This is a genomic window from Neolewinella lacunae (assembly GCF_014349155.1).
GTDB lineage: Bacteria > Bacteroidota > Bacteroidia > Chitinophagales > Saprospiraceae > Neolewinella > Neolewinella lacunae.
On the sequence record NZ_JACSIT010000040.1, the window covers coordinates 115,344 to 163,301 of the forward strand.

Annotated in this window: 35 protein-coding genes (1 of these 35 cut by a window edge); 24 read left to right on the forward strand and 11 right to left on the reverse strand. The window is 53.4% G+C overall.

Annotated elements, in window-relative coordinates; all coding sequences use genetic code 11:
• On the forward strand, positions 1-637 hold the end of the coding sequence (locus H9S92_RS01965; protein ID WP_187465047.1) for an ABC transporter permease. It extends 686 nt beyond the left edge of the window; only the last 637 of its 1,323 coding nucleotides appear in the window; its start codon lies off the left edge, out of view; it ends in the stop codon at positions 635-637.
• A 481-nt stretch (positions 638-1,118) separates the two neighbouring features.
• Here the strand turns inward: H9S92_RS01965 and truB are convergent, their stop codons facing one another.
• The gene (gene truB, locus H9S92_RS01970; protein WP_187465048.1) at positions 1,119-1,841 is read right to left on the reverse strand and encodes a tRNA pseudouridine(55) synthase TruB; all 723 of its coding nucleotides are present in this window, start codon (positions 1,839-1,841) and stop codon (positions 1,119-1,121) included.
• 219 nt (positions 1,842-2,060) lie between these two features.
• Here truB and H9S92_RS01975 point away from each other — a divergent pair, with 219 nt between their 5' ends.
• From H9S92_RS01975 to H9S92_RS02015, 9 genes are all read left to right on the forward strand, one after another.
• Positions 2,061-2,708, forward strand: a complete 648-nt coding sequence (locus H9S92_RS01975; protein WP_187465049.1) for a Crp/Fnr family transcriptional regulator — start codon at positions 2,061-2,063, stop codon at positions 2,706-2,708.
• A gap of 80 nt (positions 2,709-2,788) precedes the next feature.
• Positions 2,789-4,492: a SulP family inorganic anion transporter gene (locus H9S92_RS01980; protein ID WP_187465050.1), complete on the forward strand. Its 1,704-nt coding sequence runs from the start codon at positions 2,789-2,791 to the stop codon at positions 4,490-4,492.
• A gap of 142 nt (positions 4,493-4,634) precedes the next feature.
• Positions 4,635-6,086, forward strand: coding sequence for an MBL fold metallo-hydrolase (locus H9S92_RS01985; RefSeq protein WP_187465051.1), 1,452 nt, complete (start codon positions 4,635-4,637; stop codon positions 6,084-6,086).
• Between the two features lie 341 nt (positions 6,087-6,427).
• On the forward strand, positions 6,428-7,018 hold the full coding sequence (locus H9S92_RS01990) for a YeeE/YedE family protein (RefSeq protein ID WP_187465052.1): 591 nt from the start codon (positions 6,428-6,430) through the stop codon (positions 7,016-7,018).
• A gap of 10 nt (positions 7,019-7,028) precedes the next feature.
• Complete coding sequence (locus H9S92_RS01995) at positions 7,029-7,442, forward strand: DUF6691 family protein (RefSeq protein WP_187465053.1); 414 nt, start codon at positions 7,029-7,031, stop codon at positions 7,440-7,442.
• Between the two features lies 1 nt (position 7,443).
• Entirely contained in the window at positions 7,444-8,784 is a 1,341-nt protein-coding gene (locus H9S92_RS02000; RefSeq protein WP_187465054.1) for a hypothetical protein, read from the forward strand.
• 279 nt (positions 8,785-9,063) lie between these two features.
• Positions 9,064-9,378: a rhodanese-like domain-containing protein gene (locus H9S92_RS02005; protein WP_187465055.1), complete on the forward strand. Its 315-nt coding sequence runs from the start codon at positions 9,064-9,066 to the stop codon at positions 9,376-9,378.
• A gap of 9 nt (positions 9,379-9,387) precedes the next feature.
• A complete protein-coding gene (locus H9S92_RS02010) occupies positions 9,388-10,014 on the forward strand; it encodes a carbonic anhydrase (protein ID WP_187465056.1) in 627 nt (208 codons plus the stop codon).
• An 802-nt stretch (positions 10,015-10,816) separates the two neighbouring features.
• Entirely contained in the window at positions 10,817-12,226 is a 1,410-nt protein-coding gene (locus H9S92_RS02015) for an MBL fold metallo-hydrolase (protein WP_187465057.1), read from the forward strand.
• Positions 12,227-13,147: 921 nt separating this feature from the next.
• Here the strand turns inward: H9S92_RS02015 and H9S92_RS02020 are convergent.
• Positions 13,148-13,825: a hypothetical protein gene (locus tag H9S92_RS02020; protein ID WP_187465058.1), complete on the reverse strand. Its 678-nt coding sequence runs from the start codon at positions 13,823-13,825 to the stop codon at positions 13,148-13,150.
• An 81-nt stretch (positions 13,826-13,906) separates the two neighbouring features.
• Positions 13,907-14,290 carry a hypothetical protein gene (locus tag H9S92_RS02025; protein WP_222935937.1) on the reverse strand — a complete coding sequence of 128 codons (384 nt, stop codon included), beginning with the start codon at positions 14,288-14,290 and terminating at the stop codon, positions 13,907-13,909.
• 629 nt (positions 14,291-14,919) lie between these two features.
• On the opposite strand from H9S92_RS02025, the gene H9S92_RS02030 reads away from it, so the two are divergent.
• From H9S92_RS02030 to H9S92_RS02040, 3 genes are all read left to right on the forward strand, one after another.
• Positions 14,920-16,074, forward strand: coding sequence for a DnaJ domain-containing protein (locus tag H9S92_RS02030; RefSeq protein ID WP_187465060.1), 1,155 nt, complete (start codon positions 14,920-14,922; stop codon positions 16,072-16,074).
• Positions 16,075-16,912: 838 nt separating this feature from the next.
• Positions 16,913-17,242: a nucleotide pyrophosphohydrolase gene (locus tag H9S92_RS02035; protein WP_187465061.1), complete on the forward strand. Its 330-nt coding sequence runs from the start codon at positions 16,913-16,915 to the stop codon at positions 17,240-17,242.
• Positions 17,239-19,467: a DNA/RNA helicase domain-containing protein gene (locus H9S92_RS02040; protein WP_187465062.1), complete on the forward strand. Its 2,229-nt coding sequence runs from the start codon at positions 17,239-17,241 to the stop codon at positions 19,465-19,467. Before H9S92_RS02035 ends, H9S92_RS02040 begins: the two co-directional genes overlap by 4 nt.
• Here the strand turns inward: H9S92_RS02040 and H9S92_RS02045 are convergent.
• The 3 genes from H9S92_RS02045 to H9S92_RS02055 all read right to left on the reverse strand — a co-directional run bounded on the left by H9S92_RS02045 (position 19,460) and on the right by H9S92_RS02055 (position 30,016).
• Entirely contained in the window at positions 19,460-21,445 is a 1,986-nt protein-coding gene (locus tag H9S92_RS02045; protein ID WP_187465063.1) for a tetratricopeptide repeat protein, read from the reverse strand. The genes H9S92_RS02040 and H9S92_RS02045 overlap by 8 nt on opposite strands.
• A gap of 262 nt (positions 21,446-21,707) precedes the next feature.
• On the reverse strand, positions 21,708-28,427 hold the full coding sequence (locus tag H9S92_RS02050; RefSeq protein ID WP_187465064.1) for a proprotein convertase P-domain-containing protein: 6,720 nt from the start codon (positions 28,425-28,427) through the stop codon (positions 21,708-21,710).
• Between the two features lie 341 nt (positions 28,428-28,768).
• The gene (locus H9S92_RS02055; RefSeq protein ID WP_187465065.1) at positions 28,769-30,016 is read right to left on the reverse strand and encodes an NAD(P)/FAD-dependent oxidoreductase; all 1,248 of its coding nucleotides are present in this window, start codon (positions 30,014-30,016) and stop codon (positions 28,769-28,771) included.
• A gap of 150 nt (positions 30,017-30,166) precedes the next feature.
• Between H9S92_RS02055 and H9S92_RS02060 the strand changes: the two genes are divergently transcribed.
• The 3 genes from H9S92_RS02060 to cydB all read left to right on the forward strand — a co-directional run bounded on the left by H9S92_RS02060 (position 30,167) and on the right by cydB (position 33,314).
• On the forward strand, positions 30,167-30,556 hold the full coding sequence (locus H9S92_RS02060) for a DUF983 domain-containing protein (protein WP_187465066.1): 390 nt from the start codon (positions 30,167-30,169) through the stop codon (positions 30,554-30,556).
• Positions 30,557-30,811: 255 nt separating this feature from the next.
• On the forward strand, positions 30,812-32,194 hold the full coding sequence (locus H9S92_RS02065) for a cytochrome ubiquinol oxidase subunit I (RefSeq protein ID WP_187465067.1): 1,383 nt from the start codon (positions 30,812-30,814) through the stop codon (positions 32,192-32,194).
• 13 nt (positions 32,195-32,207) lie between these two features.
• Complete coding sequence (gene cydB / locus H9S92_RS02070) at positions 32,208-33,314, forward strand: cytochrome d ubiquinol oxidase subunit II (RefSeq protein WP_187465068.1); 1,107 nt, start codon at positions 32,208-32,210, stop codon at positions 33,312-33,314.
• A gap of 51 nt (positions 33,315-33,365) precedes the next feature.
• Here the strand turns inward: cydB and H9S92_RS02075 are convergent, their stop codons facing one another.
• The 3 genes from H9S92_RS02075 to H9S92_RS02085 all read right to left on the reverse strand — a co-directional run bounded on the left by H9S92_RS02075 (position 33,366) and on the right by H9S92_RS02085 (position 36,333).
• Positions 33,366-35,069, reverse strand: a complete 1,704-nt coding sequence (locus H9S92_RS02075; protein WP_187465069.1) for a gliding motility-associated C-terminal domain-containing protein — start codon at positions 35,067-35,069, stop codon at positions 33,366-33,368.
• Positions 35,070-35,400: 331 nt separating this feature from the next.
• On the reverse strand, positions 35,401-35,772 hold the full coding sequence (locus H9S92_RS02080; RefSeq protein WP_187465070.1) for a VOC family protein: 372 nt from the start codon (positions 35,770-35,772) through the stop codon (positions 35,401-35,403).
• Positions 35,773-35,883: 111 nt separating this feature from the next.
• The gene (locus H9S92_RS02085) at positions 35,884-36,333 is read right to left on the reverse strand and encodes a hypothetical protein (RefSeq protein WP_222935938.1); all 450 of its coding nucleotides are present in this window, start codon (positions 36,331-36,333) and stop codon (positions 35,884-35,886) included.
• Positions 36,334-36,959: 626 nt separating this feature from the next.
• Between H9S92_RS02085 and H9S92_RS02090 the strand changes: the two genes are divergently transcribed.
• Genes H9S92_RS02090 through H9S92_RS02100 form a run of 3 tightly spaced genes read left to right on the forward strand, consistent with a single transcriptional unit; the run spans position 36,960 to position 39,058 of the window.
• Positions 36,960-37,532 (forward strand): RNA polymerase sigma factor, encoded by a 573-nt coding sequence (locus H9S92_RS02090; protein WP_187465072.1) that lies wholly within the window; start codon positions 36,960-36,962, stop codon positions 37,530-37,532.
• Positions 37,525-38,310 (forward strand): anti-sigma factor, encoded by a 786-nt coding sequence (locus tag H9S92_RS02095; protein ID WP_187465073.1) that lies wholly within the window; start codon positions 37,525-37,527, stop codon positions 38,308-38,310. Before H9S92_RS02090 ends, H9S92_RS02095 begins: the two co-directional genes overlap by 8 nt.
• Positions 38,303-39,058, forward strand: coding sequence for a hypothetical protein (locus H9S92_RS02100; protein WP_187465074.1), 756 nt, complete (start codon positions 38,303-38,305; stop codon positions 39,056-39,058). The genes H9S92_RS02095 and H9S92_RS02100 overlap by 8 nt, the downstream gene beginning before the upstream one ends.
• A gap of 8 nt (positions 39,059-39,066) precedes the next feature.
• On the opposite strand, the gene H9S92_RS02105 is transcribed toward H9S92_RS02100, so the two are convergent.
• Entirely contained in the window at positions 39,067-41,715 is a 2,649-nt protein-coding gene (locus H9S92_RS02105; RefSeq protein WP_187465075.1) for a CHAT domain-containing protein, read from the reverse strand.
• Between the two features lie 332 nt (positions 41,716-42,047).
• On the opposite strand from H9S92_RS02105, the gene H9S92_RS02110 reads away from it, so the two are divergent.
• The 4 genes from H9S92_RS02110 to H9S92_RS02125 all read left to right on the forward strand — a co-directional run bounded on the left by H9S92_RS02110 (position 42,048) and on the right by H9S92_RS02125 (position 44,921).
• A complete protein-coding gene (locus H9S92_RS02110; RefSeq protein WP_187465076.1) occupies positions 42,048-42,353 on the forward strand; it encodes a helix-turn-helix domain-containing protein in 306 nt (101 codons plus the stop codon).
• Positions 42,354-42,415: 62 nt separating this feature from the next.
• The gene (locus H9S92_RS02115) at positions 42,416-43,042 is read left to right on the forward strand and encodes a hypothetical protein (RefSeq protein ID WP_187465077.1); all 627 of its coding nucleotides are present in this window, start codon (positions 42,416-42,418) and stop codon (positions 43,040-43,042) included.
• Between the two features lie 4 nt (positions 43,043-43,046).
• Positions 43,047-44,045 carry a hypothetical protein gene (locus H9S92_RS02120; protein WP_187465078.1) on the forward strand — a complete coding sequence of 333 codons (999 nt, stop codon included), beginning with the start codon at positions 43,047-43,049 and terminating at the stop codon, positions 44,043-44,045.
• A gap of 174 nt (positions 44,046-44,219) precedes the next feature.
• A complete protein-coding gene (locus H9S92_RS02125) occupies positions 44,220-44,921 on the forward strand; it encodes a hypothetical protein (protein ID WP_187465079.1) in 702 nt (233 codons plus the stop codon).
• Positions 44,922-45,125: 204 nt separating this feature from the next.
• On the opposite strand, the gene H9S92_RS02130 is transcribed toward H9S92_RS02125, so the two are convergent.
• Positions 45,126-46,088: an ATP-grasp domain-containing protein gene (locus H9S92_RS02130; RefSeq protein ID WP_187465080.1), complete on the reverse strand. Its 963-nt coding sequence runs from the start codon at positions 46,086-46,088 to the stop codon at positions 45,126-45,128.
• A 570-nt stretch (positions 46,089-46,658) separates the two neighbouring features.
• Between H9S92_RS02130 and H9S92_RS02135 the strand changes: the two genes are divergently transcribed.
• Positions 46,659-47,915, forward strand: coding sequence for an IS4 family transposase (locus tag H9S92_RS02135; protein ID WP_187465081.1), 1,257 nt, complete (start codon positions 46,659-46,661; stop codon positions 47,913-47,915).
• Positions 47,916-47,958 lie beyond the last annotated feature (43 nt).

A 47,958-nucleotide genomic window follows, 5' to 3' on the forward strand; every position in this document is an offset into this window, starting at 1 on the left:
GGAATTTGACCGGCAGTTTGCCCTCGTTGACCTCAAGCAACCCCGCAGCCTGCTGAACTGGGAAGAAGACCAGATCGGGGGCTTTGAAGTGATCCTGGACGACATCGCCGACCTCGAAATTTTTAACGACTACATCCATTACCAGGTCTTGCCCCAGGACCTCTACGGCGAAAGCATCCGCCGCAAGGTGAGTGAATTGTTCAACTGGCTCGATATCCAGGACTACAACTGGGCCATCATCCTGGCCCTCATGATCACAGTGGCGATCATTAATATGATGACGGCGCTGCTCATCCTCATTTTGGAGCGCACGAACATGATCGGCACGCTCAAATCCCTGGGCCTGAGCAACTGGGGCATTCGCAAAATCTTCCTCTACTACGCGGGCTTCATCATCATCAGCGGGCTGGCGCTGGGCAACGGCATCGGCTTACTGCTGTGCTGGGTGCAGAAAACCTTCGGGCTGGTGCACCTGGACGAAGAGTCCTACTACCTCTCGGTGGCGCCGATCCAGATCGACTGGTCGACGCTGCTGGCCTTAAACGTGGGTACGTTTTTGCTGACCCTGTTTTTCCTGGTGGTGCCTTCTTACCTGGTGACGCGGATTGATCCGGTGAAGGCGTTGCGGTTTAAGTAGTGGGCTGCTTTCGCAGCTTTTTTTGAACTACTAAGTTTTGTCGCTCCTGCGGAGCTTTTTTTGAACCACTTAGGGCACGAAGAAGGACTAAGGGAGATAGACGATACTTGATATTGGAGATTTATACTTCCCACACGATTTACACCTCCGAGGAACTTTAGCCTCCAAAGATTATCCCTCCGAATAAATGTTCCTCACTGCGAACGGCAAAAGATGCCTCGGAGGAGAAATCGTTCGGGGGTGGTTGGCTCGGGGAGTGCCAAAAATCAATCCTTTTCCCAAAACCTAACCCTCGCCAGTATTCATCCAACCTCCCGGCGGATGCCAAATGTTGAATGTTGAATGTTGAATGTTGAATGTTGAATCGTAAATGTTAAATCCTGGGGGACTCCTTGGAGGTGTCGACGGAGCCAAGGGGAGGTGTCTTGGTTTTTTGCTGCGACGTAAAACGTCTGGACCTCACACTTCGCCGTATAACGGCTCAACCATGGCCATTCGGGGGCAGCAATTCGAGCAGTTGATCGACCGTCCAGGCGTTTTCGATGGGATACGGGCCAACGCGGGTGCGGCGCAGGGCCGTGAGGTAGCCCCCGCTGGCCAGGTTTTTGCCGAGGTCGTGGGCCAGGGAGCGGATGTAGGTGCCTTTGGAGCAGGAGATTTCGAAATCGACCTCGGGCATTGCGATGCGGGTGATGCGGAAGGAGTGGACGGTGACGGGGCGGGGCTGGACGAGGACTTCCTGCCCGCTGCGGGCTTTTTTGTAGAGGGGCTGGCCGTCGACTTTGATGGCGGAAAAAATGGGGGGCAGCTGTTGGAGGTCTCCGGTGAGGGCCTCGGCGGCGGCGAGGATGGCGGCTTCGGTGATGTGTGCGGTGGGGAAGGTGGCCGTAATCGGTTCTTCGGCGTCGTAGGAAGCGGTGGTGGCGCCGAGGGTGATGGTGCCGGTGTAGCTTTTGTCGAGGCCCTGGAGTTCGGCCAGGCGCTTGGTCCACTGCCCGGTGCAGATGTTGAGCAGGCCGGTGGCCATGGGATCGAGGGTGCCGGCGTGGCCGACCTTGAACTTCCTGACGCCCAGGTGTTTGCGGATGGCCCAACGGAGTTTATTGACCACGTCGAAGCTCGTCCAGCCCTGCGGTTTATCCACCAGCAGGAGGCAGCCTTCGGCGAAAGAAAAGGGGGGTTCGGTAGTGGCGGCGGGTAGCATAGTAGGGTGAAGTTTAACATTTTGCGGGCGCTGCCGCGGGTGCAAGGTAAGGGACAATGAGACAGAACGTCCTCCCCTACCCTGCTCTCCCCGGGAGACAGCCACTGCATCCTGCGACCGCGCCCAGTTTCCACCAGGCTAAAAAAACACCCCACCAGAAAATGCATGAAAACTCCAACATATATTCATGTGTTTCGTGCTGACCAGCCTACTACAACCATGACCGACCAGCTTTCCATTGCCCAGGTGCAGCAGTTTTTCCCCGATTTCAGCGAGCCCGACCTCCAGCAAGCGATTGCCACCCAAGGCCGCATCCACCGCTTCCGGGAGGGGGACGTGATCATGGACTACGGCGGTTACGTCCGCATGCTCCCCCTGATCCTCAACGGCACCATCAAGATCAGCCGCCTGGGCGACGACGGCTCCGAACTCTTTCTCTACTACCTGACGCGCGGCGAAAGTTGTACGATGACTTTTTCCTGCTGCATGAACGATAAGCTGAGCGAAATCCAGGCCATCGCCGAAGAAGATACCACCATCCTGGGCCTCCCGCAACAGGTGCTCGACCAGTGGATGATGCAGTTCAAAAGCTGGAAAAATTTCGTCTTGACGGCCTACGACCGGCGCATGAACGAGATGATCAGCACCATCGACCAGATCGCCTTCCAACAGCTGGATACCCGCCTGCTGGATTACCTCAAGCGCCGCAGCCAAATCCACCAGGACGCCACCCTGAACGCCACCCACCAGAAAATTGCCGCCGACCTGAACGTGAGCCGCGAAGCCATTTCCCGCCTCCTCAAAACCATGGAAAAGCAGGGGACGATTGAGCTGGGGAGGAACCGGGTCAGGTTAATGCGTGAATGAGCGAATGCGCTCCTTCTGTGACCAGGATCACCGTCCCCCAGATCAAGCACGGCAGACCTTTGCCCCACAAAGCAAAACCGATGCAACGATCCTGGATTCCCGCGCTAGACTGGATGCGCAACTACAACCGCGAGTGGCTCAAAGGAGACCTTTCGGCGGGTTTAACCGTTGGCGTGATGTTGATCCCGCAGGGGATGGCCTACGCGATGCTGGCCGGTTTGCCGCCGATCCATGGTTTGTACGCGGTGACTTTGCCGCTGATGGTGTATGCGTTGCTGGGGACGAGCCGGCAGCTGGCCGTTGGGCCCGTAGCGATGGTGTCTTTGCTGACGGCTACGGGCGTTGGGGCCATTGCCGAAGTGGGTACGGAAGCTTTCCTGGGCCTGGCCGTGGTGTTGACCCTCATTGTGGGGGTAGTGCAGTTGCTGCTCGGGCTGTTTCGGTTGGGCTTTCTGGTCAATTTGCTCTCGCATCCCGTCATCAGTGGCTTTACTTCGGCGGCGGCACTCATCATTGGTCTGAGCCAGTTGAAACACCTGTTGGGCGTTGACCTGGGTCGCAGCCACCACATCCACGAGATCATTTTTGCGGCAGTTTCGCGGATTGGGGAGATTAACCCCTGGACCTTCGGCATTGGCATCATTGGCGTAGGGCTCATCATCGGCATCAAGAAGGTGAGCAAGACGGTGCCGGGCCCGCTGTTGGCCGTCGTTTTTGGCGTCCTGGCGGTGTACTTGCTGGGCCTGCAGGAGCAGGGCGTGAAAATTGTGGGTTCCGTGCCCAGCGGCTTGCCGGGGATCAGCTTCCCCACCTTTACCTGGGAACAAATCCAGGCTCTGTTGCCGACTGCCCTGACCATCTCGCTCGTCGGTTTCATGGAAAGCATCGCCGTTGCTAAGGCCGTGCAGAACAAGCACAAGGACTACGCGCTCGTCCCCAACCAGGAACTCATCGCCCTCGGCGCGGCCAACCTGGCGGGTGCGCTCGTGCGGTCTTACCCCGTGACGGGCGGATTTTCGCGCACGGCGGTCAACGACCAGGCGGGGGCCAAAACCGGCCTGGCTTCGTTGGTGAGCGCTGGTTTGATTGTCCTGACCCTCCTCTTCCTCACGCCCCTGTTTTACTTTTTGCCGCAGGCCATCCTCGCCTCGGTCATCATGGTGGCGGTGTTTGGTTTGATCGACGTGGCGGAAGTGCGTCATCTTTGGAAAGTGGACCGTTCCGACTTCTGGATGCTGGCCGCCACCTTCGTCGCTACCCTCACGCTGGGCATCGAGCAAGGCATCGGGGTGGGCGTGGCGCTGTCTTTGGCCGTCCACATCTACCGCTCCATGCGTCCGCACCTGGCCGTACTGGGGCGGATTCCCGGCACGGATATTTTCCGCAATGTCAATCGCTTCAAAGGAGTGGTCGAGTATCCGAACGCGCTCATCGTACGTTTTGACGGGCCGCTGTACTTTGGCAACCTGACCTACTTCCAGGCCCAATTGGACGCCCTGGTGGCCGCCCGGGGCCCAGAGCTGAAAACCATCGTCATCAACGCCGAGGGTATTGCCAGCCTGGACAGCAGCGCCCTGCACGAAATGCACAACTTCGTGGCCAACCAGCGCAAACGCGGCTTGGCCGTCCGCTTTGCCGGCTTGATTGGCCCGGCCCGCGACTCTTTCAAGAAGGCCGGACTGGTCGATCTCATCGGCCAGGACAACTTTTTCCTCCACGTCGCCGGGGCCCTCGACGGGGAAGCGGCGCTGCGCAGCGGCTACGTCTTGCAGGCCGATGTGTGAGCCAAACTGTATATTTTCTCCCCCTGGGGCGTTTTAGTGGGGAACCACCCCCAACGAAAAAAAACGCACACTGTGATCGAGGTCACCTTTTCGCTCCCCAGACTGGCCTGATCTTTGCATCATCAATTAACAATCCCCAATTATGAAAGTCGAACAAATCTATACCGGCTGTCTTGCCCAAGGCGCCTACTACATTGAAAGCGCTGGCGAAGCAGTCATCATCGACCCCCTGCGCGAAACCAAGCCCTATCTGGAAAAACTGGAGAAAACCGGTGCCAAGCTCAAGTACATCATTGAGACCCACTTCCACGCCGATTTTGTGTCCGGCCACATCGATCTGGCGCGGGCAACCGGTGCAACGATCGTCTACGGCCCTATGGCCCAGCCCGAGTACGATGTGTACAGTGCTAAAGATGGTGAAGAGTTGCTAGTGGGTGACGTCGTCATCAAGGTCCTCCACACCCCCGGCCACACCATGGAAAGCAGCACCTTTTTGCTCCGCGACGAAAGTGGTAAAGACTACGCCATTTTCACGGGTGACACTTTATTTTTGGGCGACGTCGGTCGGCCCGACCTGGCCATCAAGCAAGGCTCCGTCACTAAAGAAGACCTGGCGGGCTACCTCTTCGATAGCCTCCGCGAAAAGATTATGCCGCTGGCCGACGACGTGATCGTCTACCCCGCCCACGGTGCCGGCTCCGCCTGTGGCAAAAACCTGAGCAAGGAAACCTTTGGCCTCCTCGGCGAGCAGAAGGCCGTCAACTACGCCCTGCGTGCGGACATGACCCGCGAGGAATTCATTCAGGAAGTCACGGCTGGCCTTACGCCACCGCCCCAGTACTTCGCCAAAAACGCGATGATGAACAAGGCGGGCTACGAAAACTTCGAGACCGTCTTGAACCAGGGCAAACGCCCCCTCGACCCCGCTGCCTTCGAAGCCCTCGCTGAAGCGGAAGAAGCCCTGGTGCTGGACGTCCGCGACCGCAACGACTTCTCCGCCGCCCACATCCCCAACAGCATCTTCATTGGTATTGACGGACAGTTTGCCCCCTGGGTAGGTGCCCTCATTACCGACATCCGCCAGCCCCTGCTCATCGTCGCCCCCGAAGGCCGCGCCGAGGAAGTCATCACCCGCCTCTCCCGGGTGGGTTACGACAATACCCTGGGCTACCTCGAAGGCGGCATTGAAGCCTGGGTGGCCGCCGGCAAAGAAACCGACGCCATCGAAAACGTCAGCGCCGACACCTTCGCCGCCCGCGTCAACAAGGGGCTGGTGGACAACATCCTCGATACCCGCAAGCCCACCGAGTTCCTCTCCGAGCACCTCGATGCCGCTACGAACTTCCCGCTGGACTACATCAACGCCAACATGGATAAGCTCAACCGCAACGAGACCTACTACCTCCACTGCGGCAGTGGCTATCGCTCCCTGATTGCCGCCTCCATCCTGCGGGCCCGGGGCTTTGAACACCTCGTCAACGTAGAAGGCGGCTGGGGGACCATCAAAAATACCGACCTGGCTAAGTCCGACTTCGTCTGCCCCACCACCATGAGCCAGGAAGTGATCGACCAGGCCGTCGGTGAATTCATCTGACTTGTTTTGAACCATTTTGATTGACCTTCGGTCTGTTTTTGAACCACTAAGTACACTAAGGGACCTTCGGTCTGTTTTTGAACCACTAAGGGCACTAAGTACACTAAGGGACCTTCGGTCTGTTCTTGAACCACTAAGTACACGAAGATGGACTAAGAGGAGACTTCCCTCCGACGTGGAATGTCTCGACATCACACACGTTATTAAACTTAGTCCCTCTTCGTGCTCTTAGTGGTTCAAAAAAAGCTCCGCAGGAGCGACAAACCTTAGTGGTTCAAAAAAAGGACTGCGCAGCAGTCCAAAAACCGCGCCAGCGGTAAAAACCATCCCCAAACCTTCCAATGCAAGACATTATTTCCCTCATTTCCTCCAGTTGGCACTGGTCGGTAAGCGGTGCCCTGATCGCGCTGACCATGTTTCTCCTGCTCTACGCCGGCCGCGAGTTTGGCGTTTCGTCGAACCTCCGGACCATGTGTGCCATCGCTGGTGCGGGCAAGCGCCACGACTTTTTCCGTTTCGATTGGAAAGAACAACGCTGGAATCTCCTGTTCATCGGCGGCGCAGTCATCGGTGGCTTTCTGGCCTTTTACGTCTTTCCCAACCCCGAACCGGTACAGATCTCTTCCGCTACGGTCACGTACCTGAACAGCATCGGCATCAGTGGCCCGGGTGAGACGGCCGGTTTTACCAGCTATTTGCCCGCCGAGTTGTTTGCGGCCGACCAGATTTTCAGTCTGCGCGGCCTGGTCTCGCTGGTTGGCGGGGGCATTTTGATCGGCTTCGGTACCCGTTGGGCGGGGGGCTGTACGTCGGGACACGCCATCAGTGGCCTGTCCAACCTGCAGCTGCCTTCCCTCATTGCCGTCATCGGCTTTTTCATCGGCGGCCTGCTCATGAGCTGGTTGTTCCTCCCCTTCATCGTCAGCCTCTAATCTACGGACCATGCGCATGTTCTTTTACCTCCTCCTCGGCGTCTTCTTTGGTTTCGTGATGACCAAATCCGAGGCCATTTCCTGGTACCGCATTCAGGAGATGTTCCGCTTCGAGAGCTTCCACATGTACGGCATCATCGGCACGGCCGTGGTGTTGGGCGCGGCGGGCGTCGCGCTGGCGAAGCTGTTGAAACTCAAAACTTACGACGGCGAAGAATGGAGCCTTTGCCCTAAGGCCTTTTCGGTGCCGCGCTACCTGTTTGGCGGTACGATTTTCGGTTTGGGCTGGGCGCTCACGGGCGCTTGTCCGGGCCCCATGTTCACGCTCCTGGGCCAGGGCATCTTGTCCCTTGGCCTGGTCATCCTCAGTTCGGTGTTCGGCACCTACCTCTACGGTGCCTTCCGCCACAAACTCCCCCACTAAGATGCTTTTGCCTGGTCGTTTGATTCGTTGGGCGCGGCCGCAGGTGCCGGGGAAGTCGGCAATAGCGATGCTCGGCACCGTGCTGCTGCTCTTCCTGCCCTTCGCCGGGCCAGGGCATTTGGGTGCGCAGGGCGATACTTCCGCCTTGGGCCGCTTGCTGAAGACCTACCAGATCAAGGCCTCCATCGGCTTGCAGTTCTGGGGGACTTACACCCGGGGGATGCAAGTGTACGACGCTACGACCAACGCCTACGCGGCGGTGGACGACCGGCTGAACACCCAGCTCCGCCGCAGCCGCTTCACCCTGCGTGGGCAGCCATACCCCACCCTCGGCTTCCAGCTTACGGCGGCGGGCGATCTGGTGGGCCACGACGTCCTGAGCGCTACCGAAGGCGGGGGCAACAACGGCAACACCCCCAAATTGGCCCTTTGGAATGCCCTGGTCAATTGGCAACTGACGCCCCGGCGGGAGCACCTTTTCCTCACGGCTGGCTATTTCCTCAACCCCGTCGGGCGGGAAAGCAATACCCCCGCCGTACGCAGCACTTCCTTCGAAAAAGCCTGGTCGCAGAACTACCTGCGGCGGCACCTCATGGGCTTTGGCGGAGGCCGGGCGATGGGCCTGATGCTGGGCGGGCAGGTTAGCGATGCAGCGGCGAAGCACCACCTCAGCTACCAGCTGGCCATGCAGAATCCCGTCTTCGCGGCCTACGCCGGCAACTCTACGGGGGCGTCGGCCAGTCCGCTGCTCAGCGGCAAAGTGGCCCTGCACTTCGGCGACCCCGAAAGCAAGAGTTACCGGCTCGGCCACCAGGTTAACTACTTCGGCAAGCGGAAGGGACTCACCCTGGCCCTGGCCGCCGCCCACCAGAGCAAAACGGATGCCTTTTCCGAAAATGCCGCCTACGGCCTCGAACTGCTCTACAACCACCCCGCTTTTCACGTGGATGGCGACTACTTTCTCCTCACCCGCCACGGCGACGCTGGCAATACCGAGGCCGCCACGGGCTACCTCCGGATCGGCAAAAACATCAACCTGCCCCGGCAACGGGTGCTGGAGCCGGTAGCCAGCTACTGGATTTTCCGCGGCCCAACCTCCGCCGAAGACATCGCCGTGGCCACCAGCAACGGATCGCTGGCGGGCGACGACAGTGGCCTCGACCTGGGCGCCAACCTCTACTTCAACCCCAACCTGAAGCTCTCCCTCTTCTACGCCCTCCGCAGCGGTAACGCCGGCGAAGGCAACCCCGCTACCCTGGCGAACAACTACTTCCAGCAGTCGGGCGCCGGGGCCATCCAGCGGGGCGATTACGTGGGGACTGGGCTGGTGGCCATCTTTTGACGGAAGATTTTCCATCCTCGCAGTAGTTCTCGGTTTAGCCTTAAATCCCTCTCCCTCGGTCCCTCTCCAAGGGAGAGGGATGACCTTTCGAGCTAAATTTTGGTAAAGAGCGAAGTTCTATTTCGCCAGGGCAGCTTTTACAACCAGTAGAGGAGAGTATTCCCTTGGTTGTAGCAAGCTGATACACTCGAAATGACCAAACTGAGTGCACAAAGTACTGCAAAGAAAATTGCTGCCATCCCCGCAACTTCCCGTTTCATCGCTTTAAACAATTGCACCATGCTGAATTTCTTAAAAGCCCTCTTTGGCTTCGGTGGCCCGGCCATCACCCCCGAACAAGTGCGGAGCGGTACCATCATCGACGTACGTTCGCCCGGCGAATTTGCCAGCGGCCACGTCAAAGGCGCGCGGAACATCCCCCTGCAAGACATCCCCCAGGCGGCGCTCAAACTCCGGCAACTGCCCCAGCCCATCATCACCTGCTGTGCTTCGGGGCGGCGGAGTGGCATTGCCGCCAGCCAGCTCCAGGCCAAGGGCATCGACGCCCTCAACGGTGGTCCCTGGCAACGGGTGCGGGATATGCTCCAACAATAAACTGCCGCCATGCACACCAGCAAACTCCTGGAAAACAACCGGCAATGGGCGGCCGGACACCTGGCCGAAGACCCCGAGTACTTCACCCGGCTCTCCCAGGGACAATCCCCCAACCACCTCTACATCGGCTGTTCGGATAGCCGCGTGGCCGCCTCGACCATGCTCAACCTGGAGCCGGGGGAAGTTTTCGTCCACCGCAACATCGCCAACCTGATCAGCAATACCGACCTGAGTGCCCTCAGCGTCATCAACTTTGCCGTCACCCACCTGCGCGTTAAGCACATCATCGTCTGCGGCCACTACGCCTGCGGAGGCATCAAGGCGGCCATGCAGAGCAATAACCTGGGCATCCTGACGCCTTACCTCAAGGAAATTCGCGACGTCTACCGCCTCCACCAGGACGAGATCAATGCCCTCCCCGACGAGCACCGTCGATACGACCGGCTCGTGGAGCTCAACGTTCAGGAACAGTGCATCAACGTCGCCAATATCCCCGAAGTGCAGGAGGCCATCCGCGAGCGGGGACTGGAGATCCACGGCTGGGTTTTTGACCTCGCTACCGGTCAGATCATTGACCTGCAGCTGGACTTGGCCCTGCTGCTCAAAGACTTTGGGACGATTTACCGGGTGGAGTGAATTGTGCGGGGGTTAATGCTATACATGACTCTTAATTGACCCCTCCCCCGGCCCCTCCCCAGAGGTGAGGGGTGACCTTCTCTGGTCTTTTCTCTTGTTTGAGGAAAATATTTTTAGTACCCAGAGTGAAGGAGGCAGGCACTATTTATGCAAAGACAGTTAACGCACAATCTGTTGAAAATCAATTTTTTAAACAAAATAAATGTATCCGTTCAAAAAGTGGGGGCCACAGGATATTTACCCCTCCCCCGGCCCGTGCGCTACGCGGCTGGCTACGCCGGTCCCGCAGGCGGAGGGGTGACCTTTTCTTGTCATTTTTCGTGCTTGAGGAAAATATTTTTAGTACCCAGAGTGAAGGAGGCAGGCATTATTTATGCAAAGGCAGTTAACGCACAATCTACTGAAAATCAATTTTTTAAACAAAATAAATCATGGCTCCTGGGCACCCCTCCCACATGGGGAGGGGACGGGGGAGGGGTCAAAAGAGTAACGTAAAATCATGCTCAAACGGAACAGCCTAGCACTAAACCTTGCTGGCCGCTGGACCTCCCCCGCTCCTCCAACTTTCTCCCCCCTTCGGGGGGTCGGGGGGGAGCACCTGCGGCCGCGCCCAGCATGAAATACTGCGCCGCAAAATGATTTTTGTCAGCGTGGGAAATGATTTTAATCACGGCCTTGTGTGATCTGCTACACACAGCCCGGGCAGCGAAAGTCCCTAATTTTGTGGTATACAAAACAACAACGATTTATTCATTAAGCCGTGCTTGAAATACCACATTTCAGGCACACAAACTCAACCACCATGAAAATTCAACAAATTTATACCGGATGTCTTGCCGAAGCCGCTTACTACATCGAAAGCGAGGGCGAGGCCGTAATCATTGATCCGCTGCGGGAAACCGATCCCTATCTGGAACAAGCGAAGGCCGATGGCGCGACCATTAAATACATCCTGGAAACCCACTTCCACGCCGATTTTGTATCCGGCCACCTGGACCTGGCGAAAAATTCCGGCGGCACCATCGTTTATGGCCCTACGGCCGAGCCCAATTTTGCGGCCCACATTGCCAAAGACGGGGAGATATTGACAGTTGGCAAGGTCAGCATCCAGGTCCTCCACACGCCGGGCCACACGATGGAAAGCGCCACTTTCCTGCTGCGCGACGAGCAAGGCAAAGACTACGCCATTTTTACCGGAGATACTTTGTTTTTGGGCGACGTCGGCCGCCCCGACCTCGCCATCAAGCAAGGGGAAATCACGGAAGAAGACCTGGCGGGCTTCCTTTTCGATAGCCTCCGCACCAAAATCATGCCCCTGGCCGACGACGTGATCGTCTACCCCGGCCACGGCGCGGGATCCGCCTGCGGAAAAAAGATGAGCAAGGAAACCGAAGGCACGCTGGGCGACCAGAAGAAATTCAATTACGCGCTGCGGGCGGATATGACGCGCGAAGAGTTTGTGGAGGAAGTCCTCACCGGCCTCGTTGCGCCGCCCCAGTACTTCCCCAAAAACGCGATGATGAACAAGATGGGCTACGAAAGCTTTGACGACATCCGCGCCCGCGGCACCCAGGCGCTGAGCCCCCGGGCCTTCACCGCCGCCTGGCAGGAAGAAAATGCCCTGGTGATCGATACCCGCACGAAGGAAGAATTTGCCGCCGGCTTCATTCCCGGCTCCATCTTCATCGGCCTCGATGGCACCTTCGCGCCGTGGGTGGGGCTGTTGGTCCCCGACCTGAAGCAACCCATCCTTTTCGTTGCCACGCCGGGGCAGGAAGAAGAAGTGGTCACCCGCCTGGCGCGCGTGGGCTACGATAACCCCATTGGCTACCTGGAAGGAGGCTTTGCCGCCTGGGCTGCGGCGGGCGAAGACGTCGACATCATGCAGGAAGTGACGGCGGAAGAATACGCCACCTCCGCCAGCAAAATGCCCCCCCTGCTGGACGTCCGCAAGGCCAGCGAATACGCCCAGGAACACCTGGTGGAGGCGATCAACTTCCCCCTCGATTTCATCAACCAGCACATGCAGGAGCTCAATCCTTCGGAGCAGTACTTCCTCCACTGTGCCGGCGGCTACCGCTCCATGATTGCGGCCTCTATCCTGCGGGCGCGGGGATTCCAGCACCTCGTCAGCATCCGCGGCGGCTACGATGCCCTCAGCAAGACGGGTTTGCCCCGCACCGACTTCGTGCCGCAAGCGACGGAATTGTAATCCTTCCGCACGATGATGTGAAGAACCTCATTTGGATTTGTAAGGGTCCGTGTCTGGCATCGTTTGCCGGGCACGGGCCTTTTTACGTTAGGGGCTCGATGCTCTGCGTCGGGCATGGTGGAGCCGCTGTGCGGGGAATAGACCTTCGGTCTTTTTTTTTGAACCACTAAGGGCACATAAAATACAGTGGGACCTGCGGTCTTTTTTTTGAACCACTAAGCACACTGAGCGCACTAAGCGGCACTAAGTTTTGGGGCTCGACGTGCTGCGTTGGGCAGTGGTGGAGTTGCTTTGCGGGGAATAGACCTTCGGTCTTTTTTTTTGAACCACTAAGAACACTGAGAGGCACTAAGCTTTGGGGCTCGACGTGCTGCGTCGGGCAGTGGTGGAGTTGCTGTGCTGGGAAAAACACCACTCCTTTTCATCATTTATCCTTAACAGGAGACTGCTTCCCGCTTGGGGAAAGCCCCCTTCGGGGGTGGGGGGATAAGATATTGATAGACGATAAACGATATTTGATACTTGATTAGCTCCGCTGCTACTTCGTGGTTGGCTGCCGCGCGCAAAACTTTTCGGCGTAAAACACCTCGACCAGAAGCACTCTTGGCCTGCATTTAAATTCCGGGGCTGAATTTTGTGGCTTAGGCTATGGGTTATGGTTAGTTTAAGCTGAAATTAGTACCGCCGCAGCCAAATGAAAATATTTGGGTGCGGCGGTTGCAGATACAGCAGGTATACCAATGGCCATGCAGAGGTACTCGCAAATAACTACTAGGAATAGTCTCGGTTATCTTTTGAATGATCCGGTTAAAGTGGGCAAGCAAAATGGATATGTTCCTGTTCTAGCGTTACCCGCTGAAGGCCAGGTTAGCTGTTTTTACTAAACCGCAGCAAAGGAGCAAAATACTTTCCCCTTTCGGCCTACTCTACCCGCCCCTTACGGATAACGGCATCGCAGCGTGAGAAAATCCGGCTCCGGTCAATTTCCCAGGAATCGTACATCGGGCCAAATACAAACTGACCGACCAAGGTGCTGTCGTTGAGAATGATGCCGTGGAAGCCAGTATTGTAACCGTCCGTATAGCCATTGGGAGTGTAGGTTGGACGTACAAAATAAGGAAGGTGAGCAAATGAAGGTACGTAAAGTTGAATACTATCAAAGCGATCCCCACGTGGTAAATAGCGCATTGATGTTGGGGAAAGAAATCTTCGATTACTTGTAGAGTCAGGAAGTTCGATAAAAATTTCTCGGGTTGTTCGTCTCGTAATAGAATCAGGGTGAACGGGCCCGGTGATTTGCAACATAAAGCCCTGATCTACCAGGCAGCCACTCATACTGCTGTACCAATCGTTAGCTTCTACGGTGCGGCATTCATATTTGCCAATAACTACCTTCGGTGGTAAACATTCACATACTTTGGTGTCGGGGTTCTCCGTCCAGCCATCGTAGCAGACCCGGAGGATTTCATTGGGATCCGGGCCTGAGACGGTATTGCCGCCACTTAGGTTGTTGATTTCGCCGCAGGAAGTCCAGCTGATCATTGCGATGGCAAGTAGCAGGACGCACAGGCGAGAGATGGGGTGTATTCTGAAAATCATGGGTTTATTTTTATTGAAATGAGTGGATTTAGTGCCGGAACCAATCTTGTTGTCGGCCCCGGCACTAAAGCTAATTAAGATTTACTTGGTGACGAGCACCTTTTGGGTTGGAAGCAGAAGCCGTCCTTGCTGATCCAGCGACGAAACCAAATATATTCCTGCTGGCAGGTTGTTTCGGTTCAACCAGCCGCTGATTAACGAATGATTAATACCTTTTGCCCCCGTTTCGTCTAAAATTAAGGCGGCAGTAAGGTTTCCAAGTACTCTTCCGTCCATCGTGTGAATGGTGTGGGTGCAACTGAGATTAAGTCCGTCTTGGTGTTTTTCACCTCGGTGGTTGAAAATTTTGCCAGGATCGACGGCAAATTCAGTCCCAATTGGTCCTTGCGGATCTTGCTCCTCCAACTCTACCTGGCAGCCTTCTTTGGAGCCAAGACGCGAGATGTCCTGTAGGCGGGGTTTCAACAAAGCTGCCCATCAGCTTATACTACCCAGGTTTCCAACCCAAGAATTCTTAGTGGACCTCAGTGCCCTTAATGCCTTCGTGGTGAAAAAACCACGCAGCGGAACAGCGCAGCGACCTGGGACGAGTACGGGATCCCTACACAAGATTAGACCGCCTTTCCCTTAATTCCTACCCTTCCGAACATCTCCGGGCGTACACCCCGAACGGCCCAACTGCAGCAGGCCGCCAGCGCGATCAACTGGAATGAGGGAATGATGCCTCCGAAATATTTTTCTTGGGACGGGTAGTAGATTCGGGAAAAAGGTTTTAGCTTGCCGTCGGGTTTACCCACTCATGCACTAAACCATCTTCATTACACCCGCTAGAACCTTGTCTTACGGGAGTGTTTTTGATAGTCCTTGCTGGTTTGGATTGGACCTGACTGGGGGTAACTTGGCCGTACTGATGTTGAGACGATTCTGTTTTGTATTTTTGGATTGGATCAACAATTGATTAGCATCGTTGGCCCAGTGGATGACCTGATAGGGGGAGGGGCGGAAAGATGTGGGAGATACGGGATTCGTGGGGTGTTTGATAGTTGAGATGTCATGTAATTGAAACGAATTGACTCAAAAAAATAAGATAGGTTATGGATATTGCAACAGCTAGAAAAATTTTAAACGTTAGTCAGGAATCATCATTTGACGATATTCGCTTGAGGTACCGAGCTATGTCAAAGAAATATCATCCAGATAATCCAAGGACAGGAGATAATAATACTTTCCTGACTGTGTCAGCCGCTTATACCATTTTACAAGCAGGGGAATTAGGTATATCAAGAAAAGAAGATATAAAAGATGATATGGAACAAGCCCTTAGTGTGAGGGATGATATCGAAGCTTATTTGGAAGAAGTAGAAGATAAATACGAGATTTTCAAGGAAGACTTGAAAATTCATACGCTAGAAGCAATTAGAAAAAAAATCAACTCTGCCACAGGAACATCCAATTTAAAGAAAATAATAAAAAAGGATATTGCAGATATTTTAACGGATACAAAAATTCGCCTAAAGCATCATTTAAAGGAGCTGGAAGATTCGGTAAAGCGTGATAATTCAGATTTCCTATTTCGGCTATTTAAAGATATGTATGTAGAACGGCAGAAATACTGGTTACTAACTCTTTACAAGAATCCAGTATTTGTAGGCGAAGTAACTGGAGTTGTTACAACCTTCCTCATCAAAGAACTACCAGCAATTCGTGAGGCTTATCCAGACTTAGTTGCTGTTTTTTCCATTTGGTGGCTACCACTGGCTATTATAGCATTAGGTTCTTTTATACTACTAGTCCAGTTTTATATGTTAAATCCCAAAACTCAATTTGTTCCACCATCGTTTTCATTAGGAGGGTTACATCAACTTGTTACGGGAAAATCAGAGAATGTGGGCTCTACTGCTGGAGAAATAGCAACAGGTGGAGCAGTGATGGGCGCATTGGCTGGTTCGCTCGTATTACCAGGTGTAGGGACGTTAATAGGTGGAGTACTAGGATCATTATTTGGCTTAGGGGGGAAATCTCTCCAACAAATCAAAGATGAAATTTATAACGGAATAGAAGAGGATATTGAATCAATGTTTGATCAACTAGATAGTATTATAAAAGAATGGTGTAAGGATTCGAAAAATAGGATATCAAAAGCAGCATTTGAAAGTTTTCATAGAAATGTAGTTAATATTTCGGGTTTTCTCAAAGCAGATTCAAAGAAAGTACTTTTATTGACTGAAGGAAAAAAGAACGTTGATTAGATGCTATGTGTATTAATTTTACAAATTCGCGCGTTTGCTAATATGTGCGTTTGTATATGCGCATATACAAATTTTCTAGGCATAGCTCCTATTGATTCTCAGTAAATTTTAGATATCTGCATCGTTAGAAAATTTGCCTAACAATTCAGTACTATGCAGCTTACCATCGCCGTCTATTGTTGCTGCTTTCATTGGCAACCACCCGCACATCAAGCATAAGGAATAAACCAAAGCAAAATTTGCGACCCAAATCTCTACAAGCCCACTATAAGGCTCCAGATGAGAAAAGATCGCCCAATGCTTAACCAACCAAAGTTTCAGCCGAAAGATTTGGATGGGTCGGGGGGAAAGCAAGGATCAAGATAATGTAGAATCGAGTCAGGCAAAAGCCACCAATTAATCACTTCCAACCCCCTACCCCAGCGATCTATAAGGGCCTCGCGCCAAAACAAACCGCAAAGCCTGGGCGAAGCCGTGGAAAAGCCACCCTCACCTACCCTCTAGTCTGCCCAAGCGCGAAACAAGGTCCGTCCAACGGCACCATATGATCAAGTCCCTTCAACAAAATGATCCTCTACCCATATTTTTTATGGAACAAACACCAGATTCAGGAAAAGTCTTAGCTTGCTGTCAGAACATCCATCCATGAAATAGACCATCACTCCCCCCTATGCCCAAGCCGATACGGCACCTTTGCCCCCAATAAAGACACCGCCCCACCAAGAACAACCAAACAACTAACCCTTTTCTTTTGCCCACCCTCAGACAGACCAAGTACAAAATGTTCATAGCAATCCCAAACTTCCTAACTTACTTTTTTCCTTATGTTTGCCTTTGAATGAAAGAATCACAAGATCTTCAAAAACTGCTATTGGCCTTTCGTGATGAACGCGATTGGGCACAGTTCCACAATGCTAAGGACCTTGCGCTGGCCTTGAGCATCGAAGCAGCAGAACTTCTTGAGGTGTACCTCTGGAAGGATGCTGACAAGGTTGACGAGGGAAAAGTACGTGAGGAACTAGCGGATGTGTTCTCATTTGCCCTTCTTCTCGCAGAAAAGTATAACTTTGATCTTACGGAAATAGTAACGGAAAAAATTGAAAAGAACCGAGCTAAGTATCCTGTCGAAAAAGCCCGTGGTTCTGCTAAAAAGTACGATGAATTATGATTGAAACCACTAATTTTTCTGTTGATGAGTTTGACTTGGATAGAAGCTTTTATAACAAGGTGATTGACCACAGTCTAGCAAAGGACAATTGGCCAATCGTTTACATTCTAAGTGATGGAACGAAGAAGGTTGCTTATGTTGGTGAAACGATTGATACCATCAGTCGCATGAAAATGCACTTTTCGCATGAATTAAAGCAAAAACTGACGGCTATTCACCTTATTTCGAGCGACCAATTCAACAAATCTGTCACGCTAGACATTGAGTCAAATCTCATCAAGTATATGGCAGCCGATAAACAGTTTACGCTGCTGAACGGAAATCTAGGCATAGCTAACCATAACTATTACCAAAAAAATAAATACTGGGATCTTTTTGTTGAGCTATGGAATAAGCTACAAAAAAAAGGACTAGCAGAAAGGTCCCTCAGTTTTATCGAGAATCTTAACCTTTTTAAGTATTCACCCTACAAGTCTCTGTCCGCTGAGCAAAATGAAGGTCTTCTTAATATTCTAAAATCTCTTGCTGAAGATACCCATAAAAATACTCTAGTTGAGGGTGGTGCGGGAACTGGAAAATCCATCTTAGCAATTTTCCTTTTTAAATTACTCACCACATCTACCGAAGACCTCAATTTTCAAGAATTTGGTGAAAATGAAGTAGAAATAATATCGTTGGTAGAAAAAATAAAGAAGGAAAAGCCCAATTTCAAAATGGCATTGGTGATTCCAATGAGTTCCTTTAGGAAGACACTACAAAATGTCTTTAGCCAGATAAACGGCTTATCTCCACAAATGGTCGTTGGACCTAGCGAAATTGCAAGCCAACGATACGATCTTGTAGTGGTTGATGAAGCACACCGACTCCGGCAAAGGGTGAACCTAGGCGCTTACTTCGGTAGTTTTGATCAGGCCAGTAAAAAATTAGGGCTCGACAGTAAGAAGAACAACGAACTAGACTGGATTCTTCAACAAGCGGACCGAACAGTATTTTTTTACGATGCGAATCAGTCGATTAAACCTTCCGATGTACCTAAAGAAAGTTTTGACCGCTTGATTGCTAGCCCAGCCACCCGCAAGCAAAAACTCCATTCACAGTTTAGGGTTCGTGGTGGAAATGATTACGTTGAGTACATTGATCGGCTACTAAATGGTCGCCTTGTACCAGGTGCGAACAAATTCAAACACCCAAACTATGATTTAAAGCTCTTCTATTCTCTAGAGCAAATGGTAGAAAAAATTAAACAAAAAAACAAAGGAGAAGGCTTGTCACGATTGATAGCTGGCTTTTCATGGCCATGGGTATCTAATCCGAAAAAGAGGAAAAAACCTGAATGGGAACCTTACGATATTATTGAAGATGGGGTATACCTTCGTTGGAACACTACCGACAAAGACTGGATTAACACCCCAGGTTCCGAAGATGAGGTAGGTTGCATTCACACAACCCAAGGGTATGATCTCAACTACGCGGGTATTATTTTTGGAAATGAAATCAGCTATAATCCAGATAATAACGAAATTATTGTTCATAAGGAAAAGTACCACGATAAAAACGGAAAGAATACAATCAATGACCCTCAACGTCTAGTCGATTACGTGATCAACATTTACAAAACAATGATGCTACGGGGCATTAAGGGTACTTACATTTATGTGTGTGATAAAGACTTGAGAAACTATTTTTCACAATTTATCCCCGTGATAGAACAGCGTCAAGAGGCTATTATAAAAGTATTACCATCGGCCGAGGTCAAGCGGTACGTAAATAGTGTCCCGTTATACCACTTAACGGCTTTAGCGGGAGGGTTCAGTGATGTTCAGGCCGTGGAATATGCTGATTGGATTGAACTTCCCGCTGGCATTACGCCCTCTGAAGATTTGTTCGCTTGCAGAGTTGTTGGAAATTCAATGAATAAAGTAATCCCAGACGGCGCTATCTGCTTGTTCAACAGGAATATTACTGGATCAAGAGGAGGAAAAACACTATTAATTGAATTAAGGGACTATACTGATCCAGACACAGAATCTGCTTTTACAGTCAAAGAATATTGGAGCAAAAAAATAGTATTAGAAGATGGTTTTTTTCACACTGAAATTATACTAAAGCCTAACTCAAGAGACCCTAACTACAAAAACATTGTAGTTACTCCCGATATGGCAGAAGACATGAAGATTCTAGGCGTATATGAAAGAGTACTTGATGGCGATTTATCCATTAACTAAACTTTCTAAGCAGTTGCTGGGCCATTGCATACTCTTGCTGAAACGGCAACTGTAACTGGCCCACCATCTCAGGTATAGCAAGTGCCCAGCTCACGTAGTAATGAGCAAGCATTTGATATCCGGAGAAATCACTGCCTGGAAGTAGCGGAACGTGGTATCCATCCTGCTCAGGGCTGATGCCGCTCATTCCAATCTGTGCAATTTGGAAGGCAATATCCTTAATTTTTGCTTGAGGCATGGGCATTAAGGATTTTAATGCACCAACCATAAACATAACAACGGCCATGTTAATATCTGCATCCTGATGCTTTTCCAAAAATGTTGACATCTCCTTTTCCCGAAAGCTTTCCGATTCAGAGCTTTCATACCCTTCCATGCCACTTGGGGGCAGAGTGATGGGATCAACTTGCTGTGAACGGTATTCATTTTCATCAAGAAGCTCAAAATATCCAAGCAATCCAAGATCATCAGCCCAGTTGTTCACTAGGTCATATTCTTCACCTGGCCCTTTGTTATTTTTGTATTCTAGGTACTCTTTAAACAACTTCTCAGCTTTTTTTAGCTGAGTGGGAGCAGGATCATGCCTACCTATAAGGTCTACTCCGTAAATATCTCTTAACCCCATCGCATTAATCAGATTGTAAGATTTTGAGCGATCCAAAATCCAAGGGTCTGAAAGCGCAACGATCTCCTTACTCGTAACCGCCTTAATCCCATCCTGCGTAAGCCTTAATAAGGAAAGAAACTGATGCGGCCGTAGCCGAGAGAAATTATCAAAAATATATTGCTCGATAAAAAGGTCAATTGGCGTGTTGTAAACTTGAGCGTTAAGCCCCGAAAAGAGCTGATCAATTACTCCGTCAACACTTGCCATCGGATAACCAGCCTTATTAAGTTTAGTGATGTATTTTCCCAGTCGGCTACGAAATTTTACTGCGTGTGCTGGCCGTGTCACGTACAGCTCATTACGTGAAGCCTTTCTAGCATCGTCCACAAACTGAAGATGAACAAGTTCGTGCAAAACCAAGTGTGCAACTGCTGTATAGTTAGGCTTGTACCGTACAAGATGATAGTCCCTATCTTTATTTTCGGCTATCTCTAATTTGGCTGCAAAAGGAATTTCATTTGATTTTTCAACTTTAATCGGCTTTCCAGAGGCCACCTCGAGTTTAGCCATATAACCTTCCACCGTGCGTATGCCATCGTTGGCCTGTACAAGTTGCTCTGCAGATTCGATAGCTATTCCAAGTACCATCTGCCCCACCCTGCCTTTGTCTCCAGCATTTTTAAGCCCTTTTATCGCCCAATCAAAAGCAATATCAAATTGTCCTTGTTGTTGACCAGCCAATGCTAGTCCTAAGTAAGTGTTGATGTATTTATCATTGAGTTCAAGTGCACGTAGTAAGTATTTCTCTCCCTCTACAAACTGTCGACGCTCCATAAGCACAGCACCAATGTTACTCATGGCAATATTGTCCTTCGGGTCTACTTCTAGAGCTTTTTCGTAGTAAGTCTTTCCGGTTTCGATATCATTTTGGTCTCGGGCAAAAATATTCCCCATCATGATCAGCGCCCATTTGTTCTCTGGGTCAAAGCGGAGAGCGTCGATCAATGCATTTACAGCACCTTCTGAATCCCCTTGATCCGAAAGAATCTGGCCTTTCATACGGTGTAATTCGGACGCATGTGGATGTCTTTCCAGCGCCCGATCAATCCCCTTCATGGCTTTGGTGTAGTTTCCTTTTGCCGCGAAGTTGGCGATCTTCTCAATTTCTCGATCAGCCTCAGCTTTCCACTGTGCTGTAGTATCAAGGGTTACAGAAACCTCGTCCCCATCAATCTTGACCTTTGCCTCAAAGTTCATCAATGTAAAGTAAGCTGTCAACAAGTCTGCGACGTGTTGATCATCCTTCAACTCGTCATCGGAAAGATGAAAGAGGTTTTGAAAAAAGGCGTTCCGCGTGAAAGATATCGTCATTGGTTAAGGGGGGCTGTAACTACCAAAGCCCAAAGATACAAAAGGAGGCACAGGTCGACAACCAACAATTTGTTTGCCATTTAAGATCAAAATGCATTAAGTATTCCGCTCGGTAGTAGCGCCAATCCTTTCGCGAATCTTCCACGCTCATCAACGTCGCTTCGGGTACCAGCCAACAGGGCTATTTCGACCCCCAGCCCACCGTCTATTACGCTTGCCCGTTTAAAAAGCAGTCATGAGGAATCTATTTTTTACACACCCACTACCGCACCAAAGTCACCTCCCCAGTCACCAACTCCTTGCTCCCATCCAAGCGGGTAAAGGACAACTGGTAGACGTACACGGCGGGCGGCAGGGGGCGGCCATCGTTGGTATTGCCGTCCCATCCGAAGGAGGCATCGCCGAGCGGAATCTGCGGAAAATTGACCAGCTGCCCGCCCCAGCGATCGAATAAACGGAAGTTCTCCACGCTCAGGATCGCCGTGCCCGCGTACACGGTAAGCAGGTCGTTGATGCCATCGCCATTGGGGCTGAAGGCGGTGGGGACGTACACCCCTACCCTTTCGTCTACCTCCACCTGTACAACCGTATCGGCCGGACAGCCAAAGGCGGAAATGAAACGCAGGGAATAAATGGTCGTTTCCTGCGGGCGGACGGAAACCGTCTGGCACGCGGGGTCAAGACAATTGACGGCCGGGCTCCAGACCACCGAATCCGCCGGGGCATTGCTGAGCAAACGCAGGACCGTACTGTCTCCCAGCAACAGGCTGGTATTCCCCAGCACGACTATTTCCGGCGTGTTTACCTGCGGGATGCGCAGTTCCAGGGTGGCGGTGCAGCCCAGGTCGTTTTCCGCGCGGAGTGCGTAGGTGCCGGCGCAGAGCCCCCCAAAGCGGGTTTCGGCGGCGGGTACTCCGCCGTCGAGGGCGTAGCGCCAGGTGGGGTCGGGGGCATTTACCAGGATGGTGCCGGAGCAGGCGTCTGCACAGTCGGGCGGCAGGGCGACCCCGTCTACTTCAATTCCTACGAGTCGGATGACGACCTCGGCCACCCCGCCCGGGCAACCCGCGCCCTCCGGTGCCCGGTAGCGAAAGCGGTATTCACCGGGGGGCTGGTCGGCCAGGAGGAAGCTCCCGCTGCTGAGGTCTACGGCTGGGTTGTTTACCGTGTTTTCGGAGGCGGCTTCCCAGCTTCCCCCGGCCGCTGCCCCCAGCAATTCCGCGAATAAGTCCAGGCTTTCGGCGGAGGCGGCGCACCGTTCTTCGACCGTGCTTTGTACGCCGGCACTGGGCGGGTCTTCGATCTCGATGACGACCCGGTAGTCAGGGAGGCACTCCAGGGCGGCCCCGTCCGGGAGGTACTGAAGGACGTATTGGCCGGCCGTAGTGCCCGCCAGCGACAGGCTGGCACCGCTGACGAAGGGGCGTCCGTTTGCGTCCGGGTTTACCACGCTCCACGTTCCGGGGGGTGCTCCGGGGGGCAACAGTGCCGTCAGATCTCTGCTTTCAAGACTTCCATTGCACCCGCGCTCCGGCGCCCTCAAAAAAATCTCCGTACAACCGCAGTCCACCACGTCGATGAGCGTCGTTGCACAATTATTTGCATCCGTAAGCAGGGCCGTGAAAGGAGTCCCACTCACAATACCCCCGAGCACTACCGTATCCGTGACCGCTGCATTGTTGACCAGGTAAGGCGGCGCTCCACCCGCCACCGCCAGGGTGACCGAGTAGCTGAGATTATCGGGCGCACAGTCGGTTTCCAGCAGTCCGAGTGTCGGCAGGTCGTTGACGACTACCGTGACGGAGTCGCTGGCGGTGCAGCCATTTTCGGTGGCCAGGATGCGGTAGGTGGTGGTCTCCGTGGGCATGACCAGCCGTTCGGCGGCGAAGTCACCGTCGGCCCAGCTGAAGCCAGCCGTACCCGTTTGTGCGCGCAGGGCAACGCTGTCGCCCCGGCAAATTTCCCGGTCCGCCCCCAGCTCCGCGCTGACCTCCGCAAATAGATCTACGCGCACGAAAGCCGTGTCCTGGCAGTTGCCCGCGCCCGCCACCGCAAAGTAGGTCTGCGCAGTTTGGGGCATTACCTCCAGTTCGGGCCCTACCGTGCCATCGCTCCACCGGAAAGGGCCGTCACCACTCGCGGTGAGCAGCGTCGACGTTCCCGGGCAGATGCTGCGGTCTTCCCCGGCAAAAACGCTGGCCCGGGGGCGCACGGTAACCCGTACGCTATCCGTGACGGAGCAAGTTTCCGTAAATCCCACGACGCGGTAAACCGTAGTGGCCGTGGGGCTGACCCTGATTGCTGGGGTAATCTCCCCGCTTTCCCAGGCGTAGCTTTCTGCGTCTGCGGCCCGCAGCGTGATGGTGTCTCCCGGGCAAATCTCTGGCACCGGCGTCAGGCTCAGCCGGGGGACGGTGACGTCCAGATTGATGGTATCGGAGGCCGTGCAGCCCGCCGCGTTGGTCACCACTACACCGATGCTGACGGAAGTATCCGCTTGTACTGTAAGCGTACTAGTCGCCGCGCCGTTGCTCCAGGCAAAGGCCACCCCATCCCCCTGGGGAATAAGGTCGGTGGTTTCGCCCAGACAAAGGCTTTGGTCCGCCCCGAGGTCGGCCGTCGCGGCGGGCAAAACCGTTAGGAAGACGGAATCAGTGACCGCACAGTTTCCCGTCCCCACGGACGCGGAAATGAAGGCGCTGGCTGCGGGCCGGACGGTGATTTCTTCGGCGACTTCTCCGGTGCTCCAGCGAAACGGACCAGTGCCCTGCGGCCGCAGCGTGATGCTGTCTCCCGGACAAAGATTCGGGTTGGACCCGAACGAAAGGACAAAGTCATTGGTCACCTGCACCTGAATGGTATCGCTGGCCGTACACCCCTCAATGGTTGCCAGCAGGCTCACGGTTTGGTCTGCCGTAGGTGCCAGGCGCAGTACGCGCTCCTGGCTGCCCGTCGACCAGGCGTAGGCTTCCGCGATTGGCGCGGTCAAGACCAGCGAATCACCCGGGCAGATCACGCGGTCGGGTCCCAGATTGATGGTCGGTGCGCGTACCGCAACGCGGAGGGTATCGGCGGCGGAGCAGCCGGCGGCGGAAGTAACGGTGAGCGCAAAATCCCCGCCGGCGACGGGCCGCAAGGTGAGGGTGCTGGCGGACGATCCGTCGCTCCAGTCGTAAGCAGCCGCCGGAAACTGGCTGGCCAGGGTGATCTCTTCGCCCGCACAAACGGACACATCCGGACCGAGGGCTACCTCAGGCAAGGGCCTGACTTGCACGGCCACCGTATCGGAAACCTGGCAATTCCCCGCACCAGCAACCACTACGAAACTGGTATCCCGCAGCGGATTCACCAAAATGGTTTCGCCGGTAAAGCCGGTGCTCCAGGTGAAAGGGCCGGAACCACTGGCGGTAAGTGTCAGCGTATCCCCGGCACAGAGGCTTTGGTCGGGGCCCGCATCCGCCGAAACGACGGCCAGTACAGTGATCGTTGACGTAGCAGAAACGGAGCAGTTGCCGGTGCTGGCCGTTGCCGTGAACGTTTGCGTCCCCTCGGTTTGCAGAGGGATGGTCGGGGTGGTTTGGCCGTCTCCCCAGAGAATGTCCGTAAAGTCTCCGACGGCAGTGAGGGTGGTGGCTTCTCCGGCGCAGTAGACTTGGTCGCCACCCAGATCAAGCGTAGGCAGGGGCCTGACTTCCACGGCCACCGTATCGGAAACCTGGCAATTTCCCGCACCCGCTACCACTACGAAACTGGTGTCCCGCAGGGGATTCACCAAGATGGTTTCGCCGGTAAAGCCGGTGCTCCAGGTGAAAGGGCCGGAACCACTGGCGGTAAGCGCCAGCGTATCCCCCGCACAAAGGCTTTGGTCGGGGCCCGCATCCGCCGAAACGACGTCCAGTACAGTGATCGTTGTGGAGGCGGAAACGGAGCAGTTGCCCGTGCTGGCCGTTGCCGTGTACGTTTGCGTCCCCTCGGTTTGTAGTGCGATGGTCGGGGTGGTTTGGCCGTCCCCCCAGAGAATGCTCGTAAAATCTCCGACGGCGGTGAGGGTGGTGGCTTCTCCGGCGCAGTAGACCTGGTCGCCCCCTAAATCCAGCGTAGGCTGGGGGCTTACGGTTACGGCAAGTTCATCGGTCGATCGGCAGTTGCCCGAGCCCACCCGGACCGTGTAGGTGGTGGAAGTGGTGGGGCTGACTGTGATGCTGGCACCAGTTTGGCCGTTGGACCAAAAGAAAGGGCCATCGCCCGTAGCGGTCAAGACGGCTGTCTCCCCTGAGCAAATGTTCTGATCGGGGCCCGCCGTCACTTGCGGAACCGGCGTGATGGTAATCAAGACGGTTTCCGACACGGTACAATTTCCGTTGCTGGCCGTGGCGGTATATTCCTCGGTGCCAGCGGTGTGCAGCGAAATGGTCGGGCCCGTTGCTCCCGTATTCCAGACCACGTCCGTGTAGGAGCCGAAGGCAGTGAGGGTGGTGGCTTCTCCGGCGCAGTAGACCTGGTTGCCCCCCAGATCCAGCGTAGGTGGGGCGGTAACCGTTACGGTCTGCTCATCGGTCGATCGGCAGTTGCCCGAGCCCACCCGGACCGTGTAGGTGGTGGAAGTGGTGGGGCTGACTGTGATGCTGGCACCGGTTTGGCCATTGGACCACGTGAAAGGCCCGTCGCCGGTGGCGGTCAGTACAACAGACTCTCCGGCGCAGATGCTTTGGTCGGGGCCCGCCGTCACTTGCGGGGCGGGGGTGATGGTAATGGTGACGGATTCGGAAACGGAGCAATTGCCGTTGCTGGCCGTGGCGGAGTAGACCTGGGTGCCGGTGGTGTGCAGCGGAATCGTCGGTCCCGTTGCCCCCGTATTCCAGACCACGTTGGTGTAGGAACCCAGGGCAGTGAGGGTGGTGGCTTCGCCGGCGCAGTAGACCTGGTCGCCACCCAGATCCAGTGTAGGCTGGGCGGTGACCGTTACGGCCTGGGCATCGGTGGATTGGCAGCTCCCCGAGCCGACCCGGACCGTGTAGGTGGTGGAAGTGGTGGGGTTGACTGTGATGCTGGCACCAGTTTGGCCATTGGACCATGTGAAAGGCCCGTCGCCGGTGGCGGTCAGTACAACAGACTCTCCGGCGCAGATGCTTTGGTCGGGGCCCGCCGTCACTTGCGGGGCGGGGGTGATGGTAATCGTGACGGATTCGGAAACGGAGCAATTGCCGTTGCTGGCCGTGGCGGAGTAGACCTGGGTGCCGGTGGTGTGCAGCGGAATCGTCGGTCCCGTTGCCCCCGTATTCCAGACCACGTCCGTGTAGGAACCCAGGGCAGTGAGGGTGGTGGCTTCGCCGGCGCAGTAGACCTGGTCGCCCCCCAGATCCAGCGTCGGCTGGGCGGTGACCGTTACGGCCTGGTCAGCGGTAGATTGGCAGCTGCCCGAACCCACCCGGACCGTGTAGGTGGTGGACGTGGTGGGGCTGACCGTGATGCTGGCGCCGGTTTGTCCGTCGGACCAAAAGAAAGGGCCGTCGCCGGTGGCGGTCAGTACAACAGACTCTCCGGCGCAGATGCTTTGGTCGGGGCCCGCCGTCACTTGCGGGGCGGGGGTGATGGTAATGGTGACGGATTCGGAAACGGAGCAATTGCCGTTGCTGGCCGTGGCGGTATAGACCTGGGTGCCGGTGGTGTGCAGCGGAATCGTCGGGCCAGTTGCGCCCGTATTCCAGACCACGTTCGTGTAGGAGCCAAAGGCGGTGAGGGTGGTGGCTTCGCCGGCGCAGTAGACCTGGTCGCCACCCAGATCCAGCGTAGGCTGGGCGGTGACCGTTACGGTTTGGAAGTCGGTGGATTGGCAGCTCCCCGAGCCGACCCGGACCGTGTAGGTGGTGGAAGTGGTGGGGTTGACTGTGATGTTGGCACCAGTTTGGCCATTGGACCATGTGAAAGGCCCGTCGCCGGTGGCGGTCAGTACAACAGACTCTCCGGCGCAGATGCTTTGGTCGGGGCCCGCCGCCACGTTGGGGGGAGGAAGGACATTCACGGTAATTTGGTCCGTTACAGTGCAAGAACCGAAGTTTGCCGTGGCGGTGTAGGTCGTCGTTGTCGTGGGGGCCACGTTGATCGTGGCCGCCGTTTGGCCGGTACTCCAGGTGACGGGACCACTACCGTTGCTGCTCAGGCTGATGGATTCCCCGGAACAAATTTCCTCGTCAGCGCCCAGATCCAGGGCAGGTGCTGGCTCGATGAGTTGTTCCAGTTCCACTTCGCAGCCGCCGTCGGTTACGGTAACCCGGTACAGGGTTGGGGTGGTGGGGTTGACGGAAATGGAAGGGGTTGCTGCTCCCGTAGACCAGGAATACGTGGCACCGGGAGGAATGACGCCGACCACTGAAAGATCTACGGGAGTACCTGGGCAGGCCACCGTGGCGCTGGCGTCCAGGGTAACGTCCAGGGCAGAGCTGCTGGTGGAGAATTCCAGTTCCCAGTTCAGTATTTCCCCTATATCGGCAAAAACGAAGTCGTTTACGTACAGCTGCCAGTTGCCGTCAGCATTTTCGCCGGCGAAGGTGCCGGCCAGCGTGAACGTTTCCAGGGCGGGGACATTGGAGAAGGGAGGTGTCAGGCTTTGCTGCCGTCCTTCGGGCCGGAAGGATCCGGTGTAAGGAGGCCCACCAAAAACAATATTAGTTGGGGCATCGTCCCTAAATTCCGTGTTGCTCCAGTTATTGCCCGCTCCCCCGTTCCCCGAAGTAAGTTCGAGTATCGTCCCTGCCGGGCTGATCAGAAAAATGGCTACGTCGCCCGTCCAGGTGTGGAGGACATTGATCAGGACGCGCTGCAGGGTCCGGCAGCCGCCCAAGGTGCCGACCCCGGTGACATTCGCATTAGATACCGTTATGCCTACGGTAGCACCGGAGCCTGCGTTAGGGGGGATCGGCAAATTCTGCTCTCCCTGAAAAACCTGCCCCCAGAGCGCCGTGGGAAACAAGATATATGCCAAATACCACCCCCTGAATCTTGCTGCGTTCCTCATCTTTCGCCCATTGATGCCTTAAAACCCTACTGCGGGAGCTGGCTCCTACTGCCTTAAAGGTAATGCTTCCCCTGTCGATGTTAGAATCAGACCGTGTTCAGGGAAAGTAGTTCCGGCTAGTGTGGACAATCACTTCGCCTTTGTCCGCTCCGTGACTAATCAAGGCCGTACCTGACGGATCAGGCACCATACCAAAACCCATCCCCCTGCATAAACGCCCAAAAAAAGGGGCGAGCAGCCAAGCCACTCGCCCCGGAAAAACTAATAAAAGGATGTAAAAATGAATTCCTGCCGCGTTGGCGCCTGCGCTACACGTCCTGTCCCTTCATCATCTTATTCCAGTAGAGGTAAGGGAGCATGTATTTCTTGAGCATCCACAGCCGCCAGTGTTCCTTGGAGCTGTCTTTGATCAGCAGCTGCTTCAGTTTGGGGTCGGGGATGAACTTGTTGTCGTAGTCAAACTCTGCCAAGACCATCTTGCCGTAGTCCGTCACCAGGGGGCAAGACGAATACCCGTTGTAGGACATCGTCCCCAGCTTCCCCGTTTTGATCAGCAGCGCGAGGTTATCGACCACGATGGGCACCTGCTTACGGATGGCCGCCCCCGTTTTGGCGGTGGGCAGGGCCGCGACGTCGCCGAGGCCGAAGATGTTGGGGTAGCGCTTGTGCTGCATGCTGTGGTGATCTACGTCGAGCCAGCCGGCGGCGTTGACCAAGGGGGAATCCTGCACGAATTTCGGGGCCACGGAGGGCGGTGCCGTGTGGAGCATATCGAAGTGGATGCCCGTCAGGTCGCCATCCCTTTCCGTTTTCACGTTCTTGTGGTTGTGCTCCGCCGCGAAGTCCGCCAGGGCGTACCAGGCGATGCGGTTCGGACCGTCGATTTTCTTGAGCTGGTAGCCGAAGCGCAGGTTGAGGTCCTTGCGGTCTACCACCTCCATGAGGGTTTTCTTGATCTCGGGGACGCCGAAGATGACCGTTCCGGCGGTAGCAAACACCACCTCGCTTTTCTCACGGACCCCGTTTTTGCGCCAGTAGCTGTCGGAGAGGTACATCGTCTTCTGGGGCGCGCCGCCGCACTTGATGGGGGTAGTGGGCTGGGTGAAAAGGGCCGTGCCGCCCTTAAAGTTTTTCACCACCTCCCAGGTGTGTCGGGCATCGGTGTAGTTGCTGCAGACCACGCCTTTGCCCAACGCCTCGCCCAGGCCCGGTACCAGGCTCATGTCGTAGGCCAGGCCGGGAGCCACCACCAGGTAATCGTAGGTAAAGGTGCCGGAAGTGGCGGTGTGGACGCTGTTGTTGGCGGGGTCGAAGCCCGTCGCCCGGTCCTTTATCCAGGTCGCCTGGGCCGGCATGACCGAGGCCATGGGGCGGGCCGTTTTGGCAAAGTCGTAGGTACCCGCCCCCACCAGCGTCCAGGCGGGCTGGTAGTAATGCGTTTCGGCGGGTTCGATGATGGCCACCTGGGTGAGCTTTTGCTGCTCGATCAGCTGGGCGGCCACCATGATGCCGGCGGTGCCGCCACCGATGATGAGCACTTGATGATGTGTTGACATGATTGCTTTGACTTTAAGTTTTGACAAAGCTAGGACCTTCGCCAACGCAGGTTTGTGACCCGGATCACAGTAGCAACTGCTCTTTTTAACCGACCTTTGCCCCAAGAAAAACGAGCCGTGCGCAGGTAGCGCACCAATGCCCCCCGCCTTATGTCCTGGATCCAAGATGCCCAAGCCATGTTCCGCCACAAATGCGCCGAATGCCACCAGGGAGACATGTTCCCCACGGGATCCTTCAGCTTCAAGCGGCCCTTCGAAATGCACGAGCGCTGCCCGAAATGCAACGCCAACCTGATGCCGGAACCGGGCTTTTACTACGGCGCCATGTTCATGTCCTACATCTTTTCGGCCTTCATCAGCCTGGGCATCGTGATGCTCACGCACTGGGTGCTGGACTACAGCCTGCTGGCCTCCTTCTTCATCCTCATCGCCGTAGTAGGCGTCTTTTTCGTGTGGTGGTTCCGCTTTTCGCGGGCCTTCTGGCTCAACCTGATCGTAGGGTTCCGGCCCGAAAAAGCCAAGATTGCGGCGGAGAAATAAATAGACGTCCCTCGCTCAAAAAGACTTACCTTACACCTGCGGCCGCGCAAAATGTAAGCGAAAGCTGCACCTAATTACGCAAAAAATCAGCGTATTTTCGGCGCGCACGCAGGTGCACGGATAGTAATAAAAAAGCAATATTTTGTCGGTCCCGTCGGGCACTGACTGCTCCACTTTAGAAAAGATCGCAAGTAGGCTGGGGATTGCTGTTCCATTTGCCGAATATCCCTGTCCGAACAATAAAGCAATTCTGTTATGGACGTAGAAATACTCGCGCGAATTCAATTCGCATTTACCATTTCCTTCCACTACATCTATCCGCCCCTGAGCATCGGTCTTGGCCTGCTGATGGTGATTATGGAAGGCCTCTACCTGAAAACGGGCAATAAAGAATACGAAACGCTGGCGCGGTTTTGGACGAAAATTTTCGCCCTGACTTTCGGCATCGGCGTAGCCACGGGCATCGTCATGGAGTTCGAGTTCGGCACCAACTGGGCCACATATTCCCGCTACGTGGGCGATATTTTTGGTAGTGCCCTGGCCGCCGAAGGCATTTTCGCTTTTGCCCTGGAAAGTGGATTTCTCGGGGTATTACTTTTTGGCTGGAACCGCGTGAGCCCCACGGTGCACTTTATTTCCACCATCGGCGTTTTTCTAGGCTCCATGTTTTCGGCCATCTGGATTACGGTGGCCAACAGCTGGCAACAGACGCCAGCGGGCTACCAGATTGTGGGCGAGGGGATGGAAGTGCGGGCCGAGATTGTCGATTTCTGGGCCATGGTTTTTAATCCCAGCAGCGTAGACCGCCTCACCCACGTCTGGATCGGCGCATTTCTGGCCGGGGCATTTCTGGTGCTCAGCGTACACGCGTATTACCTGCTGCGGGGGCGCTACGTGGAATTGTCAAAAAAGGCCTTCAAAATTGCCCTGGCGGTGGCTACGATTTTTAGCCTGTCCCAATTATTTACCGGCCACCGCAGCGCCGAATACGTAGCCGAATACCAGCCTGCTAAGCTGGCGGCGATGGAAGGCCACTTCGCAGCCAGCGCGCCGGCGGATCTTTATCTCTTCGGCTGGGTCGATAAAAATCAGCAAAAAACCAGCGGCATTGCCATTCCCGGCGGACTAGGATTTTTGCTGGAGCAGGATTTTTCCGCCCCCGTCACCGGCCTCAACGCCTTTGCGGAGGAGGATCGCCCCGGCCAGGTCAACGCCGTTTTTCAATTTTACCACCTGATGGTAGCCATCGGCATGGCCCTGATCGGGCTGACGCTGCTGGCCTGTTTTTTCTGGTGGCGTGGCGTGCTTTTTCAGCAACGTTGGTTATTGCACATCTTCGCCTGGGCCGTCATTTTACCGCAGTTGGCCAACCAATTCGGCTGGTTTACCGCCGAAATGGGCCGGCAACCGTGGGTGGTGTACGGCCTGCTGCGGACTTCCGACGCGCTGTCGTCCGTCGTCACCGCCAACCAAGTCCTGTTTTCCCTGATCGGCTTCACCATCATCTACGCCTTGCTGCTGGTGCTTTTCCTCTACCTGCTGAATAAAAAAATCAAGCACGGTCCCTACGACGAAAGCGATACGCCCGACCGGCCCCTGCAAGAAGACATGGCCCGCGTGGCCGGCGGAGAGATTTAAAATACCATTCACTATGCACCATCTCATCCGATTCCTCCCCCTCCTTTTCCTTTTTCAGGCCTGCGGAACCGACGCCGCAAGCGGTTATTCCACGGTGGCGGGCATTGATTACCCTACGCTGTGGTTTCTGGTGGTGGGCGCCGTTTTTACCGGCTACGGTATTCTCGATGGCTTTGACCTCGGGGCTGGTGCCTGGCACCTTTTCTTCCGCAAAGAAGAAAGCCGGCGTATTGCCCTCAACGCCGTCGGCCCGGTTTGGGACGGTAACGAGGTGTGGCTCGTCATTGGCGGGGGTACCTTATTCGCGGGCTTTCCCGTCGTTTATGCCTCCCTTTTTTCGGCGATGTATATTCCCTTGATGCTGTTTCTTTTTGCGCTGATTTTCCGGGCCATTTCCATCGAATTTCGCAGCAAAGAACCGATGCCGTGGTGGCGGCAGTTGTGGGACGTTTCCTACAGCGTTTCCAGTGCCCTGCTGGCCTTGCTTTTGGGCGTGGTGCTGGGCAATGTTTTGCTAGGTATGCCACTGGATGCGAACCACGAATTTACCGGCAGTTGGCTGAGTTTCCTCAATCCATACGCCCTCCTGGTAGGCGTCACCACCCTGGCCCTGTTTATGATGCACGGAGCGATTTACCTGACGATGAAAACGGAAGGAAGGCTTTTTGCGAAGGTCAACCAACTCCTGCAACGTTCCATCATCGCCTTCATCATTTTATTCATTCTCACCACGCTCTATACCCTGCTGTACATTCCGCATTTATCGGACGATTTTCGCAGCAACGCTTCCTTATTCATCATTCCGGCCCTGGCGGTGCTTTCCATCGCCAATATTCCGCGCCTGGTGACCAAACGGAAATACCTTTCCGCCTTTCTTTTCAGTGCGCTGACGGTCGGTTTATTATTAATTACGGTGGCCATTGAATTGTACCCGATCATTTTGCTGGATTCCAGCGGCGTGGGCAACAGCATTACGGTGTACAACGGCGTGGCCTCCAATAAATCGCTGGGCATCATGCTGACTTTCGTCCTCATCGGTGGGCCGCTGGCCGTCGGCTACACCGCCTTCGTGTACAAGACCTTCTGGGGCAAGGTGAAGATGGATGAGCATAGTTATTAGCTCGACTTCAGCGCTTTGGCACAGCTTGTATTCAAAGGGCACAACCAGCACTCAATCCACCACCACCAATTCTCCCTTCCGCACCACCCTACTACCATCGGGCCGTTCCAAGACCAACTGGTAAACGTAGTTACCCGGCGCTACCGCTTTACCCCGGGAGTTGCCGTCCCAACCCACCAACTCCGCCAGCGGGCTCGGGCCCGACAATTCAAAAACATTGCCTCCCCAGCGGTCGAATACCAAAAGACTTTGGACCGTCAGCAGCGCATCGATGCCCGCGTAGGGTTTGAAGAAATCATTGATGCCGTCGCCGTTCGGAGAAATGGCGTTGGGGATGTAAATATTCTCCTCGCCCACCCTTAAGTTGAGCGTCAGGACAGAATCACAACCATTGGCGGCCGTCAGGTTTTGCACGTAAGTGCCCGAGCTGGTGTACACCTCTCCGTTCAGCACGAAAGGTGTCCCCTGCTCCGCTTGGGCCGTGAGCGTTGCCTCCTGCGCCTGACCTACCCTAAGTTCCAAAGTCAAGGTCGAATCACAGCCATTGACGGCCGTCAGGTTTTGGACGTAGGTCCCCGCCGTCGTATAACTCTGGCCATTTAGGACGAAGGGTGTCCCCGCGCAGGTCTGTTCCGTAATGCTTTCCGTTAGCGCTGGCACCACGCTCAATTCCAAAGTCAGTGTCGAATCACAGCCATTGACGGCCGTCAGGTTTTGGACGTAAGTCCCCGCCGTCGTATAGCTCTGCCCGTTAAGGACGAAGGGCGTCCCCGCGCAGATTTCCTCGCTGATCGTTGCCGCTGCCCCGCCGAAGGTCAGGGTAAAATCATCCGTCAGAATCCCACAGGGCGTGGTGACCGTCAGGCCATACGTTCCGGCGGCCGTGAGGGTGATGGTTGGGGTGGTCGCTCCGGTCGACCACGCGTAAGTGGCGCAGGCGAACGGGCCGGGCGCGATGTCTACGGCGGTCGGCGGCGTACACCGGGTGATGTCTTCAAGTACCAACGTGGGTGTCGCCCCCGCTGGCGTCAGCGAAAAGGCATCGACGAAAACGTAGGCGAGGGCAAATGCGACGGATGGACCATTTTGCTGCCGGGTTTGCTGGGCGTCCGTGAGGAAATTCCCGAAGGTCAGGTAACGCGCCGCCTCCGTTGCGGTAAAGGTGAAGCTTACCGTTTGCCATCCGGGGTTGGCCACCACGCCGTTGATCCTGAACTGGGGCGTTACCCCCGTAATGGGGCCGTTGGTGCCCGCAGGTTGCAGCAGCGGATTTTCGGTCAGCGCCACCGCCCAGCCGTCGGTGAAAAAGCCATCCACGTTGGGGCTTCCTGTAGTGATCTGAAATTGCAAATCGTAAGTAGCTCCCGGGACCAACGGGCAGGTGAGTTCAATGCCGAGGTATTCCCTCGCTTCGGCGGCAAAAGACAGGTAGCCGCCCAGGCCCATGACCGCTTGCCCGTCAAAAGGATCCAGGGTGGCATAGAGGTTGCTCGGCAGCGTCGAGGCAAATCCTCCCGGCGAAAGCTCGTGGTAGTAATCCGGCGAACCATTGGAGGAATTGCACTCGCTGCTCGTTGCCGCGTTCGTCCAGCCGGTGGCCAGAAACCAGTCGCAGTCGTCGTCGGGCAAGGCACTGAAAATTTCGAAGCTGCCGTTCGGCACGAGGTTGGTGCACTGGCCTTGGCCGATGGCGGGACACAAAAGACCAACCAGGCCGCTGAGGACAGCAGCGCGTAAAAAAGTTCCGTTTTTCATCCTGAGGGCGGAGGGCAGGGTTCAGTAGCCCCTTTTCGCATCGCAAAACTCCGCTCTCCGGCAATACGAAACAAGGCACAACACCCAATTCGCCTCCCGCGAGACAGTTTTCGTCAGAAAGTGGGTAGGGCGTGCAGCGCTCTGGGGTTGGGGGGGGGATTAGCGCGGGGGCGGAATGGGAAATGGGCGCGGCCGCAGGTGCTCCCCCCCGGCCCCCCGAAGGGGGGAGAAAGGACAAGGAGCAAGGGAAGGGGGAAAGGGCTAGACTTCCATCAGAGTCTCCTTCTAAGGATTATTTTTCCTTATGAGTATAAAAGGGGAGTAACTTTACCTACCGATGTTGGTCAATCAGTATATTGTTTCCGTCTGGATCACTTAAGGTAATGTGGGCAGGTCCACTAGTGCTGGTGTCTGCCTCCGAGGTCAACGTGATGCCACATTTTTTCAAGTGTTCCTGAATGACCCTTACGTCATCAAAAGGTTCCACATTCTGTGCGCTTTCGTCCCAACCTGGATTAAAAGTAATGATGTTATTCTCGAACATCCCTTCGAACAAGCCAATAATGGCATTCCCATTTTTCATAATGAGCCATTTTTGATTGAGGTCGCCACCTAAATTTGAAAACCCTAAATTTTCGTAGAATTCTCTTGACTGACGAATGTCTTTTACGGCAAGACTTATTGAAAATGCGCCTAATTTCATGGTGGTACTGCTTATGTGATGCTAAGAAAAGCGTTAGCAATTTAAGGCTTCTGCTCAAAACGCCCAACCCCTACACCGCTAGAAAGCCTCGCAAAAGGTACGGTTAACGGGCTAGCCGACGAGCAAAAACGGCTTGTGATTAAGGTTATAGAGCTCCAGCACCTCCTTTGCAGTTGCCTCGGTCAAGGTGGTCAGGTTGGTTTGTGCCAGCACTTCTTCCCCCGGCATACTCGAGCGCAACAGCAACAAGCGGTACACCTCCTGCTTTTCTTCCAGGCTGGCAGCAGGCTTTTGCCGGAACACGTGCTGCCAGGCTCCGGCAATGGCTTCCCAAATTTCAATTTCGCTGTCTGGGTTCAGGTCCTTTCTGAAATTGTCCAGGGTTTCCTCCAGGCTGGTATCATTTACCTCAAGCAAAGCCCGTTGAATGATGCTGATTCGTTTTATTTGTTGTTCTGATAAACCCCTGTTGGCCTGGGCATTGACTTCCTTTTTCACTTGGTCCTTGCCAAACCACCAATTCATAGGTTTGCGCTTCCATTTGTACAGGAGGTAGGTCATGTATGCGCCAAACAAGAGGAAAAGTAACATATCCATAAGGCCGTTCTATTTAAAGGAGGGGAGCAAAGTGGTGTGTTTAGCAACCAGGACTGGATAAAGATAGTGCTTTACAGCATGGTGTGCGTTTCCACACGTTCTTTTATTCTCTTAGGCTTGGTCCGCCTGCGTTTCCTACGTACGGCTCTTTCTTTCGCCTGCGAGCTGTGGAATAGTAGCCCTTGGTCTATGCCGTCCAGCGCTGGAAAAAACCTTCACCTTCCCCGGGCAGCTTCAAACCATGGCGCACAGCGCTTTTGCCCGACCTGAACTCACCCGTTGTTGGATTCAGATTGATGGGAGGGGTTTGGCGCATAAGGTCTTTGCATGGGTTTGGGGAAAGTTCCGGCGGGAGGTTCGGGCGAGCGAGAAGGGTTAGCCTGCCTAGTCCTTATTTTGTAGCCGATCCAAAATCATGTGCTCCAGCCCAATTTTCCCACCAAGCCTCTCGGCTTCAGTCCGCCGATTCACGCAAAAACCACCCTGCTGGAGTAGAACCGGTAATGCATAGAGCGTAAAAATGAGCAGCGGACTTGACAATTTAAGACTTTGGGAATATCTTTACGTTTAAACACACTACCCCCCAGTTAATGTCCAATCCTGAGTTGCTTGATTTGTTGCGGGAGGATACCCGACGAGCGCTGACTTGGATAGTCAGTGCTTGGAAGGACCGTTGCATTGCCTTTGCGCTTAAGTCGGTAATCGGGACAACCGAAGCGCAGCGTGAAGAAAAAGCGCAGCAGTTGTTTTCGGATGCCCTGATTGCTTTGGTGGATAATGTTCAGGCGGGTCGGCTCACCACCTTAGACGCTTCCCTGGGCACCTACCTGAATTCGACCATGAAATTCATCCACTGGGGAGAGCAGCGCAAGGCCAAGCGGCCGCCGTTGGGGTATTCTTATGAGGAGGAGGGAATTAATGAGGAAATTGAAGCCGTGCGTAGTTCCCTGCGACGGCATTTGCGGGAACTCGGTGCTGCTTGCCGTCAAATCATCACTTTCTTTTATTTTGATAAACTTTCTTTTGCCGAGATTCTGGAGTTGACCAAAGGCCACTACGAGTCTGTCGCCGTCTTGCGAAACAAGAAAAGCAAGTGCATGAAGCAACTCCGGGAAAATATCGGGGTAGCGACTCAAACCAAAAAATCCTCCTCTAATGCTTGATGACCGGGATATTGAGCTGCTGGAAGCGTACACCTACGGGGAGGTCTCTCCGGAGGAAGAACGTACGCTGCGTAGTCGGTTGCTCGATGACCCTGCTTTCGCTAGTGCCGTGCGGCAGTGGGAGTTGATGGAGCGGGAAGGCTTCGTCGCCACGCCCACCCAAGCAACTCGTGATCTGGTAAAAGAGGCGCTGGATGAAAAACGCATTGATCCACCAGCGACTGAAAGCAATAGAGCTTGGTTGTGGTACGCAATAATTGCTTTATTGTTGCTGCTCACTGCCCTGCTGGCGTGGAAGTGGTTAAGTGGTACGGAAACCACTACCACTTCGCCCCCGCCGACGGAGCAAGCCACGGAAAACACCGTCTACGCCGACTTGGTCAAAGAATACTTCCGCCACCTGCCCAGCGAAAATTTCCACCTGGGCAGCGAGCAAACCCTGGAAGAACGCGCCCTGGCCGCCTACGAAGCCCGGGACTACGCCACCGCACTGCCCCTCCTGCTGGAAACCGTAGCCACGGGCGGAGACAGCTTGAACTTGCTCTACGCAGGGGTGGCGGCATTGGGGATGGGGGATGGGGAGAGGGCGATGATATACTTGGACTTGGTAGTTAGCATTGAAACTCTTCAAGCGTTTCGCGAGGAGGCAACATATTTCAGAGCCTTATCCTTCATTAGTAATGGAGATGTCCAAAAGGCCCGCAAACTCATTGAAGAAAATTCAAATAATCAAAAATTCTCACCCTTAACTAAATTAAAAGATAAAATCTATGACTAATTATCAAACTGGCCAATTCCACAAAATACTAGAAGTACGTGGCAATTTTCAAAGCATCGAGTATTCTGTAGGTGGCGGCAATAAAAAGCAAGGCTATATTCTAGTCGACAGATCCAAAATGACCCTTCCCCTTCTAAATGTAAACTACACTTTCTCAGAGGCTAAATTAACACCACCTTACGACCTAGTTAATAATATCATTCTTCCTCCAAATGTAACAAACCCTGTAATGGAACTTAAAGCCAAATACGAATACATCATCTTGGATAATATCAAAGAACATACAGCAGGAGCCATTTCCCCCGTAGAACCATGTCTTTTTTACAAAGACAAATATACAAAATTAATTCAAGAAATTGAGCTTCACAATAAGGAAAACCTGAATGCGCCGGAAATGAATGGGCCAAATAGATGTGCTTGGGTAGTAAGATTATTTGGGTCTACTAACACGCTAGTTGTTTCTGCTAAAAATCTTAATGACTTTATAGGAGAAAAAACTATAGGCCAACCCGAAAATTTGCCCCATTTAGATTACAAGCTAAAAGGAAACAATAAATTCTCAGCATGTACGGAAGACGGTATCATAGCATTATGCCAAGATAGTGTTTCGGACGGTCCAGCAAAGTATCCACCCAATTCAGACGGGGTCAAAGTAGATTCTTCCATTGTTTACCCTGATATAACACCAAATTTTTGGTTAACTGAAATCATGGGCCATCAAATAGTTTCAAACACTCCCCGACCATGATCCCTCCCTCACCCCACCACCCCACCCCAAGCCCCCGGCCACCAGTAACCCTCCGTCCCTTGACCCGTAGCCAGCTTCATTTTCGCCCGCCAAAGGGCTTCGGCCGGGGAATGTCCATCGAAGAGCTGTCGGTAGAATTCGAGCAATAACTCCTGCGTGGCTTTCCCCTTCACCTGCCAGAGGCTGGAAATGACGTGGCCCGCCCCAGCCAGACGAAAAGACCTACTGATGCTGAAAGTACCTTCCCCAAAGCGTTGTTGCCCGACCTGGGTTTCGCAGGCCGCCAAGACAATGAGTTTACCCCGCAAGTCTAGGTCCTCAATCAGGGAGGCATTGATGCTGTCTTGGGGGGATAAAAAGATGTAATTGTCCTGCAAACGGTCCGGGTTACCTTTCGCATGCGTTGAAAAGTGAACAATGTTGGCCCCCTCCACCAAGCGCTGGAGTGTGTTCCGATCCGCCTTCCCGACGTGCTCTACATACCGGCGTCCCCTGGCCCGCAGGGTATCGTGCGTCGCCTGGAAGTACGTCTTCAGCAGCGAATGGGCCACCAATCCAATGTCACTTTCTTCCGCCAAATAGACGTTTCTCCCGGTGTCTATTCGATCCACCGCCCAACTGGGGGCGTAGCGGATTGGGTGTCGTCGCAGGAAAAAAGGAGATTGGGCACCAACAGCAGTCGCCGGTTTTTTCTCCGTCAGCAAAGCCTCGAACGGCAGGCCAGAAAGTGGCCCGTCCGGCAAAATCAGCAGCGGTTTGTTGATTGCCAGCAAAGCATCTGCTGGAAGCAGCAAACGCTGGTACAAGCGGTGCGCCAGCTCGTGATAACTGGCAATTTCTCCGCTGCCCGGACGAATATTCTGCAGCAAAGAACGAAAAGATGCAATTTCCTCCTCCAATCCATCCGCTTCAATCTGGTAAGCAATGGCCTCCCGTTCATTTACCGCTACCGCAAAAACTCCCGACTTCGTCCAAGAAAAAGCCAGCACATTTTCCTGACCCAATTGGGCAGCGGCGGGCAAATCCGTCTTGAGCAAAAGTCCCGTATTATCGGCCGCGCCGAGTTCGCCCAGCCGTTTGGATAGTGTAGCGTGTGCAGCGCTGAGCACGGCGCGTCGTGGTGCTACTTGCGCAGCAAAGCGGGGCCCGGCAGCTTCTCCGGCCGCCGTTAGTATCCCAATTTGCTGTTCCAAGCCAATCAAGCTGTCCCGCAGCACGTGCCTGGGCAAACCTAATTTCTCGTCCCGCTTGGCCGACTCCCGTCGCAATAACAAGGCTTTGGCCGCATCCATGCGTTGGAAAAGGGCCAGTGCTTCCGCGCGACCTGGCTTCGTCTTCCAATTTTCAAAGGCGGCAACTATTGCGGCGTCAAGACCCTCCGCCCCCCAGCCATCAAATTGGTAAAGCAGCGCTTTATCGGTAGTTCCGGTTTGGTCGGAGGTCCAGTGCCGCAGTAAGTAGTCGCTATAGTGGTTGGCCAAAGCCAGCGCTTCCTCGTTGCGGGTTTGTTGGTATTCAATCACCTTAGCCACCGTCAAGTCAATTAAGACATTGTTGCAAACGGTGGTGTTGGGGAGTTGCTCCGTCAATTGAGCGGGGGCGATTGCGCCTAGACGGGCGCAGCGGCCGTTCTGCACAGCGGCGGCGGCTAGCCTCCAGAGTTGTTGGTGGTCTTTTTGCTGCTTGGCCACTTCTTCCAGGAAGTAATTGGTTTCGTCCGTTAATAAGGTATTGAATGCGGGGATCCGGGGATATACTTCCTGGTAGTAAGCCAAAGCCGCCACTGCGTCTCGTTGGCTAATCCGAAATCCTTTCAGGCGGGCAGTAAAACCGTACCGCTCGGGGTAGGCCGGGTTCTGGCTGGCGTCCAACGCTGCACAAGCCGCGGCAAATTCTTCGTCGGAGCCCAAGACCGCTTGGTAAAGCGCAAAATCTTCGAGGGCCTGCCCAATGCGGGGCGAGGCAAACTGCCCGTATTCCGCAATGGCCTCTTCATTCGCTTGGCGCGAGCGCGCAAATAACTGCATCAATTCTGCCTCGGACCTCACATCACCCCGTTGCTTACGGAGGCTGAGGGCCAGTAAAAGGGAGAGCTGGGCCTTGGTATCGGCCAGTTCCAACCGGGCATACGATGGGTCGGCCCGAACACTATCTACCAAATCCTCAATGACCGGCCAATTGTAATTAATCCGGAGCTTCATCGCTTCGAGGAGGGCAAGATCGAGATCAAGGGCCTCACTTTCCGGCAATTCCCGCCGGAATTCACGGGCCAGCCCCTGGTAAAAAGCAATGCTGTCGGTATGGTTCCAGTATTCGTAATGCAGTTTGCAAAGAAGGCTCGCCGCCCGGTAGAGTGCGGGAAGCTGCTCATCGGAAGACTCCGCAGTAAGCGACCAAAATGCGTGGCGGCCCATTTCGAGGGCATCTTCATAATGGAGGGTTTCGTAGGCGTGTTCTGCGGCGTAGACCAGAAACGGTCCGGATAAATCCGCCACTAACGGCGCTGCGGCGGCAGTTTCGGCCAGTAATTTCCTCCGCACCGTGTCTTGTCCGCTGAGTTGGTTATCGAGCAGTTGCTGGTGCAACAGCTGCTGCTGTGGAGGCTTAGGCTGGCAGCCGAAACCAAGCAGCAGGAGCGTACAGCAGGTTCCAATCATCCCAACTTTTTTCCCCAACTGGAGTCGAAAATAATTAAGGGTGTACGGTAATGCAATCATTTTTACTGGGTAGTGTAGGCCTTTGGGGCGCGGACGCAGGTGCAAGGAACGCTAATGGAGGGTGGAGAACACCCCATAAAGCCAGCCTTTTCACCGAGAAACTGGACTTAGCCGGAACAAAATAAAAAAAAAAGCGTCGGAACACTGGTTACGTTTTTGGGCCCAGTGCACTAAGTCTACACAAAACGTCCTGAACGAAGGATAAAAAGTGGCTGGCGAGCAGCGGATGCCTTCGCTTGTTGCCACCAAACTACCCGTCCAGAAATACACCAATGCAACAACCTGATCCTTTCATCTCCCCTACCGATGGCCTCGAGGTCTCCCCGAATTCCCTCTGGCGCATCCTCGAATTGCAAACCTTCGCCCGTGAAAACCGACGACGTTTTGCTAGCCTATCGGAAAGGGAGGTGGAAATCCTCACCCTCATCTGCCAAGGGCTGACCAACGAAGAAATTGCCAGCAAAATCTTCCGCTCCGTCAACACCGTACGCACCCACCGCAACAACATCTGGCGACAGCTGGAAATCAAATCCGTAGTGGAAGCACTGCGCTGGGGGCAGGCTTTTGATTTGGTTTGAGGGGCTATTTGGCTGTAGGCCGTTCGTCCATCCAGTAATTTTGAAATAAATCTATTCACAAGATGATAACTCCATCCATTCCACGCTTGATCGAAGTGATGCTTTCAAAAGAGTATCAGGTTTATGACAAGCTAAATCTCGATTACAATCTAAACATCGTAGGGATCCGTAATCGGAACATTGTGCCCGAATCTTTCGATGACACCCTCGTCGTTTTCCACCGATTTCAGGGTTATTGGAGAGCATTTTATTACCCAGTTACTACTGACCCCAGCGTAACCTATTTAATATCCCCCTTACACCCCTCGGGAACAGCTATTCTGAAGGAAGGGCAATACGTCAGCGCATACACGATCAGGCCCCACAAGGGAAAATACTTGGCCCTATGCCAAGACTATGATCATCCTACTGGAGTGAAAGTATACAGGAACAATACCGGATCGGGAACATTGCTGCTTGACGAAAACACTGTTGAGTCAGGATCTCGCATTGGTATCAACATTCACAAAATCTCGAAAAACGGGAGCGAGGATGATTCTACTAGAGATTACTCTCAAGGGTGTACCATTTTTGCTAATGAGCGGCATTTTCAAGAGTTCATGTTACTATGTACACTCGCCGCTGAAACAATTGCTAAACGCTTTACATACACTTTGCTGAACGAAGCAGATTTCACCGATAAAGTATAACAATATGGAACCTGAACTTGAAGTGTTAAAAGCAGAGCTTATTGCTTTACGGGCTGTAGTAGCCGAAGACAGAGCTCAAAGACTAGTGCACGTAAGGGAAAAGTACAAAAACGTCAATCAACTTTTCCAAGCAGCAATTTCCGATGCGCGTTCTTTACAAGATGGTTACGAGAGTTTACTCCGAGAGTTAAGCCTCTCTTCAATAATAACATTCATTGGAGACATCAATAATCCAGTGGGCACCAAACTAGGTTTCAGCTTTATGGAAGCTATCGAGGCTGCTGTTCAAAAAGCATTTCTCGAGCCGCTACTCAAGGAAGAAGACGGAGAAGTAAAAAAGCAGCGTTTAACTGATATACTTGATAAAGTCTTGAAGAATCCGCTGGCAACTGCTTTGTTACGCACCAACCCCGTGTCTGGAATTATCAGTAAAGTAGTAGACATTGCCTCAGGGTTTGTAGCAACTACGTTGACTGGAACGAAACCGAAGGAAATGTTCGTAGCAACCAGAGAGGTAATCAACAAGGAGAGAATCGCGAATTTCGTCAATCAAGTGGAAAAATATGAAGAATTGTACACCGATATGTACAATGCAAATATTAAACTTGAAAGGAGTAATGATTATATAAAATTAAGCATGGAGGAAGAACTAGGTTTCTCAAAGGACGCTTACGAAAAATTCCTAACCTTACTTTCAATTAGCAGAGACACTCCCTTTAAAGATTTGAGTAATCTATTTTCAAAATCAGATGAACTCAATTTCAGTGACCTTGAAGCTTTCCTCGATAATCAAAAGATTCAACAAGCACTCAAGTTTGTCCGCAACATGGAGGATGCTAGAATTCGTTTGACCGCACTCCGTGGCAAATTCACCGTCTCCATTAAAGAATTCAAGGAGGATTATCTAATTATCCTAAATAAGCCGTTGGAAGGAAACTGGGCAGACGTTGATGAGAAACAGCTTCGAAACACGATTGAACAGCTTCAAAAAATGAGTAAATGAATACACAGTGACGCCGACTCAATAACTGCCTGGCTTAGAAATAGCATGAATACCGAAAACCTTAAATACCGGTAGCTCAAATCAGGCAGTTATTTACTTGGTGCTACTTAGTCAGTTAGCCACTAATAGGATAACGGAACGATAATCATTTTTTCAACATTAAATAAAAAAACGATGTGGGATTACAATAAATGGCTACAATTTATAGGCGCTTTCACGACTATAGTCGCCTTACTGTTTGTGTTCAGCATTTTAGGCTTTATCGGCTATTGCCTAGCCGATAAAGATTTGGATGGATTTAAATCGGCTGAGGAATCAATTTTAAAAAGCATGAGCCAGATAATGGCAACACAAGACACCGTAAAGTACCCGCAGCTTAATCAACTTTACAATCTTACTACCAAGTTAGATAACGACTACGTTACTACCATAGAGCAAAACTACCCCAGATTAGCTGGACTTACCCTGATTGGCCTATTAGCCGCTATCATCGCAGCTTTTTTAAATTTACTTGCCATCAATAGAGGCTGGCAAAACACCAATACGACGCTGAAAATATGCCTTGTAACCACCCTCTTTATTTTCATCATTACTCACTATTCACTTTCCGTTTTTGAATTACAAGAAAAGTGCGAAGCAGCATCAGTCAGCTACGATGTTTGCAAAAAGGCGAGGAAAGATATTTGTCAGTTCGTCCAAACAAATGGGAAAGATTTTTATGCCGATAGTAGCAATATCAGTAAAGAATCTTTCATGGCAGATATCTACTACCGCTTACACTTAGCTGCTGAAGTTCGAATAATCCCCAACTCCAAGAATGTTCCAAATCCATTGGCAGTACAAAAACTACTCAATAGCCAAATGGAAAGACAGTAACAGAACCCAAGAAATCCCCTTGCTTTCAAATAAATTCATAAGGCAACCCACCCTGCAACTTCCCCCCATCCACAGCAAGCCTAATCTAGCGTTGCATCCCCTCAAAACAAAGTAGGCGAACCCCAACACCAGGGTTCGCCTACTTCATTCATTTGGAATATAGCAAAGGGATAATTTGCTCGCGAAGTAGCACAATCAGCATCCCTACCGCCCAAAACTATACCCCCCATTCACCGACTCCGAAATGAATTTACCCCAGGTGAGGTTCATCTTGCCCGGTTCGGCGGCCTGGGCGCGCTCGATGGCGTACTTGGCGGCGTGCTCAATGACCCAGTCGAAGTTTTCGGGGCCGACGCTGAATTTATCGGCATCGGGGGCGGGATTGCAGAAGTCAATCGCCAGGGGGATGCCGTCGCGAACGGCGAATTCTACGGTGTTGAAGTCGTAGCCCAGCCACTCGTTGAGTTGAATGACGTAGTCGTGCATGGTCTGCATCAGCTCGTCGCTCACGTCGTGGTGGCAGTTGTAGCGGTCCAGGAACTCGTTGCGGGGCTCGTAGTGCATGATTTTGACGTACTTCCGGCCAATGCAGTAGCAGCGGAAGTAGCTGGTGAAGTCGATGTTTTCCTGCAGCATCATCACCAACTGCCCGGTTTCGGCGTGGGCTTTCCAGAGGTCTTCGGGGCTGCGGAGTTTGTAGACGGATTTCCAACCGCCGCCGTCGTGGGGCTTCATGTAGGCGGGCCAGCCGACGTAGTTGAAGATCGACTGCCAATCCAGGGGATGCACCAGGTTGGAGAAGCTCTCGTCGGACGTATCCGTAGGTTTCTCGTAGCTGGGCAGCAGGACGGTTTTGGGGACGGGGACGCCGGCCGGACCTACGGCCAGCACGTTGTTGAAGAACTTCTCATCGGCACTCCACCAGAAAGGGTTGTTGATGACGGCCGTGCCCGTGGCGGCGGCGTTCTTCAGCATAGCCCGGTAGAAGGGCACGTCCTGGCTGATCCGGTCGATGATGACGGAGTATCCCGGGTTGAGGCCCTGGCCCACTTTATCGAGCTGAACGGGTTCGGCGCGGATGCCGTCGACGTTCATATCGTTGATGCGCTGGATGACGGCGGGCGGAAATGAACGCTCACGGCCGTAGAGGATTCCGATTTTCTTCATGAAGCTGGGTATTTTTTACCCGCACAAAGTAAGAAAATAGTTGAGAGTTAATGCTCTCCCTTGATTTTCTTATCTACACTGTAGACTTTCAAAAAGTGGTTGGTAGGGACTATGAATTACTGTCATTACAGAGTGACCATTGGATCCATCACTCGTTAACGGATGCTTCTTTTGTTTCAGGGGTTGATTATCAGTTATTTGCGAATCCCTCTCCCTCAGTCCCTCTCCAACGGAGAGGGATGACCTGTGAGCTGTGGCTCTAATGTCTTGAGGAGTTGATTTTCAAAAATTTATGTTTTGCCTCGGTTCGTAGGAGTGGTAACCTCCTATTTCGCTCTGGGTACTTGAAATATTCCCTCAAACAAGAAAAAGACGAGAGAGGGTCATCCCTCTCCCATGGAGCTACTCTCCCTACACAAGTTTATTCGTTAAAACATCGCATATTTACCTCATGGAGATTCGTTTAAAAAAAGATTTGACAAGATCAGCTCGCTGATCCGTCTGAGCCTGACATGCGTTGTAAACCGCTTCGGCTCGAACAAGGCCGAGCAAGTAGCCACAGAACGGTTTATGAACAATGAAAATGTCACGCTGGAAGACTTGGGAGAGTTACTCTCAGCACCTTGTCACTTGCAAGACTTGGATCATGTCGTGTTGGTTCAAGACACCACGCAGTACAACTTCGAGGCACACCGAGGGCGGTTTTCGGCGGATGATGCCGATATTGGCGTTCTGGGGGATAACCGTTCGCTGGGTCTGTTCGTGCATCCGACCTTGGGCTTCGATGAGGCAACGGGGATTCCGTTTGGGATTACCGACTTAGCAATCTACCAGTTGCCAGAGGATCGGGAACTGAAAGCAAACAGGGGTTATACCAAGCAGCCCATCACCGAAAAGCATTCTTACCGTTGGATCAAGTCAATAGAGGATAGTGTGGCCAAGATGCCAAAGGTGAAAAACTTTACAGCCATTGCTGACCGGGAAGCCGATATGTATGAGCTCTTCGCCCACCCCTTTGATAGCCGGGTTAAGTTGTTGATCAGAAGTGCACAAAACCGTAAATTAGCCAATGGACAGTTGCTTCATGCCTATCTGGACGACCAGCCCTGGCAAGGGGAGTACGAGTTGGAAATCAAGGGCAATAAAAAACGGTGCGACCGCACCGCCCAGATGACCATCAGGTGGTCAACTGTAGAAGTTGTTTGTCCTTCTAGTTTACATCGGCTGAAAAAAGATCATCCAGCTACAATTTCCATACAGGCCATAGAAGTCAAAGAGATAGAAGCGGGGGAAAGGGCCGAAGGGGAAGAACCTCTCCACTGGTATCTGTACACTACTCATGAGGTAACAAACTTGGTGCAGGCACTTCAAGCTGTCGAGTGGTACGTCAAGCGTTGGTGGATAGAGGACTTCTTTCGCCTCACTAAAAGTCAGGGGTTCGAGCTGGAGAAAAGTCAATTTAGTAGTGGAATGGCACTCAAACGACTAATCTACTTGGTTTACGGGGAGGCAATCAAGGTGCTGGCGTTGCGACAAGGTCGAACACTAACCGTTTCAGATAGTGCCAGGCTCGTCTTTGATAATGTAGAACTCCTCTTGCTAAAAGCATTGCTCCCTAAACTGGAAGGACGTACGGCTAGCCAGGCCAACCAGAACCCTACCAATAGTATTGCTTGGGCTGTATGGATTATCGCCCGACTAGGAGGCTGGACACCAAGAAACATCAACGTGAGACCCCCAGGCGTGATCACATTGCTTAGCGGGCTAAAGATTTTCAAGCAACGACTCGAAGGGTTTAAATTGATCTACAGTCAAATATCACCCTAATTTCTAATGATTTTTGCCCCAAAACTTGTGTAGGGAGAGTAGC

Excerpts from the sequence above, each read along its gene's own strand:
- H9S92_RS02020 (WP_187465058.1), bottom strand. The coding sequence starts at position 13,825 with ATGATTTTCAGAATACACCCCATCTCTCGCCTGTGCGTCCTGCTACTT.
- H9S92_RS02040 (WP_187465062.1), top strand. The coding sequence starts at position 17,239 with ATGATTGAAACCACTAATTTTTCTGTTGATGAGTTTGACTTGGATAGA.
- H9S92_RS02030 (WP_187465060.1), top strand. The coding sequence starts at position 14,920 with ATGGATATTGCAACAGCTAGAAAAATTTTAAACGTTAGTCAGGAATCA.
- H9S92_RS02110 (WP_187465076.1), top strand. The coding sequence starts at position 42,048 with ATGCAACAACCTGATCCTTTCATCTCCCCTACCGATGGCCTCGAGGTC.
- H9S92_RS02065 (WP_187465067.1), top strand. The coding sequence starts at position 30,812 with ATGGACGTAGAAATACTCGCGCGAATTCAATTCGCATTTACCATTTCC.
- H9S92_RS02015 (WP_187465057.1), top strand. The coding sequence starts at position 10,817 with ATGAAAATTCAACAAATTTATACCGGATGTCTTGCCGAAGCCGCTTAC.
- H9S92_RS02100 (WP_187465074.1), top strand. The coding sequence starts at position 38,303 with ATGACTAATTATCAAACTGGCCAATTCCACAAAATACTAGAAGTACGT.
- H9S92_RS02010 (WP_187465056.1), top strand. The coding sequence starts at position 9,388 with ATGCACACCAGCAAACTCCTGGAAAACAACCGGCAATGGGCGGCCGGA.
- H9S92_RS02115 (WP_187465077.1), top strand. The coding sequence starts at position 42,416 with ATGATAACTCCATCCATTCCACGCTTGATCGAAGTGATGCTTTCAAAA.
- H9S92_RS02085 (WP_222935938.1), bottom strand. The coding sequence starts at position 36,333 with ATGACCTACCTCCTGTACAAATGGAAGCGCAAACCTATGAATTGGTGG.
- H9S92_RS02005 (WP_187465055.1), top strand. The coding sequence starts at position 9,064 with ATGCTGAATTTCTTAAAAGCCCTCTTTGGCTTCGGTGGCCCGGCCATC.
- H9S92_RS02125 (WP_187465079.1), top strand. The coding sequence starts at position 44,220 with ATGTGGGATTACAATAAATGGCTACAATTTATAGGCGCTTTCACGACT.
- H9S92_RS02135 (WP_187465081.1), top strand. The coding sequence starts at position 46,659 with ATGAACAATGAAAATGTCACGCTGGAAGACTTGGGAGAGTTACTCTCA.
- H9S92_RS02080 (WP_187465070.1), bottom strand. The coding sequence starts at position 35,772 with ATGAAATTAGGCGCATTTTCAATAAGTCTTGCCGTAAAAGACATTCGT.
- H9S92_RS02090 (WP_187465072.1), top strand. The coding sequence starts at position 36,960 with ATGTCCAATCCTGAGTTGCTTGATTTGTTGCGGGAGGATACCCGACGA.
- cydB (WP_187465068.1), top strand. The coding sequence starts at position 32,208 with ATGCACCATCTCATCCGATTCCTCCCCCTCCTTTTCCTTTTTCAGGCC.
- truB (WP_187465048.1), bottom strand. The coding sequence starts at position 1,841 with ATGCTACCCGCCGCCACTACCGAACCCCCCTTTTCTTTCGCCGAAGGC.
- H9S92_RS01990 (WP_187465052.1), top strand. The coding sequence starts at position 6,428 with ATGCAAGACATTATTTCCCTCATTTCCTCCAGTTGGCACTGGTCGGTA.
- H9S92_RS02060 (WP_187465066.1), top strand. The coding sequence starts at position 30,167 with ATGTCCTGGATCCAAGATGCCCAAGCCATGTTCCGCCACAAATGCGCC.
- H9S92_RS02130 (WP_187465080.1), bottom strand. The coding sequence starts at position 46,088 with ATGAAGAAAATCGGAATCCTCTACGGCCGTGAGCGTTCATTTCCGCCC.
- H9S92_RS02035 (WP_187465061.1), top strand. The coding sequence starts at position 16,913 with ATGAAAGAATCACAAGATCTTCAAAAACTGCTATTGGCCTTTCGTGAT.
- H9S92_RS01975 (WP_187465049.1), top strand. The coding sequence starts at position 2,061 with ATGACCGACCAGCTTTCCATTGCCCAGGTGCAGCAGTTTTTCCCCGAT.
- H9S92_RS02095 (WP_187465073.1), top strand. The coding sequence starts at position 37,525 with ATGCTTGATGACCGGGATATTGAGCTGCTGGAAGCGTACACCTACGGG.
- H9S92_RS02075 (WP_187465069.1), bottom strand. The coding sequence starts at position 35,069 with ATGAAAAACGGAACTTTTTTACGCGCTGCTGTCCTCAGCGGCCTGGTT.
- H9S92_RS01995 (WP_187465053.1), top strand. The coding sequence starts at position 7,029 with ATGCGCATGTTCTTTTACCTCCTCCTCGGCGTCTTCTTTGGTTTCGTG.
- H9S92_RS02045 (WP_187465063.1), bottom strand. The coding sequence starts at position 21,445 with ATGACGATATCTTTCACGCGGAACGCCTTTTTTCAAAACCTCTTTCAT.
- H9S92_RS02000 (WP_187465054.1), top strand. The coding sequence starts at position 7,444 with ATGCTTTTGCCTGGTCGTTTGATTCGTTGGGCGCGGCCGCAGGTGCCG.
- H9S92_RS02120 (WP_187465078.1), top strand. The coding sequence starts at position 43,047 with ATGGAACCTGAACTTGAAGTGTTAAAAGCAGAGCTTATTGCTTTACGG.
- H9S92_RS01980 (WP_187465050.1), top strand. The coding sequence starts at position 2,789 with ATGCAACGATCCTGGATTCCCGCGCTAGACTGGATGCGCAACTACAAC.
- H9S92_RS01985 (WP_187465051.1), top strand. The coding sequence starts at position 4,635 with ATGAAAGTCGAACAAATCTATACCGGCTGTCTTGCCCAAGGCGCCTAC.
- H9S92_RS02055 (WP_187465065.1), bottom strand. The coding sequence starts at position 30,016 with ATGTCAACACATCATCAAGTGCTCATCATCGGTGGCGGCACCGCCGGC.
- H9S92_RS02105 (WP_187465075.1), bottom strand. The coding sequence starts at position 41,715 with ATGATTGGAACCTGCTGTACGCTCCTGCTGCTTGGTTTCGGCTGCCAG.